The following is a 57362-nucleotide window of genomic DNA, read 5'->3' on the forward strand; positions in this document are numbered from 1 at the left end:
TAGGACAGCGAGAGACCAGATCTTTCATCGACAACTCCTGGTTACAAAAAAGTGCGTAATTTACACGGGAAAACAGGCGAGTAGAGTCTGACCCAGCTGCGCAGCACTTAAACCTGAAAAGACCGGGAGACTGGACTGATGGAACCGATTCTACTTTATGGCTTCCCCTCCGGAAGCTCAATGGGACTTGTGGCGGCACTGGAATGGATGGGCAAGCCATATCGCTTGTGTCGCGTTGACATGCTGGGTGAGATGCGTGAGCCATCCTACGCTCGGATCAATCCACGGCATGAAACGCCAGCCTTCATTACAGATGAAGACCAGGTGTTGAGTGAAACCATGGCGATTGCGGCCTGGTTGGAGGCTCGGGACGTCGAACGTCGGATAAGTTTCGATCCCCGATCGCCACAAGCTGATCGTATGCACCAATTGATGGGATTCGTGAATACCGGGTTTACCGCGGCATTCGGGCCGCTGTGGGTGGCCCTCGAGATGGAGCCGCCGAACCCTCGTATGCAGACGATGTTGCGGGAATGGGGGCGTGAGCAGGTCATCATGCGGCATGACAAACTCGAAGCGATGATTGGCGACAGCGACTTTCTGGTCGGAGAGCGGCCGACACTCGCGGATGCGCTCTTGATTGGTATTGCCCGCTGGCTCGAGTTTCACGATGTTGCGGATCGCAAGCGGTGGCCAGAACTGGCGGCTCTTCGCCAGCGCCTGGAGGCTGAGCCCGCCGTGAACTATGCAATCGCACTGGAGAACGGACAATTACCTTCGGGAACGGGAGCCTGCGTCGGACATGTCGCACTCAGCGAGGTGATCGAACGCTACGGCAATTGAGGACCATCAACACCGCCCGGCAATCGTGCCGGGCGGTGCTCAGGCAGAGGCTCAATCCAACTGAGGTTGATTGCCGATACGGGCAAACATCTCGGTGAACATCTGGATATCGAGCATCAGGTTATCGACCTTCTTGAACTCCTCAGAGGTATGCCCGGTGTAGGGCTCGCCTGGCATGGAGGGGCCGAAGTTGATGGCGTTGGGCAGTAGCTTGGCGGTAGTGCTTCCCGCTGAGGAGACCGGGTCGGCAGGCAAGCCGGTAGTGTCGCCGAAGATGTTCAGTAGGGTCTGCAGCCAGGCCCCCTGAGGATCGCGCAGCATCCAGTCACGAATTGCCGCTTCGACTTGCATGTCGGTGCCCTGTTCCTCGCCATAGGCGTTCAGGCGGTCACTGATCTCGGCGGCTAATTCCTCCGGTGAGCGCTCACCTGCCGGTGCTCTCACGTTGACGGCGATATGCAGTTGCTCGTCGGTCAATTCGAGCAGGGTCGGCGAGATCAACAGCGGACCCATGAAGTCGTGCTGGTAGGCTACGCCAAGCTTCTCACCGTGGTAATCCAGCCCGAAGTTATCATTTAGATAACGCATCGCCGCGGTGTAGTGGTTGTCGCGGAACGGAACCTCGGATTCGGCCAGCAAACCTGCCATACGTGGCACCGGATTGAGGCCGGAATCTGGCTTCGAGGAGTGAGCGGACTTGCCGCTGACTGTCAGCAGCACCTGATCGCCCTCGACTTCGGACGTCACCTGGAAATCACCGCCATTGGCCTCGGCATAGGCTTCACCTTCAGCGCGAAGGGTTGTACTCAGCGCCTCGGGATCATCGGCTTCTATAGTGGCAACCGACGTTTCGGGGATCTGGTTGCTGGCCAGCCCTCCGGTGACATCCACTATCTCGGGGCCTTCGCTGGTGGCTTCGACACGTGGGAAGTAGGTGTCGATAGTGCCGAAACCGTTCTCCGCGATCACTGCGGGATAACCGCTATCGAGCACGATGTTGTAGGCCGGCAGCTCATTGTCTTGCTGGTAGTAGGCGAAGCCCTCGCCACCGGTTTCCTCGGTGGTTTCAATCATCAGGCGAATGGTGCGCTGCAGAGGCACGTCATTTTCGCGAATGGTCTTCATTGCATACAGAGCCGCCGCAATCGAGGCCTTGTCATCCTCGGTCCCGCGACCATACAGACGCCCATCCTTGAGTGTCATCTCGAGCGGATTGAGCTCGGTGCCATCGTCCAGCGTCCAACTATCAGCAGCCGGTACGGTATCGCCGTGGGTCAGGATGCCGAAGTCTTCTTCTGTACTACCCGGCAGTTCCACCACAAGGACTCGATTGTCGACGTTACGGAATTGCAGACCGAACTCCTCGGCCTTGGCTTTGATCAGCTCGCCGAACTCAATGATGCCCGGGTTCTCGTGCTGTGGCGTGTCACCGCTTTTGGCAGTGGGAATGGCGACCATCTCGCCGAGCAGGGCAATGACATCGTCGCCGTAGTGGAGCCGAGTATAGATACCCAGCAGGCGGTAGAGATTGGTGAAATCGTTGCCTTCGAGCGCCTCACCGTTCAGGTAACCAGTAATGGCAGACTGCAGGGCGGAATCTTCACTTTCTTCACTGATCTGCTGCAGGAAGTCATTGAAGTTCGAAGGAACCTCTCTGGCATGTTCCTCGAGGATAGTGAGGATTTCGTCATGCTTGAGCGTGCCCGCTTCGGTGGAAGCGTGCTCATTGGAGGCGTATACCGGCCCCGTCAGGCTCAGGGTAATGAGCGCAGAGGTCAGTAGTGTTGCAGGGGTATTCATGACCGTGTCCTTCCGTGATCAAGTTCATGAGAATTGCCTTGATACTGTAAACCGGGAATGGGTGCGGGTGACATGCTCCTTTGGGACACCATGGGCCATTTCAGCTCTGCCTTCGCGAGCGACAATGGCGTTATTCTTCGCAAGAAAAAGGCCCCCAATCGGGAGCCTTTTTTCGTCTGGCAGAGGAGATGCTTAGTGAGCAGCATCCCAGGCCAGTTGCAGTGGGTTGCCATCAACGTCGATGCTGGTGGCGTCCTGCTGCTGAGCATAGAGGTTGAGGCGAGCCTTGGCCATCGCAGTGCTGTTGCCTTCGGCGATGACATGAGAAAGAACGTCGGTCGGCATCTGGCTGACTTCGTTCGCCTGGCTTCTGGCAGACAGCGGCTCGCTGAGTTGCAAGGCACCCTCGGTGGCCGGATCGGCCTGAGCAGCGAGGGGCAGGGCGGCGAGCAGGAGGCTGGCGGTGATCAGTTTGATTTTCATGTTGGCATCCTCGTCTTGCGTGATTCGATACCGTCTATATTATTAGCAAGCTAACTGTAATTCCAGTGAAATATATTAATCAAACCGATCGATACAGACGATGTGTCTGGCAACACGCGCCAGTTACATGCAGTTCGACTGCCTTGCGAGAGAGGGGGGAATAACAGCAAACCCTGCGTGTGGCGGGGCTATCAGAGGGTTCGAGACCTGTTCAGTGTCCAGAGCGGTGCGTGTCAGGCAATCCAACCTTCACTTGAGCAGGCTCTTGCCGAGGGCGTCAGTGAGCTTCGCATAATGCGGCGATTGTGCCGTGCAGGCATTTGATCAGTGTTTCCCTGACTCGACTCAATATCGATCGAAGGTGGCCGCTTCGTTGCCATTCCTGATGACCTGCCCTCTGTCATGAGGCCGTCAAGATATACGCTGGCGGCTTGGTTGTGCTCGAGTCATGGACCGGACCTGGTTGAACAGGTCGTGCTCCCCCATTTGCCCGCCCTTCATGATGATCGGTAGGCGTTTACCATTGGCGTAGTTCGCGCAGCACAGGGCTACGCCAGGCGCCAATTGCCCGGTGTAGTCGATACTGCGCGGGGCAAGTGTGCGAATGGCGTAGCTGGATGTATCGCCTCCTGCGATCAATAACGTACCGACGACTTCGTCGGCGACGATACTGGCGAGTAACCTGGCCGAATGATGTGCCACATCTGCTGCTGTCAGCCCGTGTTCACGCTCTTCCTCCAACACCGCAAGAACGTCGTTGCCCGCCGCCAGCGCTTGATGAATCGGTTGATGCGGGCCGTCACCATCATCCGCCAGCGAGGCGGCTGAAAGCGATATTGTGGTGAAGTCGTCAGCCGCTGTGACCTGGGCGGCAGTCATTGACGAGCGGCTACCGGCAAACACCAGCAGTGGCCCGGGCAATCCCTCGGGAGCTGAGGTGGCGGAAGATAGCAGCTCGAAAGATTGAGGCTCGGAAGATGGCTGTTCGGCAGGCGATGGTGGTGGCCTGTCGGCATACTGTGCCTCAGCGACGCTGCTGGGTCCAACCCAGAGTTGGGGCGTGGCGGTGCTGTTCAGCCGATGCTTGATTGCCGTGAGGTCACTGTTATCCAGTACATCGATGAGCATGGGGCTTGCGGGAAGTGGGGTATTGCTATGTAGGGTGGGGCGGTCGAGTAGCGTCAGGCCGGGAAGCCCCAACTGAGCGAAATGTTGGCGCAGATCCGCTTCTCGCATCGGCGTGACCGGGTGGTGGCGCATGACGGGATGACGGTCGATGCGATGGGTTTGTCCGTCTGGTCCTCTGGCAAAGAGATTGCCGAACAGGCAGTAGCGACCAAGGCTGGGTTGGCCGCCGAGGATGATCGTTGTAGCTGGCTTCAACACAGCACTCAGCGCTTGCATGGCGGTGGCGATATTGCCAACCGTTTCACTGCTGTCGAAGGTTGAGCAGACCTTCAGATGAATGATGGCTGGCGCGTGGTCGACCAGAGCCTCGGCGATGCTGTGCATCAAGACGAACAATTCCCGCTGTTCCATGCTGCGCCCTGCGGTGGCGATGCCGAATGCCTCGATGTCCTGCACTTCCTCGACACTGGGGGGCTCCAGATAGAGGCGCGTCTTGAGCCCCGCACGACTGAGTGTCGCCAGCGTATCGGATGCGCCGGTAAAGTCGTCCGCCACGAATACGTATCGCATGCTTCAACGCCCTCCGAAGAAATCGAGCGCAGTCGCCAGCGCGGGGCGGCCAGGGGCATCCAGTGGTTCGTTCGCCTGAATGGCATCCCATGCATCACGCAAGCTTCTGACCCCCGCCGCGGGGCCGTCGGGATGGGCAAGAATGCCGCCTCCTGCCAGGAACATGATGTCCGCGTTGCCAATCTCCTCCAATGTCTGTGGTAGCGTTCCGGCCCATTGGCCCGAGGAAAACACCGGCATCACGCGATCATCCGTCTGGCCGAGGGGCTGCAGTGCGAGCCTGGCAGCTTCCGCGACCTCTTCCGTCTGGTCGGCGAACTTCCCACCCATCCCGTGTACATGCAGGTGGTCGATGCCTGCCAACCGGTAGAGAGCCTGGTAGGCGTGCATGCCGATACCCAGAGCTTCATGACGGGAAAAGGCGCCAAAGCCGTTGCGGTGGCCGTGGATCGCCAGCGGAGTCGATGCCCGCAGGCTTTGTATCGCTGCAAGGCCACACCAGTTGAGGCTGGCCATCACGCAGTTACCGCCTTCGGCTTCGACGTGTTCCGCATGGCCACGCATGGCATCCACTTCATCGCTGATATTGAACGCCACCATTACGTCCCGACCGCTCTGCTCGCGCCAACGGCGCACGCGGTCCATGACCGCGCTGATCCGCTCTCGGACCGGGGAGTGCGGATGGTTGCCGGCGATCTCGTCATCCTTGATGAAGTCGACACCGGCCCTGCAGAGCTGATCGACCAGATCGGCAGTCTGCGCGGGGGAAAGCCCGATATTGGGCTTGAGGATGGTGCCGAAGAGCGGGCGGCCAGAGACTCCCAGCGTTGCGCGTGTACCGGCAATGCCCTGACTCGGCAGGGCGTAGCAATCGCGATACTCAGGGCGCAAGGCAAGCCGGTTGAGTCGCAGCCCCGTTACCTCGCCGAGGTCGAAGAGATTCCCGGCAACGGTTGCCGCCAGGTTGGCTAGATTGACCCCGACATTGTCCTCGGGATAGTCGATCTCTACCGCAACACGGCGCCACGGGCCAGAGACAGCCTTACGATCGAGGTAGGCACTGGGGAGAGTGGGGCATTCGCGTTCCTCGAGTATCGTCACCTCGGCAACCCGAGCACTGTAGCGTGCTCTCAGGGCGTCAGTCTCACCGGCGACCCGGACGAAGGTGCCCGAGCTTTGCTCGCCGGCCATCATCTCCGCTACCGCCTGGGGATCAAGCGGAGTTTCCATCAGGTAGGAGGCGCGGATCATGCGTTGTCCTCGGAAAGCGAGGGAAAGGGTCGAACCGGATCGCTGCCATCCCAGTCTTCGGAGGCTTCGCGAATCAATCGGAACATGCGTCCTTTTGGCCCGAGCACCTCGGAGAGCTCAATCACCGTGCCGGGATGGTACTCACGATCGAAGTAGGCAAAACGTCCGTTCCTGCCCACCTCTCCGCTCATCTTGATGCGGAACCCCTGGGCTTGCATCTTCGCGAGTTCGGCATCGTAGTCTTCGGTCCAGAACGCGACATGCTGCAGCCCTGTCCGGCCTGCTTGCAGAAAGTCCCGGTACATTGAAGGGGCATCGTTGCGGGTCTGAATGAGTTCTACCTGAATAAACCCCGAATTGGCCAGTGCCACCGAGTTGTGCACGTCATGGTGCTGGCCTTCGTAGGTATAGTTTTCGATGGGAACGCGAGGATTATAGAAAAAGGGGCCGACTCCCATGACTCTTGACCAGTAGTCCATCGCTTCCTCGATATCTGTTACCACATAGCCGAGTTGGCGGATCGCGCCGAGATGTTTGCTCATCAGAGACCTCAATTCATTACCAGGTTGGGCAGCCAGGTGGACAGGGCGGGGACGAGTGTTACCAGCGCCAGAGCTGCGAAAAGGGACAGATAGAAAGGAGCGACACCGCGAATCACCGAGGAGAGTGGCATTCTGGTGATGATGGACACCATATACAGGCTCATCCCCACTGGAGGCGTCAGCAGACCCAACATCAGGTTCAACACGAACACCACTCCCAATTGTTCGGGCGGCACACCGGCCTGCAGCAGCGCTGGCGTGACGATGGGAGCAATGATCAGAATGGCGACGATGGCCTCCAGAAACATGCCCACGACCAACAGCAGCAGGTTCAGAATCAACAGCAGAACCAGGGGGTTGTCGGAGACCTCGAGCAGCCAGGCACCGGCCCTTGCTGGTACGCGATCCATCGTCAGCACCCAGGCAAAGAGCGATGCAGCGGCTACCACGAACAACACATTGGCAGTGGCCAGCACGGTCTCGCGAGTGCAGCCGATAAATGAGCGCATGCTCAGTGAGCGATAGACCAGCACACCGATGAGAACCGCGTAGGCCACCATCACTCCAGCCGCTTCGGTGGGACCGAAGATACCGCTCATCATGCCGCCGACGAGCAGTACCGGTGCCAGCATGGCTGGCAATGAAATCCATGCCTTGCGCTGGATGGCCGATAAGCTGGGACGAACGTCATCACGGGGCAGGTTCTGGCGGCGCGCCATCAAGGCAATCTGCAGCATCAGCGCCGCGGCGATCAGCAGAGCAGGCAGTACACCTGCCAGCAGGGCGCGAATAGTGGAGACCTCGGCCGCAGTGGCAAAGATGATCAACGGTATGGAAGGAGGGAAGATCGGGCCAATGGTTGCCGCGGCGATAGTGATGCCGGCAGCGAAGCGGCGGCCATAGCCCTGTTGCTCCATCTGACGGATCTGGATGCCGCCGAGGGCACCGATATCGGCCAGTGCGGCTCCCGACATGCCGGAAAAGATCAGACTGACCAGCACATTGACATGCGCCATACCGCCTCGGACACGGCCGACCAGCATTCGCATCAGATCGAAAAGGTGTGTGGTGACCCCTGTGGCCCCCAATAGTGAGGCCGCGAGAATGAAGAGAGGCACAGCCAGCAGCGGAGTACTATCGAGTGTGTTGACGGCCCGCTGCGCCAGAATCGTCACCGGCAGGTCATAGAACAGGATGACCAACCCCGCCGATAAGCCGAGGCTGGCAGCCACCGGCACTCCGATCAACAGGCCAAGCAGGAACAGTAGAACGATGGTCAGCGTCATTCCGTGACCTCCCGGCCAATGGCGATGTTGCAGAGACGGTAGAAGGAGACGACGGAGAGAATCACCAGCCCCACCACGGCAGGCATATAGAACCAGAGGTTCGGCATGCCCATCGCCGGCGTCGCGAAACTTCCTGCGCGGAGCAGAAAACGATAGAAGCCATACAGCGAGAGCATGCAGAACCCCAGCATCGCGAGCTCACCGATCAGTAGACAGAGGCGTTGCCCCAATCTCGGTAGGCGCTCGACCAACATGGTGACCGCCACATGCTGGCCCATTTTCAGCAGCATTGGGGTGGTGAAATAGACCATGGCGATTCCGGCGAGCCGAGCGGCCTCATCGATCCGAGGCAAGCCAACACTGAACACGTTACGTGCCAGCACCTGAGTGACGATCAAGCCGGCAACCAGCACCAGTAGCAACATGGCCACCGCGAGACAGGCTCTCGCCAGCCCGCCGACCGCTCGGTCGGCCAGCGACTTGTGATGATCCATGTCCATGGTTCATTCAACCGCTGCGATCTTTTCGTACAGTTCGCCATATTGCTCATCGAACTCTTCGGCAATACGAGCACGCACGCTATCGCGGAAGGCGTCGACATCCAGACTTTCGTCGGGACCAATGATCGTCATCCCGGCATCACGCAATTGAGCGAGGTCGCTGGACTCGGAATCCAGCATGGCGGTGGTGGCGCGTTCGCGAACTTCGCTCGCTGCCTCGGTGATCGCCTGCTGATACTCAGGAGACAGTGATTGCCACTTGTCCTCGTTGATCATGATCATCTGAGCGGCACTGATATGCCCGGTCAGCATCATGTAGTCCTGTATCTCGTTGAGCTTCGCGGAGACGACCACATTGACGGGATTCTCCTGGCCATCGACAACACCGGTCGCCAGCGCGGTGGGGACTTCCGACCAGTCGACAGGAACCGGGACCGCGCCCATGCCTTCGACGGTAGCCATGTAGATCGGGAAGGGAATCGAGCGAATCTTGACGCCATCGAGGTCTGCCGGAGCCAGGATCTCACGATCGGCGGTCAGGTGGCGGGTACCAAAGTAGAAGCCATACAGCACACGCACTCCCGAGGCTTCGATCAGGCCCTCATTGAGTTCCTGCATGATCGGAGAGTTCACGTCCGTGACAGCCATCAGATGGTCGATATCGCGGTACAGGTATGGGGTGTCGAAGGCTGCAAAGGGCGGGTAGAGCGAACCGATGGCTCCCGCAGTGTTGTGGGATAACGCGATGGATCCGGTAGAAACCCCTTCAGCCAGTTCCTGCAGCTTGCCGAGTTGCGAGTTCGGGTAGATCTGTACTTCCACCTCACCGTTGGTCTTCTCGGCGATGGCTTCTGCCAGCCACTCTGCTTGCATACCTGCAATCGAGGTAGGGGTATGCATATGGCCATAGCGTAGCGTGACTTCTGCTGCGGCTGCGGAACCCATACTCATCGTGAAGGTGCCGACGACCGCTGCCAGGCAGCCGATCTTGCAGACGTTGCTCAGCATGACGTACTCCTGATGATGTTTTTTTATTTGTTTCTCGGAAATACTGCTCTACGGTAACCAAGAGTAGGGAAGGTCTCTGCAAGGGGCAATGAGGTATTTTTGATGGAATTTGATGTAAAGCGTCCCCTGATACCGGATATTGCCGCTGCCGCGAATGTGTCGACGGCCACCGTGGATCGGGTACTGAATCGCCGAGCAGGAGTTCGGGAAGCCACATTGCGCCGCGTGCTGGAGGCAGCGGTGCGAGTTGGCTATATGGATCAGCAGGAGCTGGAGCGGCGCATGGGTCCGAAGGTTGCCCGGATCGTCTTTCTGCTGCCCCAGGGAACCAATCCCTACCTGGTGGGGCTGAACAGCCGCGTGCGTGAGCTGGCAGCGCACTCGCCTGGGCCGATAAAAGTGAGAAGTCACTTCATCAAGAGTTTTGATCCGGAGGCATTGGCGCAGGCGCTGAGGCGATATGGAAAGACATCAGATGCCGTGGTGTTCATGGCGATTGATCACCCCCGTGTGAAGCAGGCCTCTGATGAACTGGTCATGGCGGGCAAGCGCGTCATCACCATCATCTCCGATCTACCCGGCTCGAACCGGCACGCATACCTGGGAATCGACAACTTCGCGGCAGGGCGCACCGCTGCGCAGATCATGGGCCGCTTCTGTCGCGTGAACTCGGGAAAGTTGATGCTTATCGCGGCGAGCCGCGCGTATCGCGCGCATATGGAGCGTGAGATGGGCTTTCTGTCACTGATGGAAGAGAGCTTTCCCCACCTGAGCGTGATAGGCCCGCATGAAGGCCATGACAATCGTGATGAAAACTACCAGAACACCTGCTGTTTGCTGGAGAAGCACCCCGATATCGTCGGCATCTACAATGTGGGTGGCTCCTCGGATGGTATCGGGCGAGCATTGCGAGAGTCTGGCCGAGAGCGAGATATCAGCTTCATTGGCCATGGGCTGACGCCGGATACGCGGGCCATGCTGATCGAAGGCACGATGGACACCGTCATTACACAAAGCCCTGACCAGATCTATTCACGTGCGATCGATGTGGCAACCAGTGAACACATCGACATGGAGCCGGTTGCCATGGAGATCTACTTCTCCGAAAACCTTCCCGCCATCCCGCATCGAGGTTAGGAGGCACCCCTGACGGTAGCTGACCGGATTGCCGTGGGTGGTGGAATCGAGGTTGATGCTTTTCTGACCCATACAAAAAGGCCCGCAACCCTGACCATGATTTCTCACAGTCGAGGTTGCGGGCCTTTAATCAGTGTGTCCTTAGAGGGTGTTTACAAAACCGGCGAACGAAGGCAAGACAAGGCGAAATTGAGCGAAAAAGCGCAGTTTACACAGAGTAAATGAGCATTTTGAGCGAAATTTCAACACAGTATTGCCAAGTGCAGACATTTTGTAGACACCACTCTTAGTGGGCAGCATCCCAGGCCAGCTGCAGCGGATCGCCATCTACCTCGATATTGGTGGCTCCCTGCTGCTGAGCGTAGAGATTGAGCCGTGCTTTGGCCATTGCAGTGCTGCTGCCATCGGCAATGACATGGGACAGAACGTCAGTCGGCATCTGGTAGACATCATTCCCGGAAGTGCTGGCAGACAGCGGCTCGCTGAGTTGCAGGGCACGTTCGGTGGCCGGATCAGCCTGGGCAGCAAGGGGCAGCGCAGCGAGCAGCAGGCTAGCGGTGATCAGTTTGATTTTCATGTTGGTATCCTCGTCGTGTCTTGAGTGATTCGATACCGTGTATTTTGTTAGCTAACTAACGAAACTTCTAGTGAAGTTTATCAATCGAAACGATCAATTTAGACGATGCATCCGGGAAAGGCGGGTAGATCATGCGATCTGCCTTCATGGAGCCCAGCGTCGATGGGCGAGAAGGCCATGGGCATGGCAGAGGGGGAGTTATCGTAGGTTTGGAAGCTGGCAACAGCAGAGCCCGCGGGAGCGGTTGGGCTTCTTGGGGTTGATTGGGGGCGAGCGTGCGACGATGGCGCCCTCTGAAGGATTCGAACCTTCGACCTGCCCCTTAGGAGGGGGCCGCTCTATCCAGCTGAGCTAAGAGGGCGTTGCGGGGTCGGCATTATAAACATCTGACAGGGCGAGATAAACCCGCAATTCAAGATCGTGCGTGTGCTGCCTGGTGATCATCGGTAGAATGCGCGCCATTGATGCCCGACCGTGAATGTGAACTGTGCATGTCTGATCTTCCTGTTCCCGATAGCCCCAATGCGTTTCTCTCCGCCCGTGGTGACCGCCATTTCGATGGTCTGGCCGATAAGTTTTCGGCGTCACTGTATGGGCATCTGCGAGGGGAGTTGCGACTTGCGCTGCTCGACCGGCTGTTACCGGAAATGCTCGATCTTCACGGTCAGCCAGTGCTGGATGTTGGCGCTGGGTTAGGGCAGCAGGCCGCGTGGTTTGTCGAGCGTGGCCATGCGGTGACGCTGGCCGAACCTGCCGCGGAGATGCTCGAGCGTGCTCGCGAAGGCATACAGCAGTTGGAGGCGAGCGGCAGTGCCGACTATCTGCATGCCTCCCTGCAGGATCTTGCCGAGCAGGCGCCGGGCCCCTGGCCATTGGTGGTCTGCCACGCGGTGCTCGAATGGTTGTCTGATCCGCGTGCAGGGCTTGAGCATCTGGCGTCGTTGCTGGCACCGGGCGGGCAATTGTCGCTGATGGTGTTCAATCGTGATGCGCTGCGCATGTCGAATGTGGTCAAGGGCAATCTCGACAAGGCGTTGGCAGATCGCCTGGAAGGCAAGGGCCAGCGCCAACGGCTGACGCCGATCTCGCCGGTCACTCATGATCAGTTGATGGGGTGGGCCGATCAATTGGGGCTGCGTTTCGAAGCCGCTGCCGGAATACGTGTGTTCCACGACTATCTGCGTCGCCCCCCGGAAACCGATGCCGATGTCGAGACGCTGTTCAAGCTGGAACACCAGTATTGCCGCACTGAACCGCATTGGCGATTGGGGCGCTATCTGCTGTATACCTTCAGCCGAGCGCCACTGCCGCAGACACCTCAGGGAGAAAGCCCGCAATGAGTGCCGAAACGCCCGTCTGTCAGCTGCTCGAACGCCAGGATGCCGATTACCGTGGCTGGTGGTGGATTGCGCCCCCGCGTGATCACTGGCTGGAAACCGGTGAGGGCTGTCTGGTCAGTGCGGATCTGTCAGTCCGTCAGGCATGGCTGGATCGCGGGCGAGCGGCCTGGTCGCCGTTCGATAGCATCAGCGCTGAAGCGCCGGGTGTTGTGCTGTTCTGGCCAAAGGCGCATGCGCTCGGTGAGTGGTGGCTGTTGTGGCTGTGCGCTCAACTCCCGGAGGGTACGCCACTGCACTTGGTCGGCGAGCATCAGGGGGGTATCAAGCGGGTACTCAAGGTACTGGCGGCGTTGGGATTGGGGTGTCGAAAGCTGGATAGCGCGCGGCGCTGCTCGCTGTTCGAGACACGCACTGCCAGGTTGCCGTTGGACCCGGATGCGGTGTGGACGCAGTTCGAGGCCGAGGGGCTGAATCTGGCCAGCCACCCTGGCGTATTCGGGCATGGCAAGTTGGACGAGGGCACGCGCCTGCTGCTTGAGCAGTTGCCTGAGGTGCTGCCTCAGGGTGAGGTGCTGGATCTGGGCTGTGGAGACGGCATCATCGGTGCGTGGATGGCCCGCGAGGGGCGTACGGTGACCGCCACTGACGTCAATGCCTTTGCGGTGGAGGCCACTCGGCGCAGCCTTGCGGCCAACCAACTCGAGGCCGAGGCGCTGGAGAGTGATGTGTATTCGGCTCTCGAGGATCGCCGTTTCGCGGCCATCGTCAGCAATCCGCCTTTCCATCAGGAGCGTTCCATCGACTATGGCCCGGCGGCCAGGTTGATCGAACAGGCCGCGCAGCACTTGTTGCCTGGCGGGCGCTTGCTGATCGTCGCCAACGCTTTCCTGCCTTACGCTGAACCGTTGGAGCGCAGCTTTGGCAGCTTCCGGGTGCTGGCCGATAATGGCCGCTTCAAGGTTTACCTGGCGGAACGCTGAGGGCTGGTCGCTACTGTTTGTCGCCCGGCATGCGGTACTCGATATCGGTGATCAGCCACGTCTGCTCGCCGCCCGGTGCCGCAACGCTGATTTCGTCGTCGAGTGACTTGCCGAGCAGTGCCTTGGCCAGCGGAGCATCGACGCTGATCCAGCGTTTCTGGGTATCCGTCTCGTCATGGCCGACGATGCGGATGCGCATTTCCTCACCTTCCTCGTCTTCCAGCGTCACAAAGGCACCGAAGAACACTCGCTCGGTATCTGCCGGCAGGCGATCGATGACCTGCAGCTCATCGAGGCGTTTGGTCAGGTAGCGAATACGCGCGATGACGCGATTCAGTTCCTTCTTGTTGTAGGTGTAGTCAGCATTCTCGCTGCGATCTCCCAGTGCCGCGGCTTCTCCGACCTTGGCCGAGAGCGCAGGGCGTTTGACCCGCGATAGGTGATCAAGAATCCCGCGCAGGCGTTCGGCGCCCTCGAGGGTAATCAGGTTGCTCTTGGGTTCCTGACGAGGATCCTTGGCGGGGTCCCGCCAGCGCGTCATGTTACGGCCTTTCATTGTGGTGGCTTACCTGTAGTGGTGGCTTACCTGTAGTGGCTGCTTGCCTATTGCGAGTGCTTAGCTGGTGATCATTGGGACCGCCATGCCTGCGACGGGGACAGTGATGCTCACGAGTTTCTCGCAGAGTGCCTGCATCGCACAGGACGGACAAGTGCTGGTTGATGTGGGCGCGTATTCGACCTTGGGTGATTGGCGATTCATTCAAACGTTCGTTACATTGCAGTTGGTCCATACTGACAATCAAGTTTCATCGGCCGGCGGATGCTGGTCGCAGGAAACAGGCTGCCATTCTGCTGGAGACTGCCATGAAGTTACGTCGTCATCATTCAACTCGGCCCACCGCAGGAATCTCGACTTTCCCGCGCTTGCCTTCAACGCTACGTCATTCACTGGCGGTTGTGGCGGGTAGCGCACTGCTTGCCGTTACGCCGCTGGCGTTGGCCTGGCAGGATGAGCTTGCGCAGATTCAGCAACGCTGGGAAACCACCACGACCTCGACCCCATCATCCCAGCGTGAGGCAGCGCTGTCTGGCCTGGTCACTGAGGTCGAGCAGTTGATACAGGCCAATCCCAACGTCAGCGATCTGCTGGTCTGGGACGGCATCATCCAGGCATCGTTGGCGCGTGAGAAGGGTGGGCTTGGCGCGCTGGACAACGCCAAGGCGGCGCGCCGTGCGCTGGAGCGGGCGATTGGTCTGGACAGTACCGGCATGGATGGCTCGGCCTATGTCACCTTGGGAGCGCTCTATGATCGTGCGCCGGGCTGGCCAGTGGCCTTCGGCGATGACGACAAGGCCGCTGAGATGTTCCAGCGCGCGCTGTCGATCCGGCCGGATGGCATCGACGTCAACTACTACTACGCGGCCTACCTGGCCGATGAGGGGCGCGACGCCGAGGCGCGTGAGTATGCACAAAAGGCCATGCAAGGCACGCCGCGCAGTGGCCGTGAAGCGTCGGATCGCGCTCTTCAGCAGCAGGCACAGGCATTGATCAACGATCTGTGAGTGGCATTCTGGCCGCGTGCCAGGGTGGTCGTATCATCCTGTTCATGGGCTCTCTCGGTGTGCCGGGGGAGCCTTTGACGTTTTTCTGACACATGTTGTACCTGGACGTTTCTCGGTTGATGGGGATAATGGCAGGATCACCCTGCGGAGACTGTCATGACCGATTCAGCCGGTATCGATACCCCCTTCACCGCCGATGATGTCGAGATTGTCGCGCGGGAGTATCTATACGAAGGCTTCTTTCGCCTCGATAAGGTGATCATGCGCCACCGTCGCTTCGAGGGCGGCTGGAGTGGCGAGGTGGTGCGCGAGGTGCATCATCGTCATGATGCGGTCGGCGTGATGCTTTATGATCCCGAACGTGATGCGGTGGTGCTGGTTGAGCAGATTCGTGCCGGCGCGCTGGATGATCCGTCCACTCCCTGGAAACTGGAGTGTGTTGCGGGGTTGGTCGAGCAAGGGGAGTCCGCCGAGGAAGTGGCGCGGCGCGAGGCTCTGGAGGAGTCAGGTTGTGAGGTCAGCGATCTCATTTTTCTGCATACGTACTATCCTAGTCCCGGAGCCTGCGATGAAAAGGTTACGCTGTTCTGCGGCCTGATCGACAGCCAGGGCCTTGGTGGCCTGCACGGGTTGGATGAGGAGCAGGAAGATATCCGGGTGCATGTAGTGTCTTTTCAGCGCGCCTGGGAACTCCTGACGGAAGGGCGACTCGATAATGCCATGTGTCTGATCGGCTTCCACTGGCTGGCCGCCGAGCGGGCATCGTTGAGAGCAAGGAGGTAATGTGACGAACCGCAACGCTTATGTTACCGACCTCAAGGCATTGCAGGGCGAGTGCACGGCCAACTATGTGCGCTTGACGCGCCTGGTCGGTGAGCTTGAGGAAGGCGAAACACGAGAAGTCGAACTGATCCGCTCGGGTCGTCGACTCGGTGCACTGTGTCTGCACATCGAGGAGTTGGCTCCCTACACCAGCATCATTCGGGTCAGCCAACGCGGCATCCTCGATGGCATCATCGATAGCCCACGCATGCGCGTGCATCTCTATCATGATGTGCGCATGGCTGAGGTGACGGATTTCCAGCGCAAGAGACACTTCGACGGCCGCTATCGTTATCCCAATGCTCATATGCACCAGCCGGACGAGAAGCTTCAGCTCAACCGCTTCCTCGGTGAATGGCTGGATCACGGCCTGGCTCATGGCCATACGCTCGATCTTCCGCAGATGCCCTGATTGCCCGGTGCAAGGCCGGGTATCCTGAACCACCTCCTTGAATACCAGGATTGCTGCCATGCGTCTGATCCAGCTCAGCGATTGTCACCTTTATGCTGATCCACAGGCCCGCTCGCGCTGTGGAAATCCCGCACGACAACTGGCGGCAGTCGTCGCGGCAGCGGATGCGCTGCGTCCCGATCTGGTACTGGTCACTGGTGATATCAGTCAGGATGAGACACAAGGCGCCTATCATCTCGCGGCAGATGCTCTCGCACGATTGGACTGTCCCTGGTACTGGATACCCGGCAACCACGACGATCCAGAACTGATGAACGCGGTGCAGGAAGTGGTAACGGAGGTAGCCTCCCGTCACTGGCGCATTCTGCAGCTGGATACGCATATCGAGGGCGATGTTCGAGGTGAGGTCGGCGAACAGCAACTGGCCAGGCTTCAGCAGCAACTGGCGGAGGACGACCGGCCGACGCTGATCGCCATGCATCACCCGCCGGTTGAGGTCGGTAGCACATGGATGGATGCGATTTCGCTGGGTGATCAGCAAGCCTTCTGGGCAGTCCTCGATAATGCCCCTCAGGTCAGGATGGTGATCTGTGGTCATGTGCATCACGCCTTTCAGGCGCGAGTCGACACCACACAGGGCCATGTTGAGGTCTATGCCTGCCCATCGACATCCGATCAGTTTCTCGCCGGCAGCGATGAGTTTGCCGTGGATGAAGCCTCACGCCCCGGCCTGCGAGTGATCGACCTGCAGCGCGACAGCTGGCAGACCTGGGTCGAAAGGGTGGATGTGTGAGCTACGAGCTGTAGGCGGTAAGCTGTAAGTAGCCCCGAACCCGACCCTCTGGGGCCTGTGCCTGCGTGCTGTGGCACTGAATAGCGCACTGTTTGGCAAGGATTTCGTAGCTTGCGATACTTTTTGTTCTAAAAAGATAGATATTAATTCTTTTACGTTATTATTGGTGGCGCGGTATCCTCCGGGCATTCGTATATTCTGCCCACGTCATGCGAGGTAATCGGGCCATGACCAGTCTTCATGCACCATCCCGCGAGAGCGCTGCTCGTGATGCTCTCACGCCGAAGCGCTTGACTCACCTCAAGCAGCTTGAGGCGGAGTCGATCCATATCATTCGCGAAGTGGCCGCGGAGTTCTCCAACCCGGTGATGATGTACTCCATCGGCAAGGATTCCTCGGTAATGCTGCATCTGGCACGCAAGGCGTTCTATCCTGGTCCGCCGCCGTTCCCGCTGTTGCATGTGGACACTACCTGGAAGTTCAGGGAAATGATCGAGTTCCGTGACCGCATGGCCCGGGACGTGGGCATGGAGCTGATCGTCCATACCAATGAGGAAGGTCGCGCCGCCGGTATCAATCCCTTCGATCATGGCTCCAGCGGCTATACCGACGTGATGAAGACTCAGGCGCTCAAGCAGGCGCTGGACAAGTACGGCTTCGATGCCGCCTTCGGTGGCGCTCGTCGTGACGAGGAAGCCAGCCGTGCCAAGGAGCGTGTCTTCTCCTTCCGCGACAAGCATCACCGCTGGGATCCCAAGAACCAGCGTCCCGAGCTGTGGAACCTGTACAACGCCAGGGTCAACAAGGGCGAGTCGATTCGCGCCTTCCCGCTTTCCAACTGGACTGAGCTGGATATCTGGCAGTACATCTACCTCGAAGAAATTCCCATTGTACCGCTGTACTTCTCCGCCCCACGTCCGGTGGTCGAGCGTGATGGCATGCAGATCATGGTCGACGACGAGCGCATGCCCCTCGAGCCTGGTGAAGTGCCGGAAGACAAGTGGGTTCGCTTCCGTACCCTCGGCTGCTACCCGCTGACCGGCGCAGTGGAATCGAAGGCGCAGACACTGCCCGAGATCATCCAGGAAATGCTGCTGACCCGCACCAGCGAGCGCAGTGGGCGCGCCATCGACCACGACCAGGCCGGATCGATGGAGAAGAAGAAACGCGAAGGGTATTTCTAGCGCAGCTCGTTGAGCGGCGAGAGGAAAGAGGGAAGTCGGAAGAGGGAAGATAGAGGGCTTTAAGCGTCTGGAGATCTGGAAGTGGTCAGCCTGCTTGTACCGATAATTTTCCAGTTCCAGCGATTTCGGCTTCAAGGATCAGTTCACCCGTTCCGACGTGCCTGTGCCCAGCAGTACTGCTGAAGGCATAGGTATGGAAATCGACTATCTAAACCGAGAGAAAGGGCTTCAGTGGGTAATGGAAACCAGAGAGATTGCCGCCATGTTGACAGGCCTGATTCGTAAGCAGTCTGACATTGGCGAGTGCTGACCGGTTTTTCTTACCTCTTCGCTCTTCCTTCTTGTTCACAAGGTTTTTGCTATGTCCCACCAATCCGAATTGATTGCCGAGAATATCGAGCAATATCTGCACGAACATGAGAACAAGGACCTGCTGCGGTTCATTACCTGCGGCAGTGTCGATGACGGTAAGTCGACGCTGATCGGGCGTCTGCTGCATGATTCAAAGATGATCTTTGATGATCAGCTGGCGGCGATCACCAAGGCCTCGAAGACCCAGGGTACCACCGGTGAAGAGGTGGATCTCGCGTTGCTGGTCGATGGTCTGCAGTCGGAGCGTGAGCAGGGCATCACTATCGATGTGGCTTACCGCTTCTTCTCGACGGACAAGCGCAAGTTCATCATTGCCGACACGCCTGGGCACGAGCAGTACACGCGCAATATGGCCACCGGGGCGTCCACTGCCAGCCTGGCGGTGATCCTGATTGATGCCCGCTATGGTGTGCAGACCCAGACTCGTCGCCATAGCTTCATCGCCGACCTGCTGGGTATCCAGCACCTGGTGATCGCGATCAACAAGATGGATCTGGTGGATTACTCCGAGGCGCGCTTCAACGAGATCGTTGCCGAGTACCAGGCGTTTGCCGGCCAGCTTGCTGCTCGTGATATCCGCTTCGTGCCGCTGTCTGCGCTCAAGGGCGACAATGTCGTCAACCGTGGTGATAACCTCGGTTGGTATGAGGGCCCGGCGCTGCTGGAGCAGCTCGAGACCGTCGAGATCAGCCATGATCAGAACCTGAGTGATCTGCGTCTGCCGGTGCAGTACGTCAACCGCCCCAATCTTGATTTTCGTGGCTACGCGGGAACGCTGGAGGCCGGTATTCTGCGCCCCGGTCAGGCGGTCAAGATCTTGCCTTCCAACAAGACCAGTCGGGTCGAGCGCATTGTTACCTACGACGGAGACATGGAAAGCGCCTACCCCGGTCAGGCAATCACGGTCACTCTCGAGGATGAGATCGATATCTCGCGCGGGGATTGGTTGGTCGCGGCGAATGCCCAGGTCGCACTGTCCAACGCCTTTGATGCCGACATCGTATGGATGCATGAAGCACCGTTGCAGCCAGGGCGTCAGTACGATATTCGCATGGCCGGACGATCTGTCTCGGGAAATGTCGAGGCCATCCTCCATCAGGTGGATGTCAATACGCTCGAGCGTCATGATGCCGAAGCACTGGAGCTCAATGCCATCGCCCGTTGTCGTGTAGCGCTGACAGCAGAAGTGCCGGTTGATGAGTACTCACGGATTCCGGGAACCGGTAGCTTCATCATCATTGACCGACTGACCAACGTTACTGTGGGCGCGGGCATGATTCGCAATGCTGCCAACAGTGATGACCAGACGACGGAGTCGATCGACTGGGAAGGTTTTGAAGTCGAACTCAATGCACTGGTACGCAAGTACTTCCCTCATTGGGAAGCCCGCGATGTGCGTGAGCTTCTCAAGCGTTGAGGTAGCCGGAGCGGCGTCATGGCCGTTGTTCATGACGCCGCTCCAGATGGCCTGACCTGGTTCCTGCGGCCTGGTCTGTTGCCCGCGGCTTGATCTGGCTGCTGAGGTTCGCCCAGAGCTTCTGCGGCTTGGTAAAAACTTCTATAGCGTAATTCTCCTGCTGGGAAATCGCTCTGATGCCGCCAGGTGTCGGAGATTGTTGTTTCAGGTATAGCCCTGAATGTATGCATTTATGGTCATTGGGTCACTTATGCCAAGAGTGCTGATGTTCGGACTTGAATAGGCGTTGTAAAATAGTTTCCTTGCTCTTTTCGGTTTTTTAACCAGGAATTTACCATGGTCAAAGTAAGAGGGTTCTTACGGACGTAAGACTTTGGTTTAATTTTTAAGATTCTTGATAAGTTATTTGAATTGTCGCTGGATTTTTCAATGGCTTGAAGGCAGGATGCGCCGCTCGACGATAATTGAATATCAGGGCTTTAGTATGAAGGCACCAGCATGATTGCATGCCACCTCTACGATAATATCGAAATTGCTTGCCTATACAGGTTCCCCGTCAAGCTGCTGATGCGTGATGGTGGAAGGCGCAAGGGTGAAGCGGTGGGCATGGAATACAACCAGCATCGCCAGGAGTGCCTGTCGCTCAAGACCCATCATGGTCAGCGGCTGGTGGCGCTGAAAGATATCTCGCGCCTGGAAGTTCTGGTGGACAACCCGCATTTCATGGCGCTGGATTTTGAGTGACGTCTGATTGCTCATTGCTGTCCAGCTTTATGTCTGTCCAGTTCCCTATCCTGTCCAGCCCAGTATTTCAGCGTGTGACCCGGTTGCATACCGCTTGGTAAAACTCTGCTTTTCCTTCCCGCCTGTGGTAACTCAAGTAGTTTGATGTCCTTGAGATAACTTGCTTTAACGCCAAATCCTGAAGTTTCTGCAGCTTCTGCCGACTCCGTAGCTGAGCATATTTGTCAGGCGTGAATCTCCGTGCATGATCAGTATTCCTGTTTCTTTTTTTGATGGATGGAAGAAGTGGCTACAGCAATAACACAACACCAGCCATGAAGGCTGGTGTATTTGATGGTTGAATTCAGACGTTCCGGAGAGGGTCAGCGTGGGCGGTCGGCGATCAATACCGCGCGTCTGGGGGCGGGGTAGCCTTCACGGGTCCGGCTGGGATCGTCGGGATCGAGGAAGTCGGCCAGCGACTGGAAGGTCATCCACTCGGTGCTGCGCTGTTCTGCCAGGCTGGTGTCTGCTTCATCGACCACGCGTACATTGCTGAAGCCAGCACGCTCCAGCCAGCCTGCCAGTGCTCGCGAAGAGGGCAGGAAATAGACATTGGGCATGGCGGCGTAGCGCTCGCCAGGCAGCAGCACGGTCGTTTCGTCGCCCTCTACCACCAGCGTTTCCAGTACCAGCTCTCCGCCGGGGCGCAGCGCCGCATACAGTTGTGCAAGGTGCTCCAATGGTGAGGGGCGATGGTAGAGCACCCCCATCGAGAACACCGTATCGAAGAAGGCGAGGTTTTCCGGAACGTCCTCGATGCCGACAGGCAGGAAATGAGTGCGCAGGCCATCAGCCTCACCGACGAAGTGACGCACCGCTTGAAACTGCCAGTAGAAGCGCGGCGAGGGGTCAATCACCAGTACGAAGTCCGCGCCCGCACCGCTCATGCGCCAGGCGTGGTAGCCATTGCCGCCGCCGACATCCAGCACCCGTCGTCCCTCCAGCGATGAGAGGTGAGGAGCCACTCGCTGCCATTTCCAGTCCGAGTGCCACTCGGTGTCGATAGTGGTGCCGGCCAGGCGATAGGGGCCCTTGCGCCACGGCATCAGTGCCTTCAGCAGGTTGTGGCACTGGCGCTGGCGACTGGCATCCAGTTCGGCATCGACGCTGACATGGTCGGCATCAAGATGCACGACACGATCCTCCGGCAACTCGGGGAGCTTGGCCACGGCTTTCTCCCAGCCAGGCAGGTCGCCGTAGCGCTGACGGTCTAGCCCACGAGCGAGCTGTTCGGGTAGGCATGCCAGCCAGGTTGCCATGCCCTGGTGGCGGAAGGACTGTTCGATGAATGCCTGGTAGATATCGCGTTGGTGTAACGGCAAGCTCACGGCTTACTCCATGAGATGTTGATCGTGGGGCAGGGCCGCCAGGCGGCGGGCCTGCATGTGCCTATTCCCGGCTATCGGGGTCCTTGAAGGCCAGCATCGAGCTGAAATTCAGGTACTGGAACCAGGTCAGGGAACGCGAGAAGCCGGTACGCTGCAGACGCTGGTGGTGGGCGTCGAGAGTGTCCGGCACCAGCACGTTTTCCAGCGCCGTGCGCTTCTGGCTGATTTCCATATCGCTGTAGCCGTTGGCACGCTTGAAGTCGTGGTAGCGCTCCACCAGCCAGGCATTGTCCTGCTCATCACCCGCCTTGATCTTCTCCGACAGCACCAGCACGCCACCGGGTTCGAGTGCATCGTAGAGGCGCCGAAGCACGCCGTCACGGTCCTCGGGTGCCAGAAACTGCAGGGTGAAATTGAGCACAATCATGCCCGATGGGCGGTAGTCGAGGTGACGGATATCGGCTTCGATCACTTCGAGAGCGTGTTCGGGACATTCGCTGGCGAAGGTTTCCTGAGCACGCTTGACCATGGCGGGAGACAGATCAACGCCGGTCAGGCTGAAGGCGTCCTTCGGCAGTTGACCAGCCAGCGCCAGGCCCACGGCGCCCAGTGAGCAACCAAGGTCATAGACATGGGCGCCGTGGCGCAAGTGACGCTGGGCGATCAGGCCCAGCATACCGAGTATCTGACCGTAACCGGGTACGGAACGTCGGATCATGTCCGGGAAGCAGGCAACTACCTGTTCATCGAACGAAAAGCGCGCCACCTTGTCGAGAGGTGTGGAAAAGATGGCGTCACGGTAAGATGCATCACTCATGGGCTGGTGTGGTGTCTCTGGTCGTTTCAGCTTCAGCGCGGCTGGTTTCGGTGTGGCTGGTTTCAGCGCAACCGTCAGACGCTATTGATATCACTAGGGCTGCATTCTACGCGCACAGGCCCCTGGCTGCACGGCTGCCTATCGGTTGCCACATGATGGCTGGTCGCAGCATTACAGCTCGCCAAGGAGAGGATGAATGGCAAAGATTGATCAGACGCCTGCCTGGCAGGCGCTGGTGGCTCACGCTCAGCAGATCGGTAAGCAGCATCTGCGTGACATGTTCCACAGTGGAGAGGACCGCTATCGCCAGTTCAGCCGCGAAGCGGCGGGCTTGCGCCTGGATCTTTCCAAGCAGCGTTGGCAGAGCGATACCCTTGAATTATTGCTGGAGCTGGCCGAGCAGGCCGGTGTTCCTGAGGCCATTCAGCGGCTACTGAGCGGCGAACGCGTCAATATCAGCGAAGACCGTCCCGCATTGCACACGGCCTTGCGCCTGCCGGCTGATGCTAGCCTGGTGGTTGATGGCGAGGACCTGGTGCCTGCCGTACACGCGACTCTGAGCCATATGGATCAGATGGTGGAGCGGTTGCATGCTGGCCAGTGGCGTGGTGCTACCGGTAAATCGATCTGCGATGTGGTCAATCTCGGTGTCGGCGGTTCTGACCTCGGCCCGCTGATGGTGACCCATGCATTGTCGGACTTCCGGCCCGAAGTGACTCATCCGGTGGAGGTGCACTTCGCCTCGACCATGGATGGCTCTCAACTGGCCGACTATCTGGCGCGCTTCAATCCTGAGACGACGTTGTTTGTGCTGTCGTCCAAATCCTTTACCACCATCGATACCCTGTCCAATGCCAATACGGCACGTGACTGGCTGGTCAACCGGCTGGTCGGTGCGGGTCATCAGGAAGGCGTGGATGCCGAATTGGTCATGCACCAGCATTTCATCGGCGTCTCGGCCAGCCCCGAGAAGATGAATGAGTGGGGGATCGCAGAGGACCATCAGCTGGAGTTCTGGGAGTGGGTGGGAGGACGCTACTCGCTATGGGGTGGCATTGGACTGCCCATTGCATTGGTGATCGGCATGCAGGGCTTCCGTCGTCTGCTGGCGGGTGCGCACTCCATGGATCATCACTTCCAGACTGCATCGATGCAGGACAACCTGCCGGTAATGCTGGCGCTGGCGGGAATCTGGAACAATAACTTCCTCGACATTCGTGCCCACTCGATCCTGCCTTACGATGGTCGCCTTGAGTACTTTGCTGCCTATCTCGAACAGTTGGAGATGGAATCCAACGGCAAGTCGGTAACCAATGACGGCGACAGTGTCGACTATTCCACCTGTCCGGTGTTGTGGGGACAGTTGGGCCCCAATGCCCAGCATGCGTTCTATCAGTTATTGCACCAGGGCACCCAGGCCGTGGAGTGCGACTTCATCGCGCCACTGGTGCGTTATGATGATGTACCCGACCCTGCGACTCGTGAGCACCTCATGAGTCAGCACCGCTTGACGCTGGCCAACTGTTTCGCCCAATCCCGCGTACTGATGCTTGGCGACGATGCGATTGCCGATGATGGCCCGCGTCCCGAGCATAAGCGTTATCGTGGCAACCAGCCGTCGACTACGCTGCTGCTGGAGCGGCTGACGCCGGAGACGCTGGGCGCATTGATTGCTCTGTACGAGCACAAGGTATTTGTGCAGGCGACGATCTGGGGCATCAATCCCTTTGATCAGTGGGGCGTTGAACTGGGCAAGAAGATCGCCAACGAGACCCGTGACATTATTGAAGGGCGTCAGGGGCTCGATGATATGGATGCTTCGACCCGCGGTTTGATCGAGGCAACCTGGCGTGCCGGTGGAGAGTGATGCCGTTCTCGGCATTGGTTTGCTGGTAAAATATACAGGGTTTCAGTTATGCTGGACCAGACACCTGCGCCGCGGAAAGCCAGCGGCGTGCTATACCTGCATGGCTTCAACAGTGCTGGAGCGTCGCCCAAGGCGCGGTTGGTGAAGCAGGCATGTGAGCATCTCGGCCTCGACTGTTCAATACCGGATCTATCAGCATTGGCGAGTGTCGCGCTGGAAACAGCACAGAGTTGTCTTGAACAGCTCGGCCCACAGCCGATAGTGATGGGAAGCTCCATGGGTGGGTTTCTCGCCACGGTGTTGGCGCAGCGCAACGATCTGAGGGCCGTGCTGATCAATCCAGCGGTGCGACCGGTTTATCTGGTTGAGTCGTTGCTGGGCCAGCGCTTCGTTAATGAGTACACCGGCGAGCGCTTCAGCATCGAGCCGCGGCATCGCGATCAGGTTGCCGAGGTGACGCCGGAGCATATCGATGCCTGGCGCTACCTGCTGTTGGTTGTGACTCAGGACGAAACGCTTGATAGTGCCCAGACCGTAGCGGCCTATCGCGGCGCACGGATGCTGATTCACCCCGGTGGCGAACACGGCTTCGCGGCACTGGCCGACTACCTACCGGCGATGTTTGCCCATGCAGGTTACCAGCTGGAAGCTGGGAAGATTGGTCGGGTGGTGTGAGCTTGATGCTTCGCCGTCCGGCACGAGCCTTGTCACCATGATGATGGACCACGCATGACTCAATACAGTGCCAGTTCGATCGAGGTGCTCTCCGGGCTTGAGCCCGTGCGTAAGCGCCCCGGTATGTACACCGATACGTCCAGGCCCAATCACCTGGTGCAGGAAGTCATCGACAACAGTGTCGATGAGGCGCTGGCAGAATACGCCAACGAGATTTGCGTCAAGTTGCTTGCCGACGGCGGAGTGGAGGTCGAGGATAACGGCCGCGGCATGCCGATCGATATCCACCCCGAACATGGGGTCTCGGGTATCGAATTGATCATGACCCGGCTGCACGCCGGCGGTAAGTTCTCCTCCTCCAGCTACCGTTTTTCCGGTGGCTTGCATGGGGTTGGGGTATCCGTCGTCAATGCCTTGTCGCAGCGTCTCGAAGTCGAAGTGCTGCGCGATGGACAACGCCATGGCATGGCGTTCGAGCATGGCGATACGGTTTCGCCTCTTGAGGTCATCGGTACCGCCGCCAAGCGCGCTCGCGGTACCCTGGTGCGCTTCTGGCCTGAAACCAGTTACTTCGATAGCCCCAACCTCTCGATTTCACGGCTCAAGCATCTGTTGCGTGCAAAGGCCGTGCTCTGTCCGGGACTCAAGGTCGAACTGACCGAGGTCGACGGTACCGTTACCACCTGGCAATTCGAGGATGGCCTGCGCGATTACCTGGCGCAGACCACCGATGGCTATGAGGTCATACCGGTATCGCCCTTCGTAGGGCATTTTTCCGATGATGACCAGGCGGTGGACTGGGCGATTCAGTGGCTGCCGGAGGGCGGCGACTCGTTGATGGAAAGCTACGTCAACCTGATTCCCACTGCTCAGGGCGGTACTCACGTCAATGGCTTGCGCTCCGGGCTGCTTGAAGCGCTGCGCGAGTTCTGTGAATACCGCAGCATACTGCCGCGTGGCGTCAAGTTGACCGCCGAGGATCTCTGGGAGCGGGTCGCCTATGTGCTATCGGTGAAGATGCTCGACCCGCAGTTTGCCGGCCAGACCAAGGAGCGTCTGTCGTCACGCACTGTGGCGGGGTTCGTTTCCGGTGTGGTCAAGGATGCCTTCTCGTTGTGGCTCAACCACCATGTCGACCAGGCCGAGGCGCTGGCGGAAATGGTGATCAGCGCAGCCCAGCGGCGCCAGAAAAGCTCGAAAAAGGTCGCCCGCAAGAAGGTCACCTCCGGCCCGGCGTTGCCCGGCAAACTGGCCGACTGCAGTGGTCAGGACCCGGCGCTCAGCGAACTGTTTCTGGTCGAGGGTGACTCGGCCGGTGGCAGCGCCAAGCAGGCACGTAACCGTGAGAGCCAGGCGATCCTGCCGCTGCGCGGCAAGATCCTCAATACCTGGGAAGTCGAATCTCACGATATCTATGGCTCTCAGGAAGTTCATGATATCGCGGTCGCCATCGGCATGGACCCGGTCAGCGAGGATCTGTCCAAGCTGCGCTACCACAAGATCTGTATCCTCGCCGATGCCGACTCCGACGGCCTGCACATCGCGACGCTGCTGTGTGCCCTGTTCGTGCGTCATTTTCCGGCGCTGGTCGATGCTGGCCATGTGTTTGTCGCCATGCCCCCGCTGTACCGCATCGACCTCGGCAAGGAAGTCCACTACGCGCTTGATGAAAGTGAGAAGGCGGCGATCCTCAAGCAGCTCGAAAGCAAGCGCGGCACTCCCAACGTTCAGCGCTTCAAGGGCCTCGGCGAAATGAGTCCGCTACAGCTGCGCGAGACGACCATGGCAGTGGAAACCCGCCGCCTGGTACAGCTCACCCGCACCGAAGGCGACGGCACCATGGAAATGATGGACATGTTGCTGGCGAAGAAACGCGCCGCCGACCGCAAGAGCTGGCTCGAGGACTACGGCAACCTCGCCGATCTGGAAATATGATGACGAGGGAAGGGAAAGAGCGAAGAAGGAAGAGGAAAGAGGGAAGAGTAAAAAGCTGAGAACTGAGGGCTGTAATTGGCCTCGAATTCGGCTCGAGGGCAGTGGGCTTCCATCTCACGGAAAACAGCTCGACACTCGTTTCTTCCTTCTTGTTTCTTACGTCTTCCTTCTTACTTCTTCTGTCTTTACGAAAGTCACAGGGAAAGGGTCACTATATGACCATGGACATTCAGGTCGCGGAGGGGGATGTCGAACGTTTATCCCTGCGCGAATATACCGAAAAGGCGTATCTCGATTATTCGATGTACGTGATCCTCGACCGGGCCTTGCCGCATATCGGCGATGGTATGAAACCGGTACAGCGGCGCATCATCTACGCCATGCGCGAGCTGTCGTTGACGGCCAATGCCAAGTACAAGAAGTCGGCGCGTACCGTGGGTGATGTGCTGGGTAAGTTTCACCCGCACGGTGACAGTGCCTGTTACGAAGCCATGGTGTTGATGGCCCAGGCGTTCAGCTATCGCTATCCGCTGGTCGATGGACAGGGTAACTGGGGTAGTCCGGATGATCCCAAGTCCTTCGCCGCCATGCGTTATACCGAGGCGCGACTGTCGCGCTTCTCCGAAGTACTGCTCTCCGAACTGGGCCAGGGTACCGTCGATTGGACGCCCAACTTCGATGGCACCATGAATGAGCCGGTGGTACTGCCGGCGCGGCTTCCGCATGTACTGCTCAACGGTGGCACCGGTATCGCCGTCGGTATGGCCACTGATATTCCTCCGCACAATGTGCGCGAGGTGGTGGAGGCGACCTGCCATGTACTGCGCAATCCCGGTGTGACTACCGCTGACTTGATGCAGTATCTGCCGGGCCCGGACTTTCCCACTGACGCCGAGATCATTACCCCGCGTGCCGACCTGCGCAAACTCTACGAGAGTGGTCGCGGCTCGGTGAAACTGCGCGCACGCTATACTCAGGAAGAAGGGCAGGTGGTCATCACCTCGGTGCCTTACCAGGTCAGCGGTGCCAAGGTGCTGGAGCAGATCGCCGCGCAGATGCAGGCCAAGAAGCTGCCGATGGTCGCCGACCTGCGTGACGAGTCGACCCATGAGGAGCCAACACGGCTGGTGATTGAGCCGCGCTCCAATCGGGTCGATATCGAGTCGTTGATGGCGCACCTGTTTGCCACCACCGATCTCGAGAAGAATGTTCGCGTTAACCTCAACGTGATCGGCCTCGACGGACGGCCACGGGTCATGCCGTTGCCGGAGATGCTCGGTGAATGGCTGAACTTCCGTCGCACCACTGTGCGTCGGCGCCTCGAGCACCGCCTGGGCAAGGTACAGGATCGTCTGCACATCCTTGAAGGCCTGCTGATTGCCTACCTCAATATCGATGAAGTCATCCGCATTATTCGCGAGGAGGACGAGCCGAAGACTGCGTTGATGGAAGCCTTCGGTATCTCCGAGCGTCAGTCGGAAGCGATCCTCGAGCTGCGTCTGCGTCACCTGGCCAAGCTCGAGGAAATGAAGATTCGTACCGAGCAGGACGAACTCGAAGCGGAGCGCAAGCACCTCGAGAGCCTGTTGGGCAGCGAAGCGAAGATGACCAACCTGATCGAGAAGGAACTGCGCGAGGCCGGAGAGGAGTATGGCGATGCACGTCGCTCGCCGATCGTCGAACGTGAGGATGCCAGGGCGCTGTCCGAAGTTGAGTTGGTCGGTGCTGACCCGGTGACGGTGGTGCTGTCCGAGAAGGGCTGGATTCGTGCTGCCAAGGGTCATGACATTGATCCTTCGGGGCTGTCCTACAAGGCAGGTGACCGCTTCCTGTTGGCGGCGCGAGGCAAGACCAATCAGCCGCTGGTGCTGCTCGACGATACCGGTCGCGCCTATACTCTGCCGACCCACCAGTTACCCAGTGCCCGTGGGCAGGGGGAGCCGGTGACCGGTAAGGTTAACGTCTCGGCGGGTGCGCATCTGGTTGGCGTGATGTTGTCGGCTCCCGAAGGCCGTTTCCTGTTGGGATCTGATGGTGGTTACGGATTTGTTGCCAAGCTTGGGGACCTGACCGGCAAGAACCGCTCGGGCAAGGCTGCACTGAGTCTGCCCAAAGGCTGCAATGTGATGCCGCCGGTGGAGCTACCCAGCGGCGAGGATCTGAGCGTTGCAGTGGTCTCCAACGAAGGACGACTGCTGATCTTCTCGCTGGATCAGTTGCCTGAATTGTCCAAGGGCAAGGGCAACAAGATGATCGATATCCCCGGTGCACGGGCCGCGAGACGCGAGGAATTCGTGCGCGGTATGGTGGTGTTGGCGGCGGGAGATGCGTTGGTCATCCATTCCGGCAAGCGTAAGTTGACGCTGAAGAATTCCGAGTTGGACTATTACCGTGGCGATCGCGGGCGGCGAGGCAGCAAGTTGCCGCGTGGCCTGCAGAAGGTCGATATGCTTGAGCGTCTGGACGGCAACGGCTGATTCGGTACGAGCATCAAGGGTGGTTTTAAACGCCGGCCACTGGTTCCCCAGTGGCCGGCGTTCTTCATGTGCCGCTGCAGCTATGTCACATAAGGCGCCGCACGTGATGGGCCCGACACTCGGACGTTTCCCAGCAGTAGCGTAAATCCGGTATCCTCAACTCATTGCCTTGCCGCCGACTCCCGAGGCGGCCATCTATACGGCTGAAACAGGAAAACCATGACTCGAAGAATCCTGATGCGCGCAACCGGCCAGGCTCGGCCCGGACAATTGGCAGAACTGGGCAAGACTCTGGCGCGGAGTGGCGCGCGGCTGCTGGATATCAACCAGAGTGTCACCTTCGGTATCGTTTCGCTGGAAGCGGTAGTGGCGTTGGATCACGAGGCCGAGCTGGAATCGGCGCTGGCGGCTACCGGCACTGACCTTGGCCTTGATGTGCAGGCGATCCAGGTCAGCGCCGAGGAATATCATCGCTGGAGTGAAAACCAGAGCCAGCCGCGGCTGATCATGACGCTGTTGGCGCCCCGAATTCCGGCAGGCATCCTCGCTGAGGTTGGCGCGTTGACGGCCGAACACGGTCTGACAGTCGAGCTGATTCACCGCCTATCCGGCCGTGAGCCGCTGGATGGTGAGGCGCCACAGCAGGGCAGTTGTGTCGAGTGTTGGCTGCGCGGCCCCGATGCGGACATTCTGGCGTTGCGCGAAAAAGCGCTGGCGCTGGGCGCAGCACATGGTGTCGATATCGCCCTTCAGGAAGATTGCATCTGGCGAACTCATCGCCGTCTGGTGTGCTTCGACATGGACTCGACCTTGATCAAGGCCGAAGTTATCGATGAATTGGCGCGTCGCCATGGCGTCTATGACGAAGTGGCCGAGGTGACTGAACGTGCCATGCGTGGTGAGCTCGACTTCCAGCAGAGCTTTCGCGAGCGTATGGCAAAGCTCAAGGGGCTCGACGAGTCAGTGCTGGCCGAGATCGCTGCTGAGCTGCCGCTGATGGATGGTGTCGAGACACTGATGGCCCAGCTCAAGCGTCTGGGTTACCGCACCGCGATTCTGTCGGGCGGCTTTACCTATTTCGCCCGCTATCTGCAGCAGCGGCTCGGTTTTGATGAGATCCACGCCAACGAGCTGGTCATCGAGAACGGCAAGGTCACCGGCGAAGTGCGGGAGCCGATTGTCGATGCAGATCGCAAGGCCTTGTTGCTGCGTGAGATTGCCGAGCGCGAGGGTATTCGCATGGAGCAGACCATTGCCGTTGGCGATGGTGCCAATGACCTCAAGATGCTCGCTGAGGCCGGTCTCGGTATTGCCTTCCGTGCCAAGCCAATGGTCAGACAACAGGCGCGTCAGAGTATTTCAACGCTGGGGCTGGATGCCGTGCTTTACCTGATTGGCTACCGCCAGTCAGACCTGGAGGCATGACGGGATGGCCGTGACCCTGGATGATTGGCGTGCACGTTTCGAACGACTGCGGGCCAACAAGCTCTTTGAACTTTCCGTTATCGCCATCATCATCTTTTCGGCCTTGCTGATCGGCGCCAAGACCTATGAGGAAACGTCCCGTTTTCACCAGGTTCTGCTGGTGCTGGATACGGCCGTTACGGTGTTCTTTCTGGTCGAGCTGCTGATCCGCATGGCGGCAGAAAAGCGCCCGCTCGACTTCTTCAAGAAGGGCTGGAATGTCTTCGATTTCCTGATCGTTGCCGCCAGCCTGGTGCCGCTGGACGACTCGGAGCTGGTGCTGCTGGCACGCCTGCTGCGTATCTTCCGGGTGCTGCGTCTGGTGTCGATGGTTCCTGAACTGCGCATCCTGATGGTGGCGCTGTTCAAGTCGATTCCACGCATGGGCTACGTGGTTCTGCTGATGTTCATCATTTTCTACATCTATGGTGCTTTGGGCAGTTTCCTGTTCGTGGATGTGGACCCCGGTTTGTGGGGCAATATTTCCCTGGCCATGCTGACGCTATTCCAGGTCGCGACCTTCGAGAGCTGGGCCACAGCGGTGCTGTATCCCGCCATGGAGCATTACCCCTACGCCTGGATCTATTTCCTGACCTTCATCTTCCTGAATGCTTTTGTGTTCCTGAACATGATGATCGGCATCGTACTGGATGTGATGCAGAAGGAGAGCGTGGCTATCGAGCTGGAAAGTGGAGAGGGCGAGGCGGCTGAACTGCATGGCTTGCGTAAAGATGTGCGCGAACTGCGCGACCAGTTGAATCGCATGGAAGGGCTCTTGCAGCGGCGTGACTGATCATGTCTCTTCTTCAGCAGCACAGCACAGCACAGCACTGCCGCTGATGCGCTGGATACACCCTGCTGGCCCGGCGCTGATCTACGTAGGCTGACCTATGTAGGCTGAGTCTGAGGATGAGGCGCCAGGCATGGCGGATGGCCGGGAGAGGAATTCCTCCCGGCTTTTTTACGAGCGGCCTTTCTAGAGCTCTTCTGCCATGCAATTGGCGTAGAAGGTCACGGACGCAGGCCAGTCCGAGAATACGGCGCGCACGCCAACATCACGAGCCAGAACGTCGAGACTGACCATCTTGTCGCCGTCATTGTTGATGACATTGTCAGTCGTCTGGTGATACCAGGCGCCGTCTTCCGTGAGCGGAGCAGAGCGCTCGAATGACCAGGCGATCAGGTCGAGTCCCGCCTCATTGGCTTGCTCTGCGTAGACCGATGGCACAATGGGGTGGTCGGCGTCGTCACTCTCGGCCAGCAACATCCACATCGGCGGTGCCAGAATCTTCACCCCCATATCGGCCAGCTCCTGCATCGATGGCTTCCAGCTGTCCGGATTACTGACATCGAAATCCGGCTGGGTATCGCGGTCGTCGAGAAATACGGCTTGCTCGCCGAATTCCGTATTGTCGACCCAGTAGCGAACGTCATCCAGCAGGAATGACTGCGGGAAAACATCGCTGGGATCGACGCCCGCCGCTACATACTCATCGATCAGCTTCTGCGCATAATCCTGCTGAGTCATGCCGTCGAAGGGCATTTCGACTGTCGGCGTCTTGAGTTCAGGTACCATCTTAACGCCCAGCGACTTGAACAGCTCGATGCTCTCGGCGTGAGTCATCAGGGTACCGCGGCTGGAGTAAAGCTCGGTACGCCAGCGGGGATTGCCGGCCATGTACGCTTCGAGTGTATCGGCTTCCGTGTTGACACCGTCCATGCGCCCTTCGAGGGTCTTGAACTCAGCCAGCGTGATGTCGCTGGTGGAGCACAGGATATCCTCGGCATTGGTCAGCTTGCCATCGGTGCTGTACTCGGGAGGTACGCTACACTGTTCGGCCAGTGGGGTTTCCAGAATGTTGGTCGTGGAGTGCAGGTCACTCTGTGAGTGACGGCACACCAGTTCCTTGTCTTCGGTGAAGGCCACATCACACTCCAGAGCCCCGGCTCCCATGCGTGCTGCAGCAAGCCAGGATTCGCGGGTATGCTCCGGGAACATCATCGGCGCGCCGCGATGGCCTATGCTGAAATCACTGCGTTCATACACAGTAAGGTCTGCGGCGCATTGCTCAAGGCGTGACTTGAGTTTTGCCGACTGCGTGTTGTCCTCGTCCATATCGTCGACCAGGAAAAACGGGCGTGGGCCGAGACTAACCGGCATGGCACTGGACTGTGCCTTGTTGTCATCGCTGAGGGCTTCGGGCTCTGCCAATGCCGCGCCGCTGAAGGCCAGCGATAGGGGGAGCGCCGTGAACATCAGCAGGCGGCAGGGCTCAAGCCATACAGCATTGAAAGGCAACGGCATATACTTCTCCTTATGGGATTTGGTCATTCCTGACAGGCGGGCCCGCTGCTATTGGACGCTCAGGCCTGGCTCAGCCTGTCAGTCTAGAAGATGCCGTGTGACAGTGTTATGGCAGTTCGCTGGGGAGCCCCGGGAGGGGCCGACATTCATTGCTACCAATCCCTTCAATCCTTGCTACCAACCCCCTCGATACAATGAGAAGTTGACAACGATGCCCAGTCCTGATTTTCTAGGGGGTATGAATATGACATATCGCAACCTCGAACTAAGCCTACGACTACTAGCCCGCCTTTGATGCGCGCTGGGTAATGCCCTTGCATTACCGAAATGTCAGGTTTCAGTCGAGGTTGTTTACATGTCCACCACCAATGCCTACCACGTCATGAACGTCTGCTCCTGTCAGATCGTTGTTTCGTCTCGCGCGATTGACGTAAAGGTGGCGTGGTCCGATTCCACAACGCCCCGTCTGTCTTCTGACAGTCGGGGCGTTGTCATTTCTGGCGCTGGCCGAAAGGCCAGCAGCCCATCACAACTCTTCGTTCAACCACAGAGCGGTTGGACCGCTGCACACACCCGGAGAAGCTGCCATGATGCTCAATGATCCTTCCAGGAAATATCGTCCCTTTGTCGCGGTTGACCTCCCTGACCGTCAATGGCCCAGTCGACGCATCGAGACGCCACCGGCGTGGTGTAGCGTTGATCTGCGCGATGGCAACCAGGCGTTGATCGATCCCATGGACCTGGAGCGTAAGCAGCGTTTCTTCGACATGCTGGTCAAGATCGGTTTCAAGGAGATCGAGGTCGGCTTCCCTTCTGCATCGCAGACAGACTTTGACTTCGTGCGCAGTCTGATCGAGGAAGGTAAGGTGCCGGACGATGTCACTATTCAGGTGCTGACCCAGGCGCGCCCCCATCTCATCGAACGTACTTTCGAATCGCTCAAGGGTGCGAAGCAGGCCATCGTGCACGTCTACAACGCGACCGATCCGGTATTCCGCAAGGTGGTGTTCAACGTCAATCGCGCCGAGTGCATCGATATCGCTGTGACCGCTACCCGGCAGATTCGTGAGCTGATGGATGCGGCACCGGAGACCGACTGGACCTTCCAGTACTCACCAGAGCTTTTCACTACGACCGAGATGGATTTCGCGGTGGAAATCGTCAATGCCGTGAGTGCCACCTACGGCGCGACGGCTGACAAGCGAATGATCGTCAATCTGCCGGCCACGGTGGAGTGCGCGACACCGAACAACTACGCCGATCAGATCGAATGGTTCTGCCGCAATGTCGAGCACCGCGACCACCTGATTGTCAGTGTGCACCCGCATAACGATCGAGGCACCGGGGTAGCTGCCGCAGAGCTGACGTTGATGGCGGGGGCCGACCGGGTCGAGGGTACGCTGTTTGGTAATGGCGAGCGTACCGGTAACGTCGATATCGTGACTCTGGCCATGAACCTCTATACCCAGGGTGTACACCCAGGACTCGACTTCTCCAACATCACGCCGATCATGCGTGAGGTGGAGTATTGCAACCAGTTGCCGGTCCATCCGCGCCATCCCTACGTCGGCGACCTCGTGTTTACGGCCTTCTCCGGGTCTCATCAGGATGCGATCAAGAAGGGCATGGCGGTTCGCAAGGACAGCCCGGATGATGTGTGGGCAGTACCGTATCTGCCCATCGACCCACTCGACGTGGGCCGTAGTTACGAAGCGGTGATTCGCGTCAACAGCCAGTCGGGCAAGGGCGGGGTTTCCTATCTGCTCGAGCAGGAACACGGCATCGAGCTGCCGCGTCGTCTGGCGATGGAGTTCAGCACGGTGGTGCAGGATGTCGCCGATCGCATCGGTAAGGAAATCACTTCCGAGATGGTCTACCAGGCCTTTGTTGACGAGTATCTGGCCAAGACTTCTCCCTATGCGCTGGTCAGCCACCGCCTGTCATCCGAGCCGGATAGTCCGACCGTGACTCTCGAAGCGGTGATCAGCAAGGAAGATGACCGACAGACCATCAGCGCCCAGGGCAATGGCCCTCTTGCGGCCTTCATCAAGGCGCTCGCGGCGCAAGGACACGATGTCGAGATCATCGACTACCATGAGCACTCCCGCGGTCAGGGCGCCGATGCGGAAGCCATCGCCTATGTGGAAGTGCGCGTTGGCGACGAGTCGGTCTTCGGTGTAGGTACCGACGAGAGCATTACCAGCGCCTCGATCAAGGGCGTACTGAGCGCGGTAAACCGCAAGCTGTCCACCGGCATCGTCGCGCCCAACGTGACAGCCGATACGGTTGTCTGAGAAGGGAAGTTGTAAGAGGTCAGAAGCAAGAGGTCAGAGAGGTCAGAAGTAGCCAATACTTGGTGCTGACGGCTTCTCTTTCCTCTTGTTCCTTCTCCTTGTCTCTTCTCTCTTCCCTCTGCCTATAGCGGTGTCTTGCTCGCTTCGCCGGGAATCTCTCGAGCCAGCGTTGGCATCAGAAAGCCGGGAAGTCGGGTACGTAGCTCCGCTATCAGTGCTTCGGCGGTCTCGTCACTCACGGCAAAATGGGCGGCACCGGCAACCGGGTCGAAGGCGTGCAGGTAATAGGGCAGGACGCCAGCCTCGAACAGTCGTTCAGACAGTGCTTCGAGGCTATCGACATCATCGTTGACGCCTCTCAGGATCACGCTCTGGTTGAGCAGTGTGACGCCCGCAGCCTTGAGCCGTGCACAGGCGGCAATCACCGCGTCGTCGATCTCGTTGGCATGGTTGATATGCAGCACCATGACCTTCTGCAGGCGAGTGCTGGCTAACCAATCGAGCATGATGGCATCGACGCGATCGGGGATCACCACCGGCAGGCGGGTATGCAGGCGCAGACGCTTGAGATGGCGAATGCTATCCAGTTTCTCCACCAGCCAGGCAAGCTGGCGATCGCTTGCAGCGAGGGGGTCACCACCGGAAAGAATTGCCTCGCGCAGACTGCTGTCATCACGCAGGTAGTTGAGTGTGTCTTCCCATTGGCTGCGCGATGGCGCGTTGTCGTCGTAAGGGAAGTGACGCCTGAAGCAATAGCGGCAGTTGACCGCACAGGCGGGACTGGCGATCAACAACACACGACCGGCGTACTTGTGAATCAGGCCGCGTCGGGCCGTGTGTTGCGCTTCTTCGAGCGGGTCGGTGACAAACCCGGGGGAAGTGTCGGCCTCGCTGGCCAGCGGTAATACCTGACGCAACAGCGGGTCCATGGGGTCACCGGTCCGCATACGCGCAGCAAATGCTTCGGGGACTCGGACCTCGAACAACTCATGACCTTCAAGGGCCCCGGCCATATAGGCAGGGTCGAGCCCCAGCCGTTGGCACAAGTCACGGGGATCGCGAATGGCACCGGCCAGTTGGCGTCGCCAACTCCCCGGTTCAGGCCATGGAGCGTCACTGCCGTCGGGAGAGCAATTGCTGGGTGAGCAATGCAAAAGCATCGGGCTTCGGGTTATCATGCGTGCCACCCATTGATACGCGCGGGGGCTGTTGCCCCGTGAATTGTCTGCTTTGTGTCGCCCGCCGCCAGAGGCTGGGCAGGGCACTGATAGGAAAGAGAACTCATGGCGAACTATTCTACCAACGAATTCAAGGGCGGTCTGAAGGTAATGCTGGACGGGGACCCCTGTGCCATCGTCGAGAATGAATTCGTCAAGCCCGGCAAGGGCCAGGCCTTCAACCGCGTCAAGCTGCGTAACCTGATCAGTGGTCGGGTCTGGGAGCGCACTTTCAAGTCAGGTGAATCCCTTGAAGGCGCCGATGTAATGGATCTCGACATGGAGTACCTGTACACCGATGGTGACATGTGGCACTTCATGAAGACCGATGGCTCTTTCGAGCAGTACGCGGTCGAGAAGAAGGCGCTGGGTGATACCGGCAAATGGCTCAAGGAGCAGGTGGTCTATACCATCACGCTGTGGAACGACAATGCCATCTCCGTGTCGCCGCCGAACTTCATTGAGCTGGAAGTCGTCGAGACCGATCCGGGCCTCAAGGGTGATACCGCTCAGGGCGGCTCCAAGCCAGCGACCCTGTCTTCCGGTGCCGTGGTTCGTGTGCCGCTGTTCATCAACCAGGGCGAAGTCCTGCGTATTGATACTCGTAGCGGTGATTACGTCTCTCGCGCTTGAGGCCACGCTTGCATGGTATCCAACGAAGGCCACGCTTTGCGTGGCCTTCGTTGTTTGGTGCCAGCTGAATCCAGCACAGGAAGGAGCAGCAACGCAATGATCGCATGGCAGCCGACGGCAACCATCGACACCTTGCGCCAGCGCGCGCGGCTTATGGCAGTAGTGCGGGGCTTTTTTGCCGAGCGTGATGTGCTGGAAGTCGAGACGCCGGTATTGGGGCAGGGCGGTAGTACCGATATCCATCTGGCCTCGCTCAGCTGCGAGGCGCTGACGCCGACTGGGCGTCAACGCCTGTGGCTGCAGACTTCACCCGAGTTCGCCATGAAACGCCTGCTTGCAGCGGGCAGTGGTCCTGTCTATCAGATCGCGCGCAGCTTCCGTGATGGCGAAGTGGGGCGTCGACACAACATCGAGTTCAGCATGCTCGAGTGGTATCGACCCGGTTGGTCGCTGGCGCAACTGCTCGATGAGACACAGGAACTGATTCGAACGCTGCTGGCTACCGACCCTGGTCCGACCCGCCAACAGAGCTACCGTGATCTGTTTATTGCTAATCTGGCGCTGGACCCTTTTACGGTGGAGCTGGAAGATCTGCGCCAGTTGGCCACTCTACATGGCCAGCTCGATATGGCAGCGGCGGCGCGGGACGATTGCCTGGACTTGCTGATGAGCCTCGTGATCGAGCCGAAGCTGGGGCACTCGGGGCTTGACGTGGTGGTCGACTATCCCGCCACTCAGGCGGCACTGGCGCGGCGTCACCGAGACCCACGTGATGGTGAGTGGGTCGCGTCACGCTTCGAGATCTACCTGAGAGGAATCGAACTCGCCAACGGTTACGATGAGTTGACCGATGCTACCGAGCAGCGCCAGCGTTTCGCTGCCGACAATGCCGACCGGCGTACGCTGGGACTGCCGGAAGTGGACAGCGACGAGCGTCTTCTGGCGGCGCTTGAGGCGGGAATGCCCGAGGGTAGTGGCGTGGCCCTCGGGCTCGATCGATTGATTCAACTGGCGCTGGGTAGGGAGCGGTTGGAGGAGGTTATCGCCTTCGCTACACCAGTTTGTTAGTCGGACGCGTCACCACTGGCGAGCTGCTGTCCCATCCGCACTTCAATGCCGCCGTCTCTGGCGGGTGAGATGGCGTCGAAGTCCACTTGATTGGCGAAGGCCATGACCACGGTGGAGCCCAGCTTGAAACGGCCCATCTCGGCGCCACGCTCGAGGGTGATTGGCCGATCGAAACGGACGCGCTCGACACGGCCGGACAGTGGCGTTACCTGGCCACTCCATACCGTCTCTATGGCCGCCACGATCATCGCGCCCACCAGCACCATGACCATCGGTCCCTGCTCTGTATCGAAGTGACACACCAGGCGCTCATTGCGCGCGAACAGGCCAGGCACATAGCGAGTGGTAGCGTCGTTGACCGAGAACAGCCGGCCGGGTACGTAAACCATTTCGGTCAGAGTGCCGGTCAAGGGCATATGTACGCGGTGGTAGTCGCGTGGGGACAGGTAAACGGTAGCAAAGCTGCCATTGCGATAGTCGCTGGCGCGAAGTGGGTCACCGCCGAGCAGGTCACTGACGCTGAAGCGATGCCCCTTGGCCTGGATCAGGCGACCTTCTTCGATGCGGCCCCATTGTGACAGGGTGCCATCTGCGGGACACAACAACCCTTCTTCCAATGGTCGCGCATCGGCCTTGAGCGCACGAGTGAAGAAGGCGTTGAAGGTGGGGTAGACCTCGGGGTCCTCTTCCACTGCCTCGCTCATATCGACCTTGAACTGCTTGATGAACAGTTTGACCAGAGCATTCTTCAGCCAGCCGATACGGCACTCGGCCAGACAACCGACCAGACGCGAAAGCAGGTGATGGGGAATGGGGTACTGGAGTAGAGCAAACAGCTTGGCGGCGGTCACAATAGCGGATCTCTGAATGGTTTTGCGGGCCTGAATGGTTTCGCAGGCAAAGTATAAGGGAGGTGCCTGAGTCGGGCTACGAGTTGTAAAGAGGTGAGAGTTGAGAGGGAAGACGTAAGTAACCCCGAAGACCGAAGCCACCAGCAGTCAAGGGCTTTCGGCTGCTGGTGGCTTCGAGACGTTACTCAAGATTCATGGCTCACAGCTCGATACTCGTTGCTGCATCTGGTGTGCCCCTGAAAAAGTAGACACCTCGGTTTAGGCCGCCAACTCGTAGTCCCTGGGTGTTAATCCGCCCAGGGTCTCGTGAGCGCGGACTCCATCGTAGTACTCTTCAATGTAGTATTTCACCGCCTTCTTCATTTCCTCACGCGTCACCAGCCCCAGATGATGCAGCCACTCCCGCTTCATCAGAGAAAAGAAACTCTCTGCACAGGCGTTGTCCCAACAGTTCCCTCGCCGAGACATGCTGATCGTAAAGCCGGCCCCATTCAGTGTTTTCAGCACGTCCTCACTGCGATACTGAGCTCCCTGATCTGAGTGGAACAGGCTGTCTCCCTCAGTGATCGACCGCCAGCTCAGCGCCTCCACTACAGCTTCTTTCACCAGGGTGGCATCCACCTGAGGGCTGCAGGCATGACCGACCACGCGACGCGAGTACAGGTCCATGACCGTAGCAATGTAGAGCCAGCCTTCCTGACACCGAACCTGAGTGATGTCCGATACCCAGACACGGTCAGGCTCGTCGACACAGAAGCCTCTGTTGAGCAGATTGGGGCGTACCGGGATACCGGGCTTTGGTTTGCGCCAACCAGGGCGAGGAGCTGTCACAGAGCGATATCCCATGCGCTGAAGCAGTCGTTGGACTCGGTTCTGGCTGCAGATGAAGCCTGACTGCACTGCGGAATACCAGAGCTTGCGGTAGCCGGGAATCCCATGCTGCTGCTCAGCTTCCTGATGCAGAAACATCGACAGTGCTTGATTGGCCTGGCAGCGCTTCGATGGCGTCCTGGACGCCCAGCGATAGAAGCCGGATCGAGACACTCCGAGTACTTTGCACATCATGGCGACCGGATATTGATCACCATGAAAACGCTGGATGAAGCGGAACCTTACTTCATGCCCTTGGCAAAGTACTCTTCGGCCTTTTTTAGGATCTCTACCTCCAGCTCCTTGCGTGCCAACTGCTTGCGGAGCTGGCGGTTCTCGCGTTCGAGGTCAGCCAGGCTCTTCGAGGCTCCCCGGTTGGGCAGTGGCTTCTGATCCTTCTCATGAGTCGACACGTGCTCTCTCCTCCACCGTTCAAGGACACTGGTAGGTACGTCGAACCTGGCAGCAATGACCGTTTGGGAATCCGCCGATTCCAGAGAGCACTGAACCACATGCTGCTTGAATTCAGGCGTATACCGACGACGTGTACGTAGAAGCATGACACCTCTCCTCATCCTGTAAAGGGAGGTGTCTACAAAATCGGGGGCATAGCAATCTTGCTTCTTACCTCTTACCTCTTACCTCTTACCTCTTGTTTCTTACGTCTTCTCGATCGATGTATCGTCGCGGTTGCCCCATTCCTGCCAGGAGCCTGGGTAGGCGCGGATCCTGTCGAAGCCCAACGCCTTACCCACCAGCCAGGTAAAGCCGCTGCGGTGATGGCTCTGGCAGTGAGTGACCACTTGCATATCCGGAGTCAGGCCCATGGCCTGTAATTCGGTAATCAGTTCGGCGTAGTCGCGGATGCGAAGTGAGCGCTCACGATCCATGGCGGCGGTCCATTCCATATTGACCGCGCCGGGGAGGTGTCCGAGGTGCTTGTTGTTGCCCTTGAGGCCGGCATACTCATCGGGGGATCGGGCATCCCAGATCGCAAAGCCTTCCGTGCCCAGTCGTTCGTTGATTTCGAGACGATCGATGGCAACCTCGGGGCGCAGAATCTCGGCTTCATAGCGGCCTGGTGAAGGCTGGTGGGTTTCCGTGGACTGAGGAAGTCCCGCCGCGCGCCAGGCATGGATGCCACCGTTGAGATAGGAATAGCGACGGTGACCGATCAACTCGAGAGTCCACAGTAGGCGGCCTGCCCAACCACCGCCTTCATCGTCGTAGGCGACCACATGTGTGTCACGAGTCAGTCCCAGCGACGAGAACAGCTCAGACAGTGCTTCCACATCCGGAACCTCATTGGGTACCTTGCCGCTACCCTTGAGCAGGCGTCGATGATCGAGAAACAGTGCACCGGGAATATGACCCTCGGTGTAGCTTTCCGGCTTCATCGGCACATCGATGATCAGGACGTCCTCGTGGCCGAGGGCATCGGCCACGGCTTCCGGCTCAACAATCAGCGGCAGTAGGTTGTCTTCCGAGCTCATGTGGTTCTCCCCGTCAGGTGTCGTTATCCAGACTATCGATGATACGACGATAACTGGCAAAGCGTTCGGGATGAATCTCTCCGCGCTCGACAGCTTCAAGCAGGGCGCAACCGGGTTCCTGTCTGTGGCGGCAGTCGCGGAAGCGGCAAAGCCCTATCAACGGTTGGAACTCGATAAACCCCTCTGTCACCTGACGCTCGTCGAGGTGGATCAGTCCAAACTCCCGTATCCCCGGGGAATCGATCAACTCGCCACTGGCGAGCTGGTCATCCGGTGCCGGCAAACGGTAGAGCTGTGCGGTGGTGGTGGTATGGCGACCCTTGCGGCTGTCGGTCGACAGTTCGCCGATGCGCAACTGTTCATCCGGCAGCAGATGGCCGATCAACGAGGACTTGCCGACACCACTCTGGCCGACGAACACCGATGTTCTTCCCGCCAGCTGCGCATACAGTGGCTGCATGCCGCCTTCGCTGGACGTCGACGTGGCGACTACCGAGTAACCCAGTGACTCGTAGCGTGACAGCAGTTCGCGCAGCTCGCCGCCGTCTTCCGGCAACAGGTCGATCTTGTTGAGCACCAGCACCGGTTTGATGCCGGTGGCTTCAGCGGCCACCAGGTAACGGTCGATCAACCCCGCATGAGGCTCGGGTTCCACTGCGAACACGATCAGGATCTGGTCGATGTTGGCCGCAACCGGTTTGAGCAGGCCACGCATATCGGGGCGCTCAAGGACATTGTCTCGCTCACCACGAGCCACTACGACGCCACTGCCGTCCTCACCCTGACGCCAGATCACTCGATCACCGGTGACCAGCCCTTCGAGGTTGGCGCGTAGGTGACAACGCGTCGGCGTCTCTCCGCTATGCTCAGCGATATCCAGAGTGCGACCGAAGTGAGCGATCACGCGACCATTCCGCTCGCTGCCATACTCGCCAGCGGCCAGCTTGCCGTCGTCTTCATCCTGACGTTTGGCCGCACGTTTGGCGCGCTCGGCCTGAACCTTCTCGATGCGCCAGCGCTGCTGACGACTTAGTTTACGTTTGCTCATCCGGGGGCTGCAGTCGTTGAAATCGGTGAAATAAGACGATGCCAGCGGCAAGGCCCGGTAAATCGTGACGTTCCGTTCAGGGTGCTGGTATGCACTGTACCTGTGCGGATCGGATCTGTGTGAATTGCATGCTGTGAATCGTACCTTGGTGAATTATACCTTTGTGCAGAGTGTGGCGTCTTGTAGTCGGCAGGATTTCAGCGCGTTTCAGCTGACTGATGATTCAGTGGATGTTCGCCAGACCTGGCGATTGTTCGATTCAAGGCGTGACTGATCTATTCGAAGTGTGGCTGATCTATTCGAAGTGTGGCTGAACCAGCACGGTTCTGAACCCGGCCTACAGGATGTTGTCGATAGCTCATTGTTTATAGCTCATTGTTTATAGCTCATTGTCGATCGCTTGTTGTTGATCGCTTGTTGGTGAAAGCCTGTTGTCCAAAGCCCGTTGTCACCGGGCCGGCGGTGTCGTGTAGACTCGTCGCCATATTTTTGTCTCGGTATACCCGAGGAAGCCAGGGAAGATGTCCATGTCTGACAATACACAAGGGTCCACTGCTACCCAGAACTCGCCGCGCTCCGATCTACTGGTGTGGATCGATCTCGAGATGACGGGTCTCGACCCGCAGCGTGAGCGCATCATCGAGGTGGCGACGCTGGTCACCGATGGCGATCTACAGGTGATCGCCGAGGGGCCCGTGATTGCCGTGCATCAGAGTGACAGCCTGCTGGAGGGGATGGACGAGTGGAACACTCGGACCCATGGTGGTTCAGGCCTGACCGAGCGTGTACGCAGCAGTCGCATTGAACCCGGTGAGGCCGAGCGTCAGACACTGGCGTTTCTGAGTCAATATGTGGTCCCCGGCACTTCGCCAATGTGCGGCAACTCGATTCACCAGGACCGCCGATTCCTCGAGCGGGAAATGCCCGAACTATGGGCATTCTTCCATTATCGTAATCTGGATGTCTCTACGCTCAAGGAACTGGCGAAACGCTGGAACCCAGCGGCATTGGAGGGCTTCAGCAAGCGCAATGTGCACCTGGCCATGGACGACATCAAGGAGTCCATCGCTGAGCTGACCCACTATCGCAAGACCTTTCTCAAGGCGGCTGATGACAGTTAGGCCCACGCTTGTAGGCTTGCCAGCGGATGCATCAAGCGACGGCGATGGTGGCCTGACGCTTGTCGCGCTGACGGTCCAGCGCCCAGCGCACGTGTTCACGCACCAGATCCGAGGGATAGGCAAGCCGCAGCAGCAGTGCGGCCTCCACGGCTCGGCTCCAGGGGGCGTTACCGAGGCCAATGGCGAGGTTGCGTAGCCAACGCTCATAGCCGATACGGCGAATCGGGCTGCCTGCGGTGCGCTCGAGAAACTCCTCCTCGCTCCAGCCGAATAGGCTCAGCAGGCTGGCACGGTCGAGGTCATGGCGTGGGGCAAAATCGACTTCATTGCTGACTCGGGTGAAGCGAGTGAAGGGGCAGACCAGTTGGCAGTCGTCGCAGCCGAACACGCGGTTGCCCATCGCTTCGCGGTAATGCTCGGGGATAGCGCCGTGCAGTTCGATGGTCAGGTACGAGATACAAGCCCGAGCATCGACGATTCTGTCATCAACAATTGCGCCGGTCGGGCAGGCACTGCGGCAGGCACTGCAACTGCCACAGTGCTCGTGTTCGAAGGGCTCGTCTACCGGCAGTGGCAAATCGGTATACAGCTCGCCAAGGAAGAACAGTGAGCCGGCCTTCGGGTTCAACAACATGGCATTCTTGCCGAACCAGCCGAGTCCGGCCTTGCGGGCCAGCGCGCGCTCCATGACCGGAGCCGAATCGACGAAGGCGCGATAGCCGAATGGCCCCACTTCGGCCTCGATCATGCGGGCCAGCGATTGTAGCCTCTTGCGCATCAGCTTGTGGTAGTCGCGGCCGGTGGCATAGCGCGAGACATAGGCCCTGGTCGGCTGGCCCAGCACTTTAGTGGTTTCGACCTCTGGCGGGAGGTAGTCGAGGCGCGCGCTGATGACGCGCACGGTTCCCGGCTCGAGTTCTGCGGGACGGGTGCGCTTGCGACCATGTTTGGCCATGAACTGCATCTCGCCGTGGTGACCGTCGGCAAGCCAGCGTTCGAGACGCTGTTCGTCTTCAGCCAGATCGACATCGGTAATGCCGAGTTGCTGAAATCCGAGCTCGCGGCCCCAGCTCTTGATGCGATCAGCAAGAGCGCCGAGATCAATGTCGGTGATGGCAGACGGGGTGGGCATAAAAAAGGTTAAACCTGGCAACTTATGCTGATACCAGCAAAGAAGCCTTTAGACTGGATAGGGGAATATCGCACCATGGTAAATCATCCCGCCAGGAGGGGACACCATATGAGCGTTGCGGCCCGCAATTTGATGCGCTCTGGCCAGATGCCGTTGTTCGCCGCCGACCAGGTTCGCGAGCTGGATCGTCGTGCCATCGAGCAGGATATTGATGGCTTCGCGCTGATGCGCCGTGCCTCGGGAACGGCATGGCGCTGGTTGAAGGCGCGCTGGCCGGGAGCGCGCAGCCTGACGGTTTTCTGTGGGAGTGGCAATAACGGCGGAGATGGCCATGTGCTGGCAGCGCTGGCGGCCCAGGAAGGTCGTCGAGTGCAGCGTTATTCGCTGGTGCCTCGCGAGCGTTTGAGTGGTGATGCGCTGAAGGCGGCTCGGATGGCAGATGAAGCTGGAGTCGAATGGCTGGATTGGCGAAGTGATGCTTCCATCGATGGTGACGTCATTGTGGATGCCATGCTCGGTACCGGTTTTCAGGGCGAGCTGCGGGCGCCTTATGTCGTGGCCATCGAGGCCATCAATGGCACAGGATGTCCAGTGCTGGCCATCGACATTCCCTCGGGGGTCAATGCCGATGGCGCTGCCGCCGGCGATATCGCGATCAAGGCCGATGTCACGGTGACCTTCATTACCGACAAGCTGGGGCTGTACACCGGGGGCGGAGCAGCGCATAGCGGCGAGGTCGTCGTTGAACCGTTGGGCCTGGATGCCATGGCTCACGAGGACATTACGCCGATCGCCTGGCGCCTGACACCGGAGTGCCTGGCAGAGATGTTGCCGCCTCGCCCACGGGACATCCACAAGGGGGCTTTGGGGTTTGCCGGTATCATTGGCGGTGCACCCGGTTATGGTGGTGCGGCCTTGCTGGCCGCCGAGGCTTGTGCGCGAATAGGCGCTGGCAGGGTGATGCTGGCCACTGCCCCGGAACATGTGACTGCCAGCCTGGTGCGCTGTCCTGAAGTTATGGCGCGGGGCTTGATTCATGCCACTCAGTTGCCACCGTTGCTCGCGTCGCTCAGTGTGTTGGCGATCGGTCCCGGCCTTGGCCAGTCCAGTTGGGGACAGGCAATGCTGCAGTGTGCGCTGGAGCGATCGCTGCCGATGGTTGTTGATGCGGATGCTCTCAATCTGCTCGCTTCGCGCTTCACTTCCATGCAAGACACCACAGCTCACGACACCACATTGCAACGCGATGACTGGATACTGACTCCACACCCTGGCGAGGCGGCGCGATTGCTCGATTGCTCGGTGGCCGAGGTCGAAGCGGATCGTCCGGGGGCAGCCAGGCAATTGCAGCAACGCTTCGGTGGAGTGGTGGTCCTCAAGGGGGCGGGCACATTGATCTGTGGCCCGCGTGGCCTGGCCCTGTGCCCTTATGGCAATCCCGGTATGGCCAGTGGTGGTACGGGAGACGTGCTGACCGGCTTTATCGCCGGCCTGGTCGCGCAGGGCCTGGAGCTCGAGCAGGCCGCCCAGTGTGCGGTACTGGTGCATGCGCTGGCCGGCGACCGTGCTGCAGGTCAGGCTGGAGAACGTGGCTTGCTGGCCAGTGATCTGGCATCCTGTGCACGAAATTTGATCAACCCGACGATGGGCGAGGACGATGCTGCTGCGACTCGATGATGAAGACCGTCAGGTCGCATTTGGAGAAAGCCTGGGACGGGCCCTGGAGGGACGCGGTCGCGTTCATCTATCAGGTGAGCTGGGCGCTGGAAAAACCACGCTGGCGAGAGGTGTATTGCGAGCCTATGGACACCAGGGGGCGGTGAAGAGCCCGACCTACACCCTGGTGGAACCCTACGAACTGGAAGCCGGACGGGTGAACCATTTTGATCTTTATCGCCTCGGTGACCCCGAGGAACTGGAGTTTATAGGCGGTCGTGACCTGTTGGCCGACGATTGCCTGAGCCTGATCGAGTGGGCCGAACGCGGCGAGGGCTGGTTACCTGAACCGGACCTGGTCGTCGCGTTGAGTCATGCCGACTGTGGGCGCGAAGCTCGCCTCGAGGCCCGTACTGCCTGGGGCGAAAGTGTGCTGGCGCGCCTGCATGTGGACCCGCAATTGGCGGGTAGCATCGTGGGAGGCATGGTATGACGGCGAACTTCTGGAAGTTGGCCGCGCTGGCGGCTGTCGCGTGTCCCGGCCTGGCGATACTCCCGGTTCAGGCATCGAATATCGAGAACATGCGCCTATGGGCGGCCCCGGATCACTCGCGGCTGGTGCTGGACCTTTCGGCGCCGGTGAGTGCTTCGGTGTTCGAGCTGGATAACCCGCGTCGATTGGTTATTGATCTTGCTGACACACATCTAGACTCCAATCCGGACAGTATTGATCTCGATGGTAGCGCGATCAGTGCAGTGCGGACCGGTGTGCGTGATGGTGACGATCTGCGCGTGGTGTTGGAGCTTAATCGAGAAGTTGAGCCGCGTCACTTCGCGCTGTCGCCGAACGACCAGTACGGCGACCGTCTGGTGGTGGATCTCGAGTACCCCGGTGAGAGTGCCGTGGAAGACCCGATCGATCCCATCGAGTCGATGATTCGCGAGCAGGAGATTGCGGCAAGCCGGGCCAGAACCGTTGCCGTAGCAGAGGGGCTTGACCCCGAGGTGGCGGCGCCTGCCGTGATCGATGAGGCTCAACCACATCCGAAGCGTGACATCATCATCGCCGTGGACGCTGGTCACGGTGGCGAGGACCCTGGCGCCACCGGTCCCAGTGGGACCCGTGAGAAGGATGTCGTCCTCGAGATGGCTGATCGCCTGGCGCGGATGATCAATCAAGCACCTGGCTTCAAGGCAGTGATGATCCGTGATGGCGACTATTATGTTGGGTTGCGCCAACGGACAATCATCGCCCGTGAGCAGAAGGCCGACTTCTTTGTCTCCATTCATGCCGACGCCTTCAACAGTCCGCGACCGCACGGCAGCTCGGTGTTTGCACTGTCGCAGAGTGGAGCAACGTCGGAGACTGCCAAGTGGCTGGCGGCGACCGAGAATCGCTCCGATTTGATCGGTGGTGTGGATGGCAGCCTGTCTCTGGATGACAAGGATCAGGTGTTGCGCGGCGTGCTGCTCGATCTGACCATGACTGCCACACTCAGCGACTCGCTGACCATCGGTGGTGGGGTGCTGGAGCGTATTGGCCAGGTCAACGCTCTGCACAAGTCGCGCGTCGAGCAGGCTGGCTTTGTGGTGCTCAAATCGCCAGATATTCCGTCACTGCTGGTCGAGACCGGCTTCATCTCCAACCCGGATGAAGAACGTCGTCTGCGTGATGGTGCTTATCAGGAGCGTATGATGGCCGCGGTATTCGGTGGTGTGCGCGCTCATTTTCAACAGAACCCGCCCCCCGCGAGTCTGTTGGCATGGGAGCGTGACCATGGGCGTACAACAGGCTCGGGGGAATACCGTATTCAGCCCGGTGATACCCTGTCAGGTATTGCCTCGCAGCATGGCGTTTCACTGGGTCAGCTGCGTCAGGCCAACGAGCTCAATGATGACGTGATTCGCGTCGGACAGGTATTGAGGATTCCCAGTACATGAGTGACATCGGGACAGCGCGCCGCAGAATTCAGGTTCTCGACCCACGGCTGGCAAACCAGATCGCCGCTGGGGAAGTCGTTGAGCGCCCAGCATCGGTGATCAAGGAGTTGGTCGAGAATGCCATCGATGCGGGAAGTACGCGTATCGAGGTCGAGATCGAGTCGGGCGGTGCGCGCCTGATCAAGGTTCGTGACGACGGTTCCGGGATCTCTGAGGAAGACCTCCCTCTGTCGTTGTCGCGTCATGCCACAAGCAAGATCACCTCTCTTGAAGAACTGGAGGGAGTGGCCAGTCTGGGGTTCCGTGGTGAGGCGTTGGCTTCGATCAGCTCGGTGTCGCGACTGGAGTTGATTTCCAATACCGATGAAGATCCACGTAATGGCTGGCGCGTGGTGGCAGAGGGCCGGCGCATGGAACCGCGCGTTTCACCTGCGCCGCACCCACGTGGCACTTCGGTTCTGGTGCGGGACCTGTTCTTCAATACGCCTGCACGGCGCAAGTTTCTGCGCACCGAAAAGACCGAGTTCGGGCATGTCGAAGAGGCCTTTCGTCGTCAGGCGCTGTCGCGTTTCGATATTGGCTGGGTATTGCGTCACAACCAGAAGACCCTGCATCAAGTACCGGTAGCCCATTTGCCCGAGGATCGAGAGCGCCGTTTGAAATCGCTTCTCGGCAAGGCTTTTCTGGAGAACGCTCTGACCCTGGATATCGAGGTGGGAGCGCTGCGCCTGTGGGGCTGGGTGGGGCTTCCGACCCATTCGCGTGCTCAGGCCGATCAGCAGTACTTCTTCGTCAACGGACGCGTAGTGCGTGACCGGTTGGTCGCGCATGCCATTCGTCAGGCTTATCGTGATGTGCTCTTCAATGGTCGTCACCCAGTGTTCGTGCTGTATCTCGATGTCGACCCTGCGGTGGTTGATGTCAACGTACACCCGACCAAGCATGAGGTGCGTTTTCGCGATGGACGGATGGTGCATGACTTCCTGTTCTCCAGCCTCCACCGGGCATTGGGTGAGGCGCGTGCCGGGCATTCGGAAGCTGAGGCTGAGGATGCTCATGCCGGGCTCGATGTGGACCCGGAAACCGGTGAAATTCGTCAGCCTGTAGCGGCCCCGGACGCACCGAGTCAGCCGGCCTGGCAGCAGCAGCCCATGGCCCTGCACGCGCGCCGTGAAGAACAGGGTGGTGGTGTCACCCCTGATAGGGTCCGAGCCTTCATGGATGGCTATCGCCAGTTGCATCCAGAGCATGAGCAGAATCTGTTGACCCCACAGTCCGGTGCACCTGGCGCTGGAGGTCAGGCTGCCGATCAGGCTCTCGCCGAACGCACTTATCAGAACAGGGTGGCGGAGCCTCGCACCATGGCTGATGTTGCCGAAGCCACGCGGCCGATGCCATCGATGCCGGAGGAGGATGCCACTCAGGCACCGCCACTGGGTTATGCCGTCGCGCAACTGCATGGTATCTACATCGTCGCTCAGAATGCTCAGGGCATGGTGCTGGTCGATATGCATGCCGCCCATGAACGTATCGTCTATGAGCGCATGAAATCTCAGGTGCACGGCGCTCAAGCAAATGGCGGGGCGTTGGATGCTCAGCCGTTGCTGGTCCCCGTGTCGCTGGCCGTCAGTGCGGGAGAGATGGAGACTGCAGAGAGTGAACGCGAGGCTTTTACGCGGCTGGGCGTGGAATTGGACGCTGCGGGGCCGGAGACCTTGCTGGTTCGCCAGGTGCCGGCGTTGTTGGCCGATGCTGACGTTGAGCCACTGGTGCGTGAAATGTTGAGCGACCTGGAGCGTTTCGGTAGCTCCGATCGGATCGAGGCACACATCAACGAACTGCTGGCGACCATGGCCTGTCACGGCAGTGTACGCGCCAACCGTCAGCTGACCATCGCCGAGATGAATGCGCTGCTGCGCGATATGGAGCGCACCGAGCGCAGCGGACAGTGTAACCATGGCCGCCCGACCTGGACTCAGATGAGCCTGCGTGAATTGGACAAGCTGTTCCTCAGAGGCCAATAACGATGAGTACAGACCAGCGGCCTCTGGCGATTCTATTGATGGGGCCGACAGCGGCGGGCAAGACCGACCTGGCCATTGAGCTGCGCGAAGCGCTCAACGGTGAAATCATCAGCGTGGATTCGGCGATGGTCTATCGTGGCATGGATATCGGCAGTGCCAAACCATCGCCGGAGGAGTTGGCGCGTGCCCCGCATCGCCTGATCGACATTCGTGATCCAGCGGACGCCTACAGTGCCGCATCCTTTCGTGAGGACGCCCTCGCCGAGATGCACGAGATCGTGGCAGCAGGGCGGGTGCCGCTACTCGTTGGCGGTACCATGATGTACTTCAAGCGCTTGATGGACGGCGTTGCCAACCTGCCTTCGGCAGACGCCGGAGTGCGTCAGCGTCTCGATCAGCAGGCCCGGGAACAGGGTCTGGAAGCACTTCATCGGCGCCTTGCCAAGGTCGATCCAGAGTCCGCAGCGCGCATCCATCCCAATGATCCCCAGCGCCTGATGCGGGCGCTGGAAGTCCATGAAGTCAGTGGACGTTCGCTTACGGAGCTGTGGCGTGAGCAGGCGCCGCAAAACTTTCCTTTCAGAACCTTGTCCATAGGTCTCGCGCCTGCGGATAGGTCGGTGTTGCATGAACGTATAGCAACGCGTTTCTCATCCATGCTGGAAGCTGGCTTCCTCGATGAGGTGGCGGCATTGCGAGGGCGGGGTGATCTATCACTCGAGCTACCGTCGATGAAGAGTGTCGGTTATCGTCAGGCTTGGTGTTACCTTGATGGGGTCTATGGTCAAGGTGCGATGAGCGGGCTTGATGAATTGCGCTATCGTGGCGTGGTGGCAACCCGTCAACTGGCCAAGCGTCAATTGACCTGGCTGCGTAGTTGGCCGGATCTCCATTGGGTGGATCCATTGACGGGTACAGCAGCAGCTGAGTTATTGAAACTGGTGCGCGTTTCGGGCACATAGCGTAAGATGACCAGTTCGTGTGGCCGAGAGACTGGGCCCCGCCGAAATCTTCGATACTCGCCTCTCGAGATTGGGTAGGCGAGTATCGGTATAACGTTAACCCCTAAGAGACTTTTCAGGGAGAGCAACATGTCCAAAGGGCAGTCCCTTCAAGACCCGTACCTGAACATCCTGCGCAAGGAGCGCATTCCGGTATCGATTTTCCTGGTCAACGGCATCAAGCTGCAGGGCCAGATCGAGTCATTTGACCAATTTGTCATTCTGCTGCGCAATACCGTCAGTCAGATGGTTTACAAACACGCCATCTCCACTGTCGTACCGTCACGCAATGTGCGTCTGCCGGTCCAGGATCCTGCTGCGCAGCCGGAGAGCTGATATCCGTGAGGTATTGATTGTTTTTTGAACGTCCCAACGCCGGTGAAACAGCGGTACTTGTCCATATCGATTTTCAGGATGAGCAGGAGCGCGAAGATCCTGGTGAATTTCTGGAATTGGTGAGGTCGGCGGGCGCCGAGCCCGCCACTCTGATCACCGGCAGCCGACAGCGCCCCGATTCTCGCACCTATGTGGGCTCTGGTAAGCTCGAGGAGTTGCGCGAGGCTCTGTCGGTTCACCATGCGGAACTGGTGATCTTCAACCACGCGTTAAGCCCCTCCCAGGAACGCAATGTCGAGCAGTCGCTGAAATGCCGCGTGCTCGACCGCACTGGCCTGATTCTGGATATCTTTGCCCAGCGCGCCCGCACGCATGAAGGTAAGCTGCAGGTAGAGCTGGCTCAGCTAGAGTACATGTCGACTCGCCTGGTTCGCGGTTGGACACACCTTGAGCGCCAGAAAGGTGGTATTGGTCTGCGTGGCCCTGGTGAAACCCAGCTCGAGACTGACCGTCGTCTGTTGCGCGCGCGGATCAAGTCGATCCACAAGCGGCTCGACAAGGTACGCAGTCAGCGCAGCCAGAACCGTCGTGCGCGTTCTCGTGCCGAGATCCCCAGTGTATCGCTGGTAGGCTATACCAATGCCGGGAAATCAACGCTATTCAACAGCCTGACGCAGGCTGAGGTCTATGCGGCGGACCAGCTCTTCGCTACTCTCGACCCTACGCTACGTCGACTCGAGGTTGCGGATGTCGGGCCAGTGGTGATGGCGGATACCGTAGGCTTCATTCGCCACTTGCCACATAAGCTGGTGGAGGCGTTTCGTGCCACATTGCAGGAGGCGGCAGAGGCATCGTTGCTGGTACACGTCATCGATGCGGCGGACCCCGACCGCGAGTTGAACGTGACGCAAGTGAACAATGTGCTCGAAGAGATTGGTGCCTCTGAAGTGCCATCTCTCAAGGTGATGAACAAGATTGACCTGTTCGATAGCTCACCGAGAATCGAGCGCGATGAACATGGCGTGCACCAGACCGTCTGGCTGTCGGCACGCGAAGGGCGAGGTCTTGATCTGCTGGCGGAAGCGTTGGCCGAACGCCTCGCTGAAGATATTCTCGACTTTCCGCTGACCTTGACACCGGAGCAGGGGCGCTTGCGGGCCGCGCTTCACGAGTCCGGTGCAGTGCGGGGCGAGGATTTCGATGAACAGGGGCGCTCACGACTGGCGCTCAGGCTGCCGCGCCGCGATTTCTATCAGCTGATGTCGCGGCTGGATGAGCGTGCCGAGGACTATCTTCCCAGGTCTCTCCAGCAACGTGAGGCTTGGGAGGCTTGACGACCCGAGGGCCTGATAGGCCCCTGGCGTCGCCAGGAACAGGCGACGCGTTATAAAGGATCGCAACCGATGCTCCTGCAGGGGGCACAGAGTGGAGACGACGTATGGCCTGGAATGAGCCTGGTGGCGGCAACGGCAACCAGCACGACCCCTGGAGTGGTGGGGGCCGCAAAGGCGGAAACGGTGGCGGTGGCAACCGTGGGGGAGACAATCAGGGACCGCCTGATCTGGATGAAGCGCTGAAGAAATTTCAGGACAAGCTCAACAACATGCTGGGTGGTCGCGGCGGGAAGCGCGGCGGTGGCGGCGGTAACAAGGGCGGCAGTGGTAAGCCACGTAACACTCTGGCCTTGCCTGGCCTGCTGCTGGTGATCGGCGCGGCTATCTGGGCAGCCAGTGGCTTCTATCTGGTCGACCAGTCCGAGCGTGGTGTGGTGCTGCGATTCGGTAAGTTCCAGGAAGTCGTCAACCCTGGTCTGCAATGGAATCCGCCGTTGATCGATGATGTGCGCATGGTCAACGTGACCCGTGTACGTTCCGTCAGTCAGACTCAGTCGATGCTGACCCAGGACGAGAACATTGTCTCGGTCGAGATCTCGGCGCAGTATCAGGTCGCTGATCCGCGTTCCTACATGCTCAATGTTCGCGATCCCGAGCTGTCTCTCGAAAATGCTCTGGATTCCGCACTGCGCCATGTAGTCGGTGGCACCGACATGATCGATATCCTGACCTCCGGTCGTGAGATTCTCGGTTCTGCGGTGGCGAGCCGTCTCCAGTCTTATCTGGATGCCTATGGCACTGGTATCCATCTTGTGACCCTCAACGTCGAGTCAACTTCACCGCCTGATGCGGTGCAGGATGCCTTCGATGACGTTATTCGTGCACGTGAGGATCGCCAGCGGACCATTAACCAGGCAATGGCCTACGCCAATGCGATTATTCCCGAGGCACAAGGTCAAGCCCAGCGTATTGTCGAGCAGGGCCAGGGTTATCGTGAGTCGGTCGTCGCCGAGGCGCGTGGTCAGGCCAATCGCTTCAGCGCATTGTTGACGCAATATCAGGATTCTCCGGAAGTGATGCGTGAGCGTCTCTACCTGGACGTGATGTCTGAGGTGCTCGGCCAGACCAACAAGGTCTTTGTCGATGTGCAGGAACAGAGCCCGTTGATGGTGCTGCCGATGGATCGCCTCGGTCGTGGTACCAGCGGTGCGGCCTCTGATCAGAGTGACACTCAACTCGATCCGCAGATTCTCGAGCGGATGCGAAATGAGGCAAGTGGCTCGAGTAGCAGCAGTTCAACTCGAAGCGAACGTGACACAGGTATCCAGAGAGAGGGTCGCTAGATGATCAATAATCGATCCCTGCTCATCGTTGGTGGCCTTGCTGCCGTGGCCTGGTTGGCCAGCAACAGCCTCTACGTGGTCGATGAAACCGAGCGTGCGGTCAAGCTGCGCTTCGGTGAAATCATTGAGGAAAATATCCAGCCCGGGCTGCACGCCAAGGTGCCGATCACCCAGACCGTGCGCAAGTTTGATACCCGCGTGCTGACCCTGGATACCGATACCAGCCGCTACCTGACTCAGGAGCAGAAGGCGGTCATCGTCGACTCCTACGTCAAGTGGCAGGTCATCGATCCGACGCGCTACTACGAGGCGACGGCGGGTGATGAGCTGATGGCGGTGCGTCTGATCCAGCCGCGTGTCGACGAGAGCCTGCGTAATGAGTTCGGTCAGCTGAATCTTCAGCAGATCATCTCCGAGAATCGTGATGAGCTGATGTCGGGGCCGACTCAGGAACTCGACAGGTTGATGCGCGATGAACTGGGTGTGGCGATTCTCGATATTCGCGTCAAGCGTATCGACCTGCCGGAAGACGTGTCTGCCGCCGTATACTCGCGTATGCGCTCCGAGCGTGAGCGCGAGGCCCGTGAGTGGCGCGCCCAGGGTGAGGAAGAGTCCGAGCGTATCAAGGCCAATGCCGATCGTCGGCGCCAGGTACTATTGGCCCAGGCCAATGAGCGTTCCGAGACCTTGCGTGGTGAAGGTGATGCCGAGGCGGCGGGTATCTACTCCCAGGCCTATAGCGCGGACGCCGAGTTCTTCTCTTTCTGGCGTAGCCTCAATGCCTATCGCGAAAGCTTCGGTGAGGATAGTGGCAACATGATGGTGCTGGACCCGTCCAGCGACTTCTTCCGCTACCTGAAGAGCCCGGATCAGCCCGAGGGTTGATCGTCAGCCGGATGCCGCTACGGCGGCATCCGGCAAATGATACCCGTGCTGAAGATGCCCCGTGCTGATGATGCATCGATTGCTGGTGTTGTTCGGGGTTCACCCGGCACGCAAACGTGATAGAATCCTTCAACCGGGCGTGGCCCGGTTTTTTTGTGGCCGTCGTTCTTGTGTTCCGGACCGCTTCTGCTCAGGTTTCAACCTCGAGGTTCCCGCCCCGTGGTTTCAGTCTCCGGGCTTCAGATCAGGCCGAGCAATGGCGTCGGAACTTTCGTTGATCGCTCGCAGGCGTGCATCTCTGTGTAGATGGTACGCTGATCCATGGTGTGCATTGTCTTGTATGCATGCTTTTCTGTGCGTGCGATTCAGGCTCATTGATCCAGGCAGGAATCTGACATGACCATCGCTGACCGCTGGCTCTTGCCCGACGGCATGGACGAGGTGCTGCCGCCTCAGGCCAGCCGTATGGAAGAGCTGCGCCGTGCGCTGCTCGACCTCTATCATCTGTGGGGCTATGACCAGGTCATGCCGCCTCCGGTAGAGTTCCTCGACTCTCTATTGACCGGTACGGGTACTGATCTCGACCTGCAGACTTTCAAGCTGACTGACCAGTTGACTGGTCGCATGATGGGCGTCAGCGCCGACGTGACACCTCAGGTAGCGCGTATGGATGCTCACTCTTTGAAGCGCGAGGGGCCCGTGCGGCTTTGCTACTGCACGAATGTGTTGCGCGCCAAGGCTGACAAGCATCAGGGTGGGCGCAGTCCTGTGCAGGTCGGTGTCGAGTTGTTTGGCCATGCCAGCCTGGCGGCGGATCTGGAGATCCTGCGTCTGGCGCTGGAAGGCCTTGCGGTGTCTGGTGCTCGTGAGATTCACCTGGCACTGGGCCATGTAGGCATCTACCGTAATCTGGTGTCGGCTGCTGCGCTCGATGCTCAGGGAGAGTACGCAATTTCCTCGGCATTGGCGCTGAAATCGCCATCTCAGCTGGATGAGGCAGTATCGCGCCTGATCAGCGACGCGGCGCTGGCGGACATGTTCCGTGCGCTGGGGGATCTGCATGGTGGCCCCGATGTGCTCGAAGTCGCGCGCGAGGCGTTCGCCGAAGCGCCGCAGGCCGTCAATGATGCGCTCGACAAGTTGTATGAGCTGTATCAAGGGGTAAGCGCTGAACATCCAGAGGTGGCCTGTTACTTCGACCTCGCCGAGTTGCGCGGTTATCAGTATCACACCGGTATGATGTTTGCCGCTTATGTCCCGGGCTATGGCCAGGCGCTGGTCAAGGGCGGGCGTTATGACGATACCGGTAAGGCCTTTGGCCGTGCCCGCCCGGCGACCGGACTGTCCATGGACCTCAAGGTGCTGGCGACGCTGGCTCCTCGAGAGCCGGAAGCCGATGGCATATGGGCTCCAGCCGATGAAGGGCAGGCAGGCTTGAATGAAGCCATTCAGG

The 57362-nt window shown here is 59.1% G+C and carries 52 protein-coding genes and 1 tRNA gene (2 of these 53 only partly in view); 31 read left to right on the forward strand and 22 right to left on the reverse strand.

Annotation, left to right across the window (positions count from 1 at the left end):
- On the reverse strand, positions 1 to 28 hold the beginning of the coding sequence (locus AR456_RS04970) for a winged helix-turn-helix transcriptional regulator (protein WP_021820256.1). Its footprint begins 311 nt before the window's first position; only the first 28 of its 339 coding nucleotides appear in the window; its start codon is at positions 26 to 28; its stop codon lies off the left edge, out of view.
- Positions 29 to 138: 110 nt separating this feature from the next.
- Here AR456_RS04970 and AR456_RS04975 point away from each other — a divergent pair, with 110 nt between their 5' ends.
- Positions 139 to 843 carry a glutathione S-transferase family protein gene (locus AR456_RS04975; RefSeq protein ID WP_021820257.1) on the forward strand — a complete coding sequence of 235 codons (705 nt, stop codon included), beginning with the start codon at positions 139 to 141 and terminating at the stop codon, positions 841 to 843.
- 51 nt (positions 844 to 894) lie between these two features.
- On the opposite strand, the gene AR456_RS04980 is transcribed toward AR456_RS04975, so the two are convergent.
- The 8 genes from AR456_RS04980 to AR456_RS05015 all read right to left on the reverse strand — a co-directional run bounded on the left by AR456_RS04980 (position 895) and on the right by AR456_RS05015 (position 9411).
- On the reverse strand, positions 895 to 2643 hold the full coding sequence (locus AR456_RS04980) for a dipeptidase (RefSeq protein ID WP_021820258.1): 1749 nt from the start codon (positions 2641 to 2643) through the stop codon (positions 895 to 897).
- A gap of 192 nt (positions 2644 to 2835) precedes the next feature.
- Entirely contained in the window at positions 2836 to 3126 is a 291-nt protein-coding gene (locus AR456_RS04985; protein WP_021820259.1) for a hypothetical protein, read from the reverse strand.
- 411 nt (positions 3127 to 3537) lie between these two features.
- Entirely contained in the window at positions 3538 to 4824 is a 1287-nt protein-coding gene (locus AR456_RS04990) for a four-carbon acid sugar kinase family protein (RefSeq protein ID WP_021820260.1), read from the reverse strand.
- A gap of 3 nt (positions 4825 to 4827) precedes the next feature.
- On the reverse strand, positions 4828 to 6075 hold the full coding sequence (locus AR456_RS04995) for a RuBisCO large subunit C-terminal-like domain-containing protein (RefSeq protein ID WP_021820261.1): 1248 nt from the start codon (positions 6073 to 6075) through the stop codon (positions 4828 to 4830).
- The gene (locus tag AR456_RS05000) at positions 6072 to 6617 is read right to left on the reverse strand and encodes a VOC family protein (protein WP_021820262.1); all 546 of its coding nucleotides are present in this window, start codon (positions 6615 to 6617) and stop codon (positions 6072 to 6074) included. Before AR456_RS05000 ends, AR456_RS04995 begins: the two co-directional genes overlap by 4 nt.
- A gap of 8 nt (positions 6618 to 6625) precedes the next feature.
- Positions 6626 to 7903, reverse strand: coding sequence for a TRAP transporter large permease (locus AR456_RS05005; protein WP_021820263.1), 1278 nt, complete (start codon positions 7901 to 7903; stop codon positions 6626 to 6628).
- The gene (locus AR456_RS05010; RefSeq protein WP_021820264.1) at positions 7900 to 8397 is read right to left on the reverse strand and encodes a TRAP transporter small permease; all 498 of its coding nucleotides are present in this window, start codon (positions 8395 to 8397) and stop codon (positions 7900 to 7902) included. Before AR456_RS05010 ends, AR456_RS05005 begins: the two co-directional genes overlap by 4 nt.
- A 9-nt stretch (positions 8398 to 8406) precedes the next feature.
- Entirely contained in the window at positions 8407 to 9411 is a 1005-nt protein-coding gene (locus AR456_RS05015) for a TRAP transporter substrate-binding protein (protein WP_021820265.1), read from the reverse strand.
- Between the two features lie 102 nt (positions 9412 to 9513).
- Between AR456_RS05015 and AR456_RS05020 the strand changes: the two genes are divergently transcribed.
- Positions 9514 to 10548, forward strand: a complete 1035-nt coding sequence (locus AR456_RS05020; RefSeq protein WP_021820266.1) for a LacI family DNA-binding transcriptional regulator — start codon at positions 9514 to 9516, stop codon at positions 10546 to 10548.
- A 286-nt stretch (positions 10549 to 10834) separates the two neighbouring features.
- On the opposite strand, the gene AR456_RS05025 is transcribed toward AR456_RS05020, so the two are convergent.
- Together AR456_RS05025 and AR456_RS05030 are read right to left on the reverse strand one after the other, a co-directional pair.
- Positions 10835 to 11125 carry a hypothetical protein gene (locus tag AR456_RS05025; protein WP_021820267.1) on the reverse strand — a complete coding sequence of 97 codons (291 nt, stop codon included), beginning with the start codon at positions 11123 to 11125 and terminating at the stop codon, positions 10835 to 10837.
- 284 nt (positions 11126 to 11409) lie between these two features.
- Positions 11410 to 11486, reverse strand: a tRNA-Arg gene (locus AR456_RS05030).
- Between the two features lie 130 nt (positions 11487 to 11616).
- Between AR456_RS05030 and AR456_RS05035 the strand changes: the two genes are divergently transcribed.
- Entirely contained in the window at positions 11617 to 12465 is an 849-nt protein-coding gene (locus tag AR456_RS05035) for a methyltransferase domain-containing protein (protein WP_035588781.1), read from the forward strand.
- Positions 12462 to 13445 carry a class I SAM-dependent methyltransferase gene (locus tag AR456_RS05040; protein WP_021820269.1) on the forward strand — a complete coding sequence of 328 codons (984 nt, stop codon included), beginning with the start codon at positions 12462 to 12464 and terminating at the stop codon, positions 13443 to 13445. Before AR456_RS05035 ends, AR456_RS05040 begins: the two co-directional genes overlap by 4 nt.
- 10 nt (positions 13446 to 13455) lie before the next feature.
- On the opposite strand, the gene greB is transcribed toward AR456_RS05040, so the two are convergent.
- Positions 13456 to 14001: a transcription elongation factor GreB gene (gene greB, locus AR456_RS05045; protein ID WP_081694706.1), complete on the reverse strand. Its 546-nt coding sequence runs from the start codon at positions 13999 to 14001 to the stop codon at positions 13456 to 13458.
- 308 nt (positions 14002 to 14309) lie between these two features.
- Between greB and AR456_RS05050 the strand changes: the two genes are divergently transcribed.
- The 7 genes from AR456_RS05050 (at position 14310) to AR456_RS05080 (ending at position 20752) form a co-directional block, all read left to right on the forward strand.
- Positions 14310 to 15008, forward strand: a complete 699-nt coding sequence (locus AR456_RS05050) for a tetratricopeptide repeat protein (protein ID WP_236995543.1) — start codon at positions 14310 to 14312, stop codon at positions 15006 to 15008.
- A 156-nt stretch (positions 15009 to 15164) separates the two neighbouring features.
- Positions 15165 to 15791, forward strand: coding sequence for an NUDIX domain-containing protein (locus AR456_RS05055; RefSeq protein WP_021820272.1), 627 nt, complete (start codon positions 15165 to 15167; stop codon positions 15789 to 15791).
- 1 nt (position 15792) lies between these two features.
- Positions 15793 to 16242 carry a DUF1249 domain-containing protein gene (locus AR456_RS05060; protein WP_021820273.1) on the forward strand — a complete coding sequence of 150 codons (450 nt, stop codon included), beginning with the start codon at positions 15793 to 15795 and terminating at the stop codon, positions 16240 to 16242.
- Between the two features lie 58 nt (positions 16243 to 16300).
- A complete protein-coding gene (locus tag AR456_RS05065; protein WP_021820274.1) occupies positions 16301 to 17035 on the forward strand; it encodes a metallophosphoesterase in 735 nt (244 codons plus the stop codon).
- A gap of 227 nt (positions 17036 to 17262) precedes the next feature.
- The gene (gene cysD, locus AR456_RS05070) at positions 17263 to 18219 is read left to right on the forward strand and encodes a sulfate adenylyltransferase subunit CysD (RefSeq protein ID WP_021820275.1); all 957 of its coding nucleotides are present in this window, start codon (positions 17263 to 17265) and stop codon (positions 18217 to 18219) included.
- Between the two features lie 361 nt (positions 18220 to 18580).
- Positions 18581 to 20008 carry a sulfate adenylyltransferase subunit CysN gene (gene cysN, locus AR456_RS05075; RefSeq protein ID WP_021820277.1) on the forward strand — a complete coding sequence of 476 codons (1428 nt, stop codon included), beginning with the start codon at positions 18581 to 18583 and terminating at the stop codon, positions 20006 to 20008.
- Between the two features lie 498 nt (positions 20009 to 20506).
- On the forward strand, positions 20507 to 20752 hold the full coding sequence (locus tag AR456_RS05080) for a Rho-binding antiterminator (protein WP_021820278.1): 246 nt from the start codon (positions 20507 to 20509) through the stop codon (positions 20750 to 20752).
- A 362-nt stretch (positions 20753 to 21114) separates the two neighbouring features.
- Here AR456_RS05080 and cmoB read toward each other — a convergent pair whose 3' ends face one another.
- Together cmoB and cmoA are read right to left on the reverse strand one after the other, a co-directional pair.
- Positions 21115 to 22122, reverse strand: coding sequence for a tRNA 5-methoxyuridine(34)/uridine 5-oxyacetic acid(34) synthase CmoB (cmoB, locus tag AR456_RS05085; protein ID WP_021820279.1), 1008 nt, complete (start codon positions 22120 to 22122; stop codon positions 21115 to 21117).
- Positions 22123 to 22183: 61 nt separating this feature from the next.
- Positions 22184 to 22939 carry a carboxy-S-adenosyl-L-methionine synthase CmoA gene (gene cmoA / locus AR456_RS05090; RefSeq protein WP_021820280.1) on the reverse strand — a complete coding sequence of 252 codons (756 nt, stop codon included), beginning with the start codon at positions 22937 to 22939 and terminating at the stop codon, positions 22184 to 22186.
- Positions 22940 to 23135: 196 nt separating this feature from the next.
- Here cmoA and pgi point away from each other — a divergent pair, with 196 nt between their 5' ends.
- The 6 genes from pgi to AR456_RS05120 all read left to right on the forward strand — a co-directional run bounded on the left by pgi (position 23136) and on the right by AR456_RS05120 (position 32150).
- The gene (gene pgi, locus AR456_RS05095; RefSeq protein WP_021820281.1) at positions 23136 to 24806 is read left to right on the forward strand and encodes a glucose-6-phosphate isomerase; all 1671 of its coding nucleotides are present in this window, start codon (positions 23136 to 23138) and stop codon (positions 24804 to 24806) included.
- A gap of 48 nt (positions 24807 to 24854) precedes the next feature.
- Positions 24855 to 25481, forward strand: coding sequence for a YqiA/YcfP family alpha/beta fold hydrolase (locus tag AR456_RS05100; protein WP_021820282.1), 627 nt, complete (start codon positions 24855 to 24857; stop codon positions 25479 to 25481).
- 54 nt (positions 25482 to 25535) lie between these two features.
- Positions 25536 to 27416: a DNA topoisomerase IV subunit B gene (parE, locus tag AR456_RS05105; RefSeq protein ID WP_021820283.1), complete on the forward strand. Its 1881-nt coding sequence runs from the start codon at positions 25536 to 25538 to the stop codon at positions 27414 to 27416.
- Positions 27417 to 27631: 215 nt separating this feature from the next.
- A complete protein-coding gene (gene parC / locus AR456_RS05110) occupies positions 27632 to 29893 on the forward strand; it encodes a DNA topoisomerase IV subunit A (RefSeq protein WP_021820284.1) in 2262 nt (753 codons plus the stop codon).
- A gap of 219 nt (positions 29894 to 30112) precedes the next feature.
- Positions 30113 to 31318 (forward strand): phosphoserine phosphatase SerB, encoded by a 1206-nt coding sequence (gene serB / locus AR456_RS05115; protein WP_031208539.1) that lies wholly within the window; start codon positions 30113 to 30115, stop codon positions 31316 to 31318.
- A gap of 4 nt (positions 31319 to 31322) precedes the next feature.
- A complete protein-coding gene (locus AR456_RS05120) occupies positions 31323 to 32150 on the forward strand; it encodes an ion transporter (RefSeq protein ID WP_021820286.1) in 828 nt (275 codons plus the stop codon).
- A 183-nt stretch (positions 32151 to 32333) separates the two neighbouring features.
- On the opposite strand, the gene AR456_RS05125 is transcribed toward AR456_RS05120, so the two are convergent.
- On the reverse strand, positions 32334 to 33662 hold the full coding sequence (locus tag AR456_RS05125) for a glycerophosphodiester phosphodiesterase family protein (RefSeq protein WP_021820287.1): 1329 nt from the start codon (positions 33660 to 33662) through the stop codon (positions 32334 to 32336).
- Between the two features lie 587 nt (positions 33663 to 34249).
- Here AR456_RS05125 and leuA point away from each other — a divergent pair.
- Positions 34250 to 35956, forward strand: coding sequence for a 2-isopropylmalate synthase (leuA, locus tag AR456_RS05130; RefSeq protein ID WP_021820288.1), 1707 nt, complete (start codon positions 34250 to 34252; stop codon positions 35954 to 35956).
- A gap of 122 nt (positions 35957 to 36078) precedes the next feature.
- Here leuA and epmB read toward each other — a convergent pair whose 3' ends face one another.
- Positions 36079 to 37134 carry an EF-P beta-lysylation protein EpmB gene (epmB, locus tag AR456_RS05135; RefSeq protein WP_031208542.1) on the reverse strand — a complete coding sequence of 352 codons (1056 nt, stop codon included), beginning with the start codon at positions 37132 to 37134 and terminating at the stop codon, positions 36079 to 36081.
- Between the two features lie 105 nt (positions 37135 to 37239).
- Between epmB and efp the strand changes: the two genes are divergently transcribed.
- Together efp and epmA are read left to right on the forward strand one after the other, a co-directional pair.
- Positions 37240 to 37806, forward strand: coding sequence for an elongation factor P (gene efp / locus AR456_RS05140; protein WP_021820290.1), 567 nt, complete (start codon positions 37240 to 37242; stop codon positions 37804 to 37806).
- A 96-nt stretch (positions 37807 to 37902) separates the two neighbouring features.
- Positions 37903 to 38874 (forward strand): EF-P lysine aminoacylase EpmA, encoded by a 972-nt coding sequence (gene epmA / locus AR456_RS05145; RefSeq protein WP_021820291.1) that lies wholly within the window; start codon positions 37903 to 37905, stop codon positions 38872 to 38874.
- Here the strand turns inward: epmA and asd are convergent.
- The 5 genes from asd to rsgA form a co-directional block, all read right to left on the reverse strand.
- Positions 38871 to 39728: an archaetidylserine decarboxylase gene (gene asd / locus AR456_RS05150; RefSeq protein WP_155829362.1), complete on the reverse strand. Its 858-nt coding sequence runs from the start codon at positions 39726 to 39728 to the stop codon at positions 38871 to 38873. The two genes, epmA and asd, sit on opposite strands and share 4 nt — an antisense overlap.
- A gap of 255 nt (positions 39729 to 39983) precedes the next feature.
- Positions 39984 to 40826 carry an IS3 family transposase gene (locus tag AR456_RS05155; RefSeq protein ID WP_236995560.1) on the reverse strand — a complete coding sequence of 281 codons (843 nt, stop codon included), beginning with the start codon at positions 40824 to 40826 and terminating at the stop codon, positions 39984 to 39986.
- Positions 40827 to 40837: 11 nt separating this feature from the next.
- Positions 40838 to 41170 carry a transposase gene (locus tag AR456_RS20850; protein ID WP_155829327.1) on the reverse strand — a complete coding sequence of 111 codons (333 nt, stop codon included), beginning with the start codon at positions 41168 to 41170 and terminating at the stop codon, positions 40838 to 40840.
- A gap of 84 nt (positions 41171 to 41254) precedes the next feature.
- A complete protein-coding gene (locus AR456_RS05165; RefSeq protein ID WP_021820294.1) occupies positions 41255 to 42088 on the reverse strand; it encodes a sulfurtransferase in 834 nt (277 codons plus the stop codon).
- 13 nt (positions 42089 to 42101) lie between these two features.
- A complete protein-coding gene (rsgA, locus tag AR456_RS05170) occupies positions 42102 to 43136 on the reverse strand; it encodes a small ribosomal subunit biogenesis GTPase RsgA (RefSeq protein ID WP_021820295.1) in 1035 nt (344 codons plus the stop codon).
- A gap of 527 nt (positions 43137 to 43663) precedes the next feature.
- On the opposite strand from rsgA, the gene orn reads away from it, so the two are divergent.
- Positions 43664 to 44257, forward strand: a complete 594-nt coding sequence (gene orn / locus AR456_RS05175; protein WP_021820297.1) for an oligoribonuclease — start codon at positions 43664 to 43666, stop codon at positions 44255 to 44257.
- 31 nt (positions 44258 to 44288) lie between these two features.
- Here orn and queG read toward each other — a convergent pair whose 3' ends face one another.
- Positions 44289 to 45389, reverse strand: a complete 1101-nt coding sequence (gene queG, locus AR456_RS05180; protein ID WP_021820298.1) for a tRNA epoxyqueuosine(34) reductase QueG — start codon at positions 45387 to 45389, stop codon at positions 44289 to 44291.
- A gap of 108 nt (positions 45390 to 45497) precedes the next feature.
- Here queG and AR456_RS05185 point away from each other — a divergent pair, with 108 nt between their 5' ends.
- The 10 genes from AR456_RS05185 to AR456_RS05230 form a co-directional block, all read left to right on the forward strand.
- On the forward strand, positions 45498 to 47066 hold the full coding sequence (locus AR456_RS05185; protein ID WP_021820299.1) for a bifunctional ADP-dependent NAD(P)H-hydrate dehydratase/NAD(P)H-hydrate epimerase: 1569 nt from the start codon (positions 45498 to 45500) through the stop codon (positions 47064 to 47066).
- Positions 47047 to 47538, forward strand: a complete 492-nt coding sequence (tsaE, locus tag AR456_RS05190) for a tRNA (adenosine(37)-N6)-threonylcarbamoyltransferase complex ATPase subunit type 1 TsaE (protein WP_021820300.1) — start codon at positions 47047 to 47049, stop codon at positions 47536 to 47538. Before AR456_RS05185 ends, tsaE begins: the two co-directional genes overlap by 20 nt.
- On the forward strand, positions 47535 to 48986 hold the full coding sequence (locus AR456_RS05195) for an N-acetylmuramoyl-L-alanine amidase (protein ID WP_021820301.1): 1452 nt from the start codon (positions 47535 to 47537) through the stop codon (positions 48984 to 48986). Before tsaE ends, AR456_RS05195 begins: the two co-directional genes overlap by 4 nt.
- The gene (mutL, locus tag AR456_RS05200; protein ID WP_021820302.1) at positions 48983 to 51010 is read left to right on the forward strand and encodes a DNA mismatch repair endonuclease MutL; all 2028 of its coding nucleotides are present in this window, start codon (positions 48983 to 48985) and stop codon (positions 51008 to 51010) included. Before AR456_RS05195 ends, mutL begins: the two co-directional genes overlap by 4 nt.
- A 2-nt stretch (positions 51011 to 51012) precedes the next feature.
- Positions 51013 to 51972 (forward strand): tRNA (adenosine(37)-N6)-dimethylallyltransferase MiaA, encoded by a 960-nt coding sequence (miaA, locus tag AR456_RS05205; RefSeq protein WP_031208547.1) that lies wholly within the window; start codon positions 51013 to 51015, stop codon positions 51970 to 51972.
- Between the two features lie 129 nt (positions 51973 to 52101).
- Positions 52102 to 52347, forward strand: a complete 246-nt coding sequence (hfq, locus tag AR456_RS05210) for an RNA chaperone Hfq (RefSeq protein WP_021820304.1) — start codon at positions 52102 to 52104, stop codon at positions 52345 to 52347.
- 17 nt (positions 52348 to 52364) lie between these two features.
- Entirely contained in the window at positions 52365 to 53681 is a 1317-nt protein-coding gene (gene hflX, locus AR456_RS05215; RefSeq protein ID WP_021820305.1) for a ribosome rescue GTPase HflX, read from the forward strand.
- A 104-nt stretch (positions 53682 to 53785) separates the two neighbouring features.
- Positions 53786 to 55024, forward strand: coding sequence for an FtsH protease activity modulator HflK (gene hflK / locus AR456_RS05220; protein ID WP_021820306.1), 1239 nt, complete (start codon positions 53786 to 53788; stop codon positions 55022 to 55024).
- Positions 55025 to 55909 (forward strand): protease modulator HflC, encoded by an 885-nt coding sequence (gene hflC, locus AR456_RS05225; protein WP_021820307.1) that lies wholly within the window; start codon positions 55025 to 55027, stop codon positions 55907 to 55909. It abuts the gene before it with no gap.
- Between the two features lie 396 nt (positions 55910 to 56305).
- On the forward strand, positions 56306 to 57362 hold the 5' portion of the coding sequence (locus tag AR456_RS05230; protein WP_021820308.1) for an ATP phosphoribosyltransferase regulatory subunit. 146 nt of this gene lie beyond the right edge of the window; only the first 1057 of its 1203 coding nucleotides appear in the window; its start codon is at positions 56306 to 56308; the stop codon falls past the right edge of the window.

Origin of the sequence: Halomonas huangheensis, assembly GCF_001431725.1 — a bacterium.
GTDB classification, from domain to species: Bacteria; Pseudomonadota; Gammaproteobacteria; order Pseudomonadales; family Halomonadaceae; genus Halomonas; species Halomonas huangheensis.

What these genes read in the sequence shown, in the direction of transcription:
- AR456_RS04975 (WP_021820257.1), top strand. Translation starts at nt 139, where the DNA reads ATGGAACCGATTCTACTTTATGGCTTCCCCTCCGGAAGCTCAATGGGA.
- AR456_RS04980 (WP_021820258.1), bottom strand. Translation starts at nt 2,643, where the DNA reads ATGAATACCCCTGCAACACTACTGACCTCTGCGCTCATTACCCTGAGC.
- AR456_RS04985 (WP_021820259.1), bottom strand. Translation starts at nt 3,126, where the DNA reads ATGAAAATCAAACTGATCACCGCCAGCCTCCTGCTCGCCGCCCTGCCC.
- AR456_RS04990 (WP_021820260.1), bottom strand. Translation starts at nt 4,824, where the DNA reads ATGCGATACGTATTCGTGGCGGACGACTTTACCGGCGCATCCGATACG.
- AR456_RS04995 (WP_021820261.1), bottom strand. Translation starts at nt 6,075, where the DNA reads ATGATCCGCGCCTCCTACCTGATGGAAACTCCGCTTGATCCCCAGGCG.
- AR456_RS05000 (WP_021820262.1), bottom strand. Translation starts at nt 6,617, where the DNA reads ATGAGCAAACATCTCGGCGCGATCCGCCAACTCGGCTATGTGGTAACA.
- AR456_RS05005 (WP_021820263.1), bottom strand. Translation starts at nt 7,903, where the DNA reads ATGACGCTGACCATCGTTCTACTGTTCCTGCTTGGCCTGTTGATCGGA.
- AR456_RS05010 (WP_021820264.1), bottom strand. Translation starts at nt 8,397, where the DNA reads ATGGATCATCACAAGTCGCTGGCCGACCGAGCGGTCGGCGGGCTGGCG.
- AR456_RS05015 (WP_021820265.1), bottom strand. Translation starts at nt 9,411, where the DNA reads ATGCTGAGCAACGTCTGCAAGATCGGCTGCCTGGCAGCGGTCGTCGGC.
- AR456_RS05020 (WP_021820266.1), top strand. Translation starts at nt 9,514, where the DNA reads ATGGAATTTGATGTAAAGCGTCCCCTGATACCGGATATTGCCGCTGCC.
- AR456_RS05025 (WP_021820267.1), bottom strand. Translation starts at nt 11,125, where the DNA reads ATGAAAATCAAACTGATCACCGCTAGCCTGCTGCTCGCTGCGCTGCCC.
- AR456_RS05035 (WP_035588781.1), top strand. Translation starts at nt 11,617, where the DNA reads ATGTCTGATCTTCCTGTTCCCGATAGCCCCAATGCGTTTCTCTCCGCC.
- AR456_RS05040 (WP_021820269.1), top strand. Translation starts at nt 12,462, where the DNA reads ATGAGTGCCGAAACGCCCGTCTGTCAGCTGCTCGAACGCCAGGATGCC.
- greB (WP_081694706.1), bottom strand. Translation starts at nt 14,001, where the DNA reads ATGAAAGGCCGTAACATGACGCGCTGGCGGGACCCCGCCAAGGATCCT.
- AR456_RS05050 (WP_236995543.1), top strand. Translation starts at nt 14,310, where the DNA reads ATGAAGTTACGTCGTCATCATTCAACTCGGCCCACCGCAGGAATCTCG.
- AR456_RS05055 (WP_021820272.1), top strand. Translation starts at nt 15,165, where the DNA reads ATGACCGATTCAGCCGGTATCGATACCCCCTTCACCGCCGATGATGTC.
- AR456_RS05065 (WP_021820274.1), top strand. Translation starts at nt 16,301, where the DNA reads ATGCGTCTGATCCAGCTCAGCGATTGTCACCTTTATGCTGATCCACAG.
- cysD (WP_021820275.1), top strand. Translation starts at nt 17,263, where the DNA reads ATGACCAGTCTTCATGCACCATCCCGCGAGAGCGCTGCTCGTGATGCT.
- cysN (WP_021820277.1), top strand. Translation starts at nt 18,581, where the DNA reads ATGTCCCACCAATCCGAATTGATTGCCGAGAATATCGAGCAATATCTG.
- AR456_RS05080 (WP_021820278.1), top strand. Translation starts at nt 20,507, where the DNA reads ATGATTGCATGCCACCTCTACGATAATATCGAAATTGCTTGCCTATAC.
- cmoA (WP_021820280.1), bottom strand. Translation starts at nt 22,939, where the DNA reads ATGAGTGATGCATCTTACCGTGACGCCATCTTTTCCACACCTCTCGAC.
- pgi (WP_021820281.1), top strand. Translation starts at nt 23,136, where the DNA reads ATGGCAAAGATTGATCAGACGCCTGCCTGGCAGGCGCTGGTGGCTCAC.
- AR456_RS05100 (WP_021820282.1), top strand. Translation starts at nt 24,855, where the DNA reads ATGCTGGACCAGACACCTGCGCCGCGGAAAGCCAGCGGCGTGCTATAC.
- parE (WP_021820283.1), top strand. Translation starts at nt 25,536, where the DNA reads ATGACTCAATACAGTGCCAGTTCGATCGAGGTGCTCTCCGGGCTTGAG.
- parC (WP_021820284.1), top strand. Translation starts at nt 27,632, where the DNA reads ATGACCATGGACATTCAGGTCGCGGAGGGGGATGTCGAACGTTTATCC.
- serB (WP_031208539.1), top strand. Translation starts at nt 30,113, where the DNA reads ATGACTCGAAGAATCCTGATGCGCGCAACCGGCCAGGCTCGGCCCGGA.
- AR456_RS05120 (WP_021820286.1), top strand. Translation starts at nt 31,323, where the DNA reads ATGGCCGTGACCCTGGATGATTGGCGTGCACGTTTCGAACGACTGCGG.
- AR456_RS05125 (WP_021820287.1), bottom strand. Translation starts at nt 33,662, where the DNA reads ATGCCGTTGCCTTTCAATGCTGTATGGCTTGAGCCCTGCCGCCTGCTG.
- leuA (WP_021820288.1), top strand. Translation starts at nt 34,250, where the DNA reads ATGATGCTCAATGATCCTTCCAGGAAATATCGTCCCTTTGTCGCGGTT.
- epmB (WP_031208542.1), bottom strand. Translation starts at nt 37,134, where the DNA reads ATGATAACCCGAAGCCCGATGCTTTTGCATTGCTCACCCAGCAATTGC.
- efp (WP_021820290.1), top strand. Translation starts at nt 37,240, where the DNA reads ATGGCGAACTATTCTACCAACGAATTCAAGGGCGGTCTGAAGGTAATG.
- epmA (WP_021820291.1), top strand. Translation starts at nt 37,903, where the DNA reads ATGATCGCATGGCAGCCGACGGCAACCATCGACACCTTGCGCCAGCGC.
- AR456_RS20850 (WP_155829327.1), bottom strand. Translation starts at nt 41,170, where the DNA reads ATGAGGAGAGGTGTCATGCTTCTACGTACACGTCGTCGGTATACGCCT.
- AR456_RS05165 (WP_021820294.1), bottom strand. Translation starts at nt 42,088, where the DNA reads ATGAGCTCGGAAGACAACCTACTGCCGCTGATTGTTGAGCCGGAAGCC.
- rsgA (WP_021820295.1), bottom strand. Translation starts at nt 43,136, where the DNA reads ATGAGCAAACGTAAACTAAGTCGTCAGCAGCGCTGGCGCATCGAGAAG.
- orn (WP_021820297.1), top strand. Translation starts at nt 43,664, where the DNA reads ATGTCTGACAATACACAAGGGTCCACTGCTACCCAGAACTCGCCGCGC.
- queG (WP_021820298.1), bottom strand. Translation starts at nt 45,389, where the DNA reads ATGCCCACCCCGTCTGCCATCACCGACATTGATCTCGGCGCTCTTGCT.
- AR456_RS05185 (WP_021820299.1), top strand. Translation starts at nt 45,498, where the DNA reads ATGAGCGTTGCGGCCCGCAATTTGATGCGCTCTGGCCAGATGCCGTTG.
- tsaE (WP_021820300.1), top strand. Translation starts at nt 47,047, where the DNA reads ATGCTGCTGCGACTCGATGATGAAGACCGTCAGGTCGCATTTGGAGAA.
- AR456_RS05195 (WP_021820301.1), top strand. Translation starts at nt 47,535, where the DNA reads ATGACGGCGAACTTCTGGAAGTTGGCCGCGCTGGCGGCTGTCGCGTGT.
- mutL (WP_021820302.1), top strand. Translation starts at nt 48,983, where the DNA reads ATGAGTGACATCGGGACAGCGCGCCGCAGAATTCAGGTTCTCGACCCA.
- miaA (WP_031208547.1), top strand. Translation starts at nt 51,013, where the DNA reads ATGAGTACAGACCAGCGGCCTCTGGCGATTCTATTGATGGGGCCGACA.
- hfq (WP_021820304.1), top strand. Translation starts at nt 52,102, where the DNA reads ATGTCCAAAGGGCAGTCCCTTCAAGACCCGTACCTGAACATCCTGCGC.
- hflK (WP_021820306.1), top strand. Translation starts at nt 53,786, where the DNA reads ATGGCCTGGAATGAGCCTGGTGGCGGCAACGGCAACCAGCACGACCCC.
- hflC (WP_021820307.1), top strand. Translation starts at nt 55,025, where the DNA reads ATGATCAATAATCGATCCCTGCTCATCGTTGGTGGCCTTGCTGCCGTG.